The following is a 47,537-nucleotide window of genomic DNA, read 5'->3' as shown; positions in this document are numbered from 1 at the left end:
TACCTGATACTTTACAACACGCAGTTGCCGCAGTCAGCCCTTGGGAGCCGAACGCCGATGCAGGCCATGAAGGACGGGCACAAGTCCCACCCCCATCTCTTCGTCAAATCACCGCGTAACCTGCCGGGACGCGATGGCTAGCAAGTAAATCGGCTGTGCGGCTAAATCGGCTGTGCGGCCTTGCGAAAGCCGCCGCTTGAAATATCACAACACCGCTGGCTCTTGAATGAAAGTTCCGTTTGCGATAAACGCTTGGTAAGCAGTTGCCGGTCATTTCGCGGCACCATCTTATTCAAGCAAGGATAAAGTATGTCTAAACAGTTGTTGATTTACGAGCGTGCAACGCCAATTTCATCTGAGTCGCATCGCAACTGGTCAGTTCAATCTGGAAAGAGCTATGGATTTGCTAAGGCTGTAAATTCTTCACCGCTTCTAGCGGCCGAGTTTGCAGCAGCAGCACCTGAATTTACCATTATATTTGCAGGCACTGCAGAAGCCGTTTTTCCATCGGTGATCTTGGGCTTTCAAGATGGCCAGAACATCTTTGTCGCAGAAGACGGCGCCTGGAAGGGCAAATATGTCACCGCGTTCCTGCGGCGATACCCCTTCGTCTTTGCCGAAGCCGAAGGCAAGGGCAGCTTTACGCTGTGTATTGACGAAGAGTATGAAGGCCTGAACAAAGAAGGCAAGGGCGAGCGTTTATTTGATAGCGAGGGCGCCCGCACGCAATATCTTTCGGGTATTCTGAACTTTGTTTCCAGCTATCAGGGACAATACGAACGCACCAAGCTGTTCTGTAAACGATTGGTCGAGTTGAAAGTCCTCGATCCAGCTCAGGCACGGTTTTCATTGCCAGACGGTAAAACCGGGTCGCTGGCGGGATTTTTTACCATTAATCGTGACAAGTTGAAGGCCATCCCGCAAGAACAACTGTCCGAGATGTTCCAGAACGACGAACTGGAATTGTGCTATCTGCATTTGCAATCGCTGAACAACATCAACGCGATGACGCAGCACCTGAATGTGGTCGACGCGCCTGAGACAGCAGCAGCCTGATTCAGGCTACATCGCCAAAATTAGCCCTTGGAGGGGCGTTTGCATATGATCGCTCCTCCGATGACCGTTGAAAATTGCCTTAGCTCCTTTCTGGGAGTGATTGCGCTGGATGTGGCGATCGGCTCGGGGCTGATCGCGGTGTTGGCATCGGGCGGTCGGGCCAAACCCCCGCCTGCGCCTCTGGTGGCAATCCTGCGCGAGATCAGGGTGATGAGATCTGATGATTTCGCCTTGACCGATCGGTTCGCGTTGCTTTGGCAGACACATGCCAAGCAGTTGCAGGCCCGCGTTGGATTTTTGCGGCTTGCGGCCGCAGATGTGGCACGGCACGCCGAAGATCTGTTCGAAGACGCCGACACTTTCATGGAAAAATCATCAACCTTCCGCTATTTCGACTATGATTCCGCAATGCAGGATGATCCGGCAGCGCGTGCCCACACACAACGCTGGGTGAACTATGTTGCGGCGTTGACCGATGCAGAAGCACCCGGTTTACTGGATCAGGTTTCGCTGCCCGACACAGGTCTAGTGCTAGAGGTCGGCGGAAACGCAGGGGCATTTGCGCGCCATCTTTTGGGACGCCACCCGGGAATTTCATATGCGATCCTTGATCTGCCGGGCGTCTGTGCGTTGGGTCGTGCCGATCCCGAGAACGCCCATTTTGGTGATCGACTGCGTTTTCTGCCCGGTGACATGCGCAGGATGAACTGGCGGATCGAGGCGGGCGGGGCCCCGGATGTGATCCTGTTCAAATCGGTTCTACACGATTGGCCCGCAGAGCAGGCCGCCGAGCTGCTGGCGCGTGCAGCCCGGTATGTTGGCCGATCTGGTCGGATCGTCATTCTGGAACGGGGCGCCTACACCAGTGCCAATCTTCACGAACTTCCCTTCAGCAGCACCGCCAATCTTGTATTCTCGCCTTTCTATCGTGACCCCGACACCTACGCAGAGGCCTTGCGCGCAGCATGGCCGTCAGCGCAGGTCACGGTCCACCCGGTTTTGCTGGACATGGGTTGGTTCGTCACAACGGCAACGGAGCGCGCCGCATGAGCTTTCCGATCATTGCCATCAGCGGTCCCCCTGGAGTCGGCAAATCAACGGTTATTGCCAGTCTTCTAAGCCAGATGACGCTGCACGCCGTCTATTTTGACGCGCATGAGACTATGACGGATCGATCCGTTGCCGAGATCGAGGACTGGATTTTGCGTGGGATGCCTCTGGCGGAAATGGTGCCTGCGGCGCTGGTTGATCATCTGAAGGCTGCCTGTCAGGATCGCCTGGTGCTGTTTGAAACACCGCTGGGGCGGGCGGTTCCCGATCATTCCCGTCTTATTTCCCGTTCAATCTGGCTGGATTGCCCAGCCGATATCGCCCTAGCGCGTAAAATAGATGAAACGGTGTCGGGCGGTGATTGGGACTCTGTGACCGACCTGACAGGTTGGTTAAGCGGATATCTGGCTGCCTATCCGCGCATCATAGCCCCGAGTTTGGCACAACAGGCGGCGCGGGTGCGGCCGCTTGCGGACGATCTGATTGATGCGAGCCGCGATGCTTCTAGTGTTGCGGCGCAGATCCGCCACATTGTCGAGCAGGTGCAACTTAGCTATTCGGTATAGCCCGAAATCGCCAATTGCACGTCGCGTTGCCGCTCGCGGACAAGCAGATCAACCCGGACTTTTGCTTGCCGCGCGTCTTCGCGAGATTGGCAGTGCCGCAAAAGCGCCAACGTTATGCGCGGCCAACCAGCCCGGTGTGTCCACCGCGCTGCGGCCCGCATGGCCGCGCCTCGCCGCGCCAGAATGTCATCCTGTAGACTGAGCACATGCATGACACGACCGGGATCGCCCTGGCGTCCGCACCGACCCGACAACTGCAGATCAACCCGGCGACTGTCGTGCAGTTCTGTGAGGAGGACATGGAGCCCCCCCGCAGCTTTCGCCTCGGGTGTGAGCTTAATATCAGTGCCGCGCCCCGCCATGTTGGTTGCAACGGTCACCCTGCCCGCCAATCCAGCCTGAGCTATGATCGCCGCTTCTTCCGCATGGTTATGGGCGTTCAAAACCTGATGCGCCGCTTCCCTTAGGGCGTCACTGACATCTTGCGACCCCCCGACGGTCTTTGCTCCGATCAGAATCGGTGCGCCACGGGCCTGAAGCTGTTGCACATGTCCGGTGATCGCGGCCCATTTCTCGCCCAGTGTCGCGTGAACTTCGGCTTTGTCCCATATCCTTTGGTCGGGCAGACGGGTTGGGATGCGACGCACACGCATCCCATAAACATCCCACAACTCGCGCGCGGCACTGCGAGCCGTGCCGGTCATCCCCCCCAACCGTATGTAGCGGCGAAAGAATTTCTGTAGCGTGATTCGTGCGATGGTCTCGAACAGATGGGTCAGCGGCACATCCTCCTTCAACTCGACCATCTGGTGAAGCCCCTCGGACCAAGTACGGTCGCCCATGACGCGCCCCGTGCTTTCATCAATGATCTTAATCTTGTCTGCCTCGATCAGATAATCGCGGTCCCGTTCGAACACATGCAACGCGTTCAACGCTTGCGTCGCCGCATGTTCCCGAATTGCCGCCACCGACAGCGGCCCTTGCGCTTGGCTAAGGGTCTGGGCAAGCACGTCACGGCCTGCATCTGTCAGTTCGGCAATCCGGTGCCGTGCCAGCACGCGAAAGTCACGGCCAAGCGTCAGATCACGGGCTGCCAGCATCGCCCTTCGCAGAATGTCGGGCGCAAGGCCGCCGGGATGAGTGACGCCGCCACTCAGGATGAAGGGCGTGCAAGCCTGATCAATCAGTACCGAGTCTGCCTCGTCGATGATCGCCGCCGTCAGGCCCCGCATCACCAGCCCACTGGTCGGGGCGCCTTCTCCCACCAGAATGCGGTCAACTTTCCGGGCTAGATTGCCGGGGTGGGTCCGCAGGCTTCCTCTATCGCGCAAATAGTCGAACACGATCTCTTTGGCGGTGCAGTGCACCACGTCACAGGCGTATGCCCGCCTGCGCTGGTCTGGGGTCTGGCCTTCCAGCACCAACCCCACCGTCAAACCAAGCGCATGATAAAGCGGCGCAAAGCTGTCATAATCACGTTGGGCCAGATAATCGTTCACCGTCATCACATGAACCGACACGCCCCCAAGGGCGAGGGTGCCTGCCGCCAGCGTGGCAGTTAGCGACTTACCTTCGCCTGTCCGCATTTCAGCTATGGTGCCGTTCAACATTGCCCATGCCGCAAGGATCTGTACGTCGAAGGGCCGTTGTTTCAGGGTGCGATCGGCGCATTCGCGGATCGCGGCAAAGGCAAGGGCTACAGTCTTCCGTTTTGGTCGCGTCCGGCGCAGGGCTCGACTTAGAATTGGGCGCAACCCGCGCAGATGCTCGCGCAAGGCGGCATCGGACAATGCTACAAGATCGACGCCTGCGGACTCTGTGACCCGAACAATTGCGGCCCGACTGTGCACCGGCGGCAATTGGGCCAACACCGGCGCGACATAGGCCAAAACAGAGCGCGCAATGCGGTCAAACTCCGAGATCTCGGGCTGGACGCGCTCGGGATAGACACAGATCGCCGGCAGCGCCCATGGTGTTTGCGAAGCAATGTGCGGGGCTGGCACCGTCATTGATTAAAATGCCGCAAGAACAGTTGGCGCAGCCCACGCAGCACCCGGTAGCCATAGGGTTCAGCGCCATGATCAAACCGCACCACTGCACGTTCGCCGATCATTGCCCCCGTCAAAGCCTCCACTGGAGCAATCTCAAACTGAAACAGGCTTTCAACGGCGCGCAGCCCCTCGGGGTCATTGGGGTCAGATACAATATCACCGCCAGCACTGGTGGCGAGCGCCTTGGATGGCAGAATCATTGAGCCTTCGGGCACCGCACCCGTAAGAATCGCGGGATAGGAGTGACTTCTGTCACGTTGCAGCACAAAATCTATGTGTTGTGTGCGGTTGCGCACCAGTTCAGCCTGATCTTGCCCAACGGCAAGACGCAAGGTCGGTGCTGCGACCGGCCAAACATATCCGACAGCCTCGCCCTTGCGCACCAGACGCCCGACCAGATCCTCAATATTTGGCAAATAGATATTGCCGCCATGTGGTGCGCGCAGGATCAGGTTGGCTTCGGTCAGGTGCAAGTCGGTCAGTTCCTGACGGGCAAACGCAATCTGTTGGCGCAGAATACTGGCTTGAACTCGATCCAGCAAAGATGTGGCCTGTGCTTCTAGTTCCAGTTGCCGCAGGCTGGAGGCAGCGACACTAATTCGCGCGGAAAGTATAGGGTCTGCAAGATGCAGAACCGGCGCTCCTGCCGCAATGGCTTGGCCTGAGCCAACATCCACGCTGGCCACAAACCCTTCGGCTTCGGACCGCAAAATTGCCCGCTTATCCGGCCAGATCACGCCCTGAGCCACGGTGGCATAGGGCATGGAAACCGCAAACAGTGCCAGCAGTGCCACCAGCAACAGCCCGGCACAGACCAGCATCCCCTTGCCTCGTGTGCGGCCAAGCGACGGTGAAAACAACACGAAATACGCTCCCTTGATGATCGGATACACCAGCGCCGTAAAGATGCTGAGAGCCGCCAGCAACAGGCCGAACACAAGGAAGCGGCTTGCGATAAACAGCGAGATCGCCACCATGATCATCAGCCGATACACAAAGGACGTGACAGCATAGATCACCAGCCATGGCGGTTCGGAACCCGAGGTTGCCGGGTTGACCGCATCTTTGTTAAGCAGCAGGTGGCGTTGGCACAGATACCAGAAATACGTATTGGCGCGTGGCCCCATATTGGGAATTTCCAGCAGATCTGACAGGATGAAATAACCATCAAACCGCAGCAGCGGATTGCCATTGAACAGCAGCGTCGAAACGCCCCCGATCAGCATCACGTTATAGGCAAAGGCCCGCGCAATGCCCGGTTCGGCGCTAAGCCAGAAGATCAGTGCGATGCCCGCCAAAGTCAGTTCTACCAGTATTCCCGCAGCCCCAACTGCGATGCGCTGCCATTTTGATCCGAAGGCCGTGGCTTGTGACGCATCGACATAGGGCACCGGAATGAAGATCAGCAGCATCAAGCCAACCTCGCGCACTTCGCCCCCCCACCATTTCGTGGCATAGGCGTGCCCAAGTTCATGCAATCCCTTGACCAGCGGATAGGCGCACAGAATCAATGCGATGTTTGAGCCCACCAGGATTTTGTCCCCGGCACTCTGGGTCAATGCTGGCCAGTTGAACACCACAAGAACCAGCGACATCAGGATAAAACAGACCCATAATGCCATGAACCACTTGGTAAAGATCGGGGCGACCAGACACTTTGTGCGATCCAGAAATGAGTTCGGGTCCAGCAGTGGCAAGCGAAGGGCGAGCGGATTGCGAAAATGGGCCAGCGTTTTCTGACGGTTCAGGCGCTGTGATCGGCTGGCCAGTTCAGCCAAATCAGGTGTTGTGTCGGCGGCAATAAGATCTGCCTGATACAGCTGACTTAGCAGCCGGATGGTGTCTCCCTGCGTCGGGGGATCATCCGGAAAACGGTCGCAGGCATCCTGCCAAAGCGTCTGCAAAGTGCGTTCGCCATCCATGCGGCCAAACAAATAATAACCTTGCGGGGTCAGTCGGTTGAATTTGCCCGACTGATGATCCTGCACGATCACCCAGATCATTTCACGAAATATCTGGCGGTGAAAATCCACTTGGCGGCGCACCCGTGGCTTCAATGCGGCCACTCGGTACCAATCACCCGAAAGAAACGGCCCCGCCATCCCTATACTGGCCAGTTTGTCCAGAGTGCCATGCGCAGCCAATCCGCAACCGGTTTGAACCAGATCACATACATCGGCCTGCGCTCGATCTCGATCCGGGCCGCCCCCTGCATCCCGTGACGCAGTTCGGGTGCGGCCGCGTCCAGTGCGGCCACGACGCGGAATGTGGTGCGTCCTTCGCCATATTCGGCAATCGGCAAGACCGATCGGATGTGCAAAGGATAAGCCCGGTCCGGAAGCGCCGTCAGCCGTAGCACGGCGGATTGCCCCGCCACAACATTGGCTATCTGGCGTTCATCTACTTTCAGTATGATCCGGAAATCAGCGATCGGCGCAATGCTCATCAATGGCTCGCCCCGGCTGACCGATGCGCCGATAGACCGGCTCATATCGCCTGAAATCACCAAGCCGTCAAAGGGGGCGCGCAGTTGCGATCGCTCTAGCTGATTGTCGATCAACAGAATCTGCGAATCTGCCTGCTGGATGCGCGCCTCGCGGATGCCGGTCTGCGAGCGGTCGCGCGCCGCAATCGCACTGTCCAGCTCTAATTGTTCTTGCTGTTTCACCGTCGTCAACCGCAAGCGTTCCAACACCAGATCGCGGTCATCCAGCCGGATCACCACTTGCCCTTGGGTCACCAGATCGCCTTCGCGCGCATTGGCCGCCGCGATGAAACCATCGAAGCCCGCGGCAATCACCCGTTGAGTCGATCCTTCGACCGAGGCATTGGCCGAAACTGTCAGCGTTTGGTGCACCGTCACCATCAAGACCAGCCCCAAAACAACGGAACCGACGATCACCTTGCGCAGGAAGTGGCGCGGCCCGATCAGAGCGCGTGCCTGATTTTGTACAACCTCCAGCGCCTTGGTGATCAGCCAGCGATCATTCTGCCGTTTTTCCACCAAAATGGGTGAGATCACCGTAACAATGGCTTCGAGCATTTCCACCTCGGCGGGTTGAAACGGGTCGGCCTTGGGGCGTTCGAACACCATCGCGCCGACATAGGCCACGCCATCAAACATCGGCACCGTAAAGATGCTAGCTCCGCCAAGATTGTGATTCATCGCTTGATGCGCCACCGACAAGGGGCCGCCCGCGCCAACAGGCAGCGGCCACAGCATCGCGGTTTCCTGATCGATAGCTTCATCCATCGCCGCCTGAATGTCACGCACATCCCGCAGATTACGTGAAAATTGTGCAGCGTTGGAAATCGCCTGAACTCGGGTTTGGCCGCGCCTGTGGACCCCGAGCGAGGCACGGTCACAGCGAAACCTTTGCGCAAGATCCGTCACGGCCGCCTGTGCCGCCTCTAGATATCCGGGCCGTTCAGCCACTGCGATCACGGTATGGAGTGCCGCCGCAGCAGTGTTGTAACTGCGTCCAGAGCGGGCAATACTGTCTGCGCGAAACCGGTCTTGCAGCCAGCCCGCACTCAATTGCACCAATGCCAGAAGCTGGGCCATCGCGGCCTGATCGGCAAACTCAGCCTCGACCCCGACCGCCCCCACGGTTTTGCCCTCGACCAGCACCGGGACGACAAACGCCGTCAGCTTATGTCCCTGATCCTGCGCCGCACTCGGCAATCTGCCGGACACGATAATCTGGCCGCGTTCGGATGCATCTGCCAATGCTTGCAACAAGGGTTGGCCTTCAAGGCGGTTTACAGGGTGATGCGCATAGGGAATCGTGTTGCCAGTCTCTGCCTCAAACCCGACCACCGTTAGAAAATGCAGCCCGACGCCGCGCAACTCATCCATACGCGGCAGCATCACTGCCACCCAATCGCGTGCAAGATCAGCCGTTGAAGACGTCTGCATCAGGCCCTGAAGCAAGCGCAGTGCGTCAAGACCATCCGGTTGCGTGCCTTGCGGCGCGTGCGCGTCTCCAGTGGTGAAGGCCTGCGGTGCCGACCCGATCATCACTCATCGACCTTCAACACACCATGACGGCTTTCATAAGTGTTCAGCACGTCTGAAAGGACACGGCTTAACCGCTTGGCCGCATAGGGCGTCAGGATCTGACGGTGGTTGAGATCAATACGCATCACGCTGTCTGCGTCTGCGTTCCAGCTGCGTGTGATTCCGAAAAAAATCTCGATCTGCTCCCGCGTGGCCTGCACGTTGATCACGTTGGAAAACGACGTTTCCATCTTGTCGTCATACCATTCTACCACGCCAGTGCGGCTGGTTTCGGTTCTGCTTGGCTCGTCGTGCTTCATGGCACCCTTCATGATCCGTTGCTCATTGTGTTTCATTACAATCTACCGGGCAGCGCGCGCCGCGAGAAACCGTTGGTAGGCAGTCAGGGCCGGAGCAGGCGTTACCACCACAACCACAGGCGTTGCAGCAACTACGACCTCGGGTGTCGATACGACGGGTTCCTCGACGATCGTCGCCGTTGACCTAGAAGACTCTGCAACCACCGCAGTGGCAGCGCTATTTCGCGCCGCGAGGAAGCGCTGGTAAGCCGTCAGGACCGGGACGGTGGTTTCTTCAACCGCCGCTGTGACCACCACTTCGGGCGTTGTCGTTACGGTGACGGTTTCTGGCTCGGTCGTGGTGGACGCTTTGGTTGTTTCTGCCACTGTCGTAGTGGCCGCATTGCGCGCAGCCAAGAAACGTTGATAGGCCGTCAGGACCGGAGCCGTCGTTTCGGGAACTGTCGATGTGGTGCCGGAACCCGTCGCAGCTGGCGTCGTGGTTGCACCACCCGAACTTGACGACGGCGTGCCGACCGCCGCTGTCGGGACCATCCAGAACCCACCTTTGTCATCGACATAGGCAAACAGAACGCCGCTCGCCGTTTTCAGCTCAGTCAGCTTCGATGTTCCGGTCGTCACCTTGCGATTTGATGCAGTGACCGCCTCAAAGGCCTTGCTGGTCGCGTTGTAGGTGTAGGTCGAGACACCTCGCGTGCCGCTGGCGGTCAGCGCCGAACCTACGGTGATTTTCACTGACTGGCTGGCAAAGGCCACTTGGGCTGCCGTGGGGGTGCTGCGGCCATAGGTGCCGTTCAGCTTGGTCACGTCCACTCCGGATACCTTGGCCGACAACACGGATGCTCCGGTGCGGTTCACGGCCATCTGTGACGCGCCTTTGACACCGTAGGCCACATCGCCAAGCGTCGACTTGACGATGATGTCCTGCGCGCTTGCCGCCAGCATATAGGTCAGGTTCGCACTGTTGGCGGTTGCGCTGTCCAGCAGTTCAACAGACCGGCGCATGACCTTGGACGTGGTTCCAGACACGCTTTGATCGACGAACTGGACGGCCCCGCCGTTGACAAGGCGCAGCACATTGGCATTGCCCGCCACCACGACGTTGCCTTCGCGGGCCCGCCCGTCTGCCGCCGTCGCCGGGGCGGTCTCGTTCAGCGCACCCGACCCGCCGAACAGTATATCCGCTCCGGCTAGGTTCGCTGCCACCGACACCAACCCACCGAACAGGCCCGAAGACCCGCCGATGATATCATCCTGGCCGCCATTGCCAAAGATCACGTCGGCACCCGAGCCGCCCTCGATGTAGTCATCGCCGTCGGTGCCGACACCGTTGAAATCCAGCACCGACGCCTTGACCGCAAGGAACGCGCCGCCACCAGCACCGGTGATTTCAGGCGTGCCCATCGAGCCGTAGGCATAGTCCAGCATCCCGCCTGCCGCAGCGGCCTCCAGCAGCATCGCGCCACCCGAGGTCGTGGCAGAGGACTGGCCGTTGATCACCGCATTTGTGGCCTTCCATGCCACCAATTTTGCATAGGCTGCGGCACCGCTCCAGGCACCGACGCCCAAATTCTCCAGAGAATCCGCGATGCCGTTGCGATTGAGGTCCAGCGACCCGTCGCCCTGGATCACGTCATTGCCGGCTTGGCCGAAGATCATGTCATTGCCAGCCCCGCCCGCAATGTAGTCGTTGCCATAGGTCGAGGCGACCATGGTGGGCGAGGTGAACAACCAGATCCCCCGCGCCGGGCCCTCCGGGTTGGCCTGCGCAAGCGTGCTGACCGTGGTGGCTCCCGTTATCGTCCGTGTGCGCACATCGGTCGCGGACCGGATCACGGACCCGCTGTCGCCGAGGATCACGTCATGTCCCGCGCCGCCATCAATCAGGTCGCCGCCATCCGACGAGGCCGTCGCGCTGACCGAGGTGGCCATAGCCGCCGTCAGATAGTGGCCGCCGATGATGTCATCATCCCCGGCGCCGCCGTAGATCGTGTCAGCGCCTTGGCCGCCCACGATCATATCATCGCCGGTGCCACCGTTGATCACATCCGCGCCGCCGCCATGGCTTGCGCCGGTGAACGTCGACTGGATCGCATAGCCTGCGGAAATCTGCAGGAAGCGTGTCGGCTCAATCGTCCCAGAGATGCTCGCATGGTCGCCAAACAACAGATTGTTGCCCGCCGAACTGCTGATCCGGTCGGCACCTGTGCCGCCGATGATCAGGTCGTTGCCCGCGCCTGTCGTGATTACGTCGTTCCCGCCCGAGGTCGAGAACAGCGTTTCCACCAAAGTCGGCAGATTCGCACCAGTCTGCGGATTGGCAAAGACCACCCGCCCGTGATCGCCCAGAATGATGTTCGCCCCGGCTGCCGTGCCGGTTGCAGCCCCGGCCGAGGTGACGATGCTATCTCCGCCCGCACCGCCCAGAATAAGCGCACTGCCAAGACCTGTTGTGATGATATCGTCCCCGCCGTTGGTGCCCACGACAGTGGTCACACTCGACAACGTCATCGGAGCCTTGCCGACGGCTGCCGCTGCGGCAAAGCCGATCAACACGCCTTCATCCCCAAGGATGACAGCATTGCCATTTCCAGCCGTGATCACATCGGCGTAAGCGCCCCCGACAATGATCGCCGCTCCGTTTCCGACCGTGATGGTATCAGCCCCACCCAGACCCGAGAACGTGCTTTCGATCCGGGTTGCGACGCCGTTTGCCGGGTCGAAGGTCAAGGTGGCGTGGTCCCCGACCACAATGCTGGCGCCCTGCGTCACAGAGGTGTTTCCCAGTGTGATGCTATCCGCGCCGACACCGCCCATGACGATGTTCGCACCCGTGCCGGCCGTGATGGTATCCGCCCCGCCCAAGGTCGCGCTGAGGCTGACAATTGACGTGATGATGTGCATCGCCGCGCCGGCGGGCTTGGTGCCCGTGGCGGTGCTGGTGATGCGGGCATTGTCGCCGATCACCACATTGCTGCCATTGCCCAGTGTCACGAGGTCAAGCCCGGAGCCGCCAAGCACGATGTTCGCGCCGTTGCCCGCAACGAGAGAGTCGTTGCCATCGGTCGTCGCCATCAGGGTTTCCACCCCAATCACAATCTGGTCCATGCTGGTCGTGGCAAAGGTGATCAGCGCATGATCGCCGGTCAGGATGTTGGCGCCTTCGCCGCCATCCAGCGTATCCGCGCCAGTGCCGCCAATCAGAATGTCATTGCCGCCGCCCGAGCGAAGAATATCGGCACCGCCCAGCAAAGTGCCGGTCGAGGTGATCGAGTTGATCGCGCGCTGCCCATTGGAGCCCTGCCGGAAAAGGATATCCGCGGAATCCCCGATCAGCACATCGTTGCCATTGGCATCGCTGCCACCGCCGCTTATCGGGCCGATCCGGTCTGCGCCAAAGCCGCCGACCAGAATGTCGTTGCCGGTGCCGCCATCGATGATATCCGCGCCGCCCTTGGCAAGATCGGTCGACCGTGCCGCCGCAACCAGCCAGACCTGGCCCAATCGGAAGCTGCCCGACTGGCTTTCGAGCGTGCCCAGATCACCGAAGATCAGATCATCGCCTGCGCCTCCGGAAATCGTATCCGCCCCTGCCGTGCGTGGATCGGCTGACAGTTTGCCGGTCGTAATCTGGGAAACGCCCTCGACCACCACCGCACGCGTTGCCAGATTGACCCAGACGCCGCTGTCGCCAAACAACAGATCGTTGCCGCCATTGCCGCTGATCATGTCATTGCCAGAGCCGCCCGCAATCAGATCGGCGCCCTGGCTGCCCAGGATCGTATCGTTGCCCGTGCCGCCATCGATCACGACGCGCACCACGCCCGCCGCCCCGGCTGTCACCTGCGACACGTCGATCATATCGCCGTTGCCCGATGCGGTTTTCGTCGCATCAAAGAGCCAGCCATTGCCGTTCTTGGCCCCGACCGCATCGCTGTAGCGCAATCCGGCGGTGTCGCTGTCGCCATAGATCACCAGTGCCGTGCCGTCGGCCACGTTCAAAGCCGTGATCGTATCAGCCCCGACGCCGCCATAGATCACAGTGGTCGCGACAAAAGCTGTGCTGTCGGCGGTTGCCGTGGTGTCGGTGATGACGAATGTGTCATCGCCTTTGCCCATCAAGACCTCGATGGTCTCGAAGCCGCTATAGGAGACACCGCGTTGATAGATCAGACCGCCTTTGCCATCGGCATCGACGCCAAGCGTCACGGCCCCGGTCGCCATACCAAGCCCGGCAACAAGCGTGCGCTGCCGTCCATCAAACCCGGTTGAATTCCTCATCGTTCCGCTCAGACCGGCAGTTGCGCCGTCGCTGTAGAACACCACCCAGTCATTGGTCGTCGTTTCCAGCGTAGTGATGGTGACCGTCTTTGGGCCACTGTAGGCTTCGGCTTTCAGCATCACCGGCTGACGGAATCCCAGAGTATAGACTCGCGCCGCATCCAGCGTGATCGCCCCCGCCAGCGCTGAAAGCTGATGCGTTCCCGCATCAAAGACTTTCAGTGCTCCGCTCTGGCTGCTGGCACCCAAAGCCGTCGTGCTGGCTGCCAAAATCCAGGCATCGTAAGAGGTCGCGGCCGGATCGGCAAAGCTTACCCCGGACCCGCCAAAGCTGCCCCCGAAGCCACCGCCACCAAAACCAGACCCTGAGGGCTGGCCTGTGATGACCGATTTGGTCACATCGCCGGACAACGAAACCATATCGCTGCCCAGATCTCCGATGATCCGGGTTGCAGTCAACACACCGGTGGATTGCACGAAAATAGAATCGTCGCCTTCGCGGGCGTCCAACTCGATGAACTCTTCGGTTCCAGAAAGGCTGATGCTGCGACCCGCCCCCCAGACGCCATTTTCGGCGGTCACAAAAGCGTCTGCGCCTTCGGTGCCAAAGACACGCATGGTGTCGTTGCCAGCGCCGCCCACGATTTCAACCGTGCCGTTTGCCTTATAGCGGTTGATTTCGGTCTGTGTTCCGGCACGCAACAGCGCATGGATGGCAAAACTGTCATCGGCATCGCCACCTTCAAGGCGCAACAACGCATTGTTGGAATAGACGTTAAACGTATCCGAACCAGCCCCGCCGCGGATCAGCGTGTCGTAGCGGATGCCGTTCGAAACCCAGCCACGCGTGGTTTCAGTTGTGGTTATGCCATCGGTGCCACTGCCGAACGTGCTGCCGACCGCCGGTGCCGAGCCGTAGATCTGCCCGATCAGGAAGGTGTCATTCCCCTCGCCGCCATCCAGCACCATGACGGTGCTGTTGTCATCTGACACGAACAGATCGTCGCCTGCCAGACCGCTGACCAGCAATCCACCGTCGATGGCTGAGTTATAGCTGATCCGTTCCGCCGTGGCGGGACGCGCCGAGGCATTCGCTAGGATCTGTTCGGGTGTACCATGCAGCAGGGCGACATAGCCCTCGCGGCTGAGGAAGGTATCACGCTCGGCGGTTCCCAGCACCACCAGACGGTCGGTGCCCCGGTTGGACGCGCCGCTGTCGAAGACCTTGATATTGTAGTTCACCGCCTTTATGGCCCCGGTGGCCGACCCATGCGTGAGGATATTCACCTGATCGCTGTCCGCGCCGCCATCGATCAGCAGTGTATCGGTCTGGCCCTGCCCCGGTAGACGGATGATGTCGATGATATCGTCGCCCGCGCCGCCATAGATGACCGAGGTGCCGCCAAGGGCGGTCATGTCCTGCATCAGCAGGTAATCCGCATCTGCACCCAGCTCGAACGTCGTTGTGGCCGACCGGATTGCGCCGTTTGCGAGATAGACGGCATCAACCCCGGCGCCCGCATCAATCAGCGTTGCTTTCGCTACGGTGATGCTGCCGCCGTCCTGCACGAACCGGTCATTCCCGTCGTTCAGCTTGACCGTGAGGAAGGCGGTGCTGGTCAGGATGGTATCTGTCCAAGTTACGAGATCCTGCCCGCTGGACAGATCAACCGTCACGCCACCGCGACCCGCGGTCACAGTGCTGCCTTGCAGCGTCATGGTGGTAGATCCGGCCCCGGTATTCAGAATCTGCAGCCCGACCGACGCCGTCAGGTCGCCGGTCACTTCCAACACGTCCGCACCGCTGTCATCGGCCCCCAGATTGATCACCACATCCGCGCCACGGCTAATGAGTGCCGCATCTTGCGTGATCCGCACGAGATCGCTGCCCGCGCCGGTGGTTATGGCCGTCTGCCCGGTCGCTGTGACGACATCATTGATCACGATCAGGTCAGCACCCGATCCGCTTGCCAGAAGGAACGCCCGGCCAGCAGTCACTGCCTTGTCCAACAGGTAGCTTGCAGCGCCGGTGCCAGAGTTGGTAAGCGTAATGTCGGTTTCCGCGTTCAACGTGCCGTACAGCCGAAGGCTGGCTGTGCCCGAGGTGACTGACCCCAGACTCATCCAGATTGCGCCCGTCTTGGCAGTAACCGTCCCGTTTAGAACGACCGTATCCGTTCCGGACAAGGTGGAAAGCGTCACATTCGTTCCGGCGCTTACATCGCCGTCAATCGTGATAGCATCGCTTCCATTGGCCAGACTGATCAAAACGAACGTGCCGGTCGTCACGTCGCCGGTGATTTCAACCACTGCTCCGTAACTGCCAGCGTTGCGGACAGTCAGTGACGTTCCCGCATCCATCGACCCGCTGACCGCCAGCGTATCCTGTGAACCAGCCCCAAACAGGCCCGAGCCACCGTCGCCAAGATCCACAAGGATCAACCCTGCCGTACTGGTCATATCGCCAAGCACCGTGATCTTGTCAGTGTCCGCCCCAGTGCTGAGGGTCATAGCCCCGCCCGAAAGCAGGTCTTTGGTCACATGCAACACATCTTTGCCAGAGCCGGTGGCAACAGTCAGCGTGCCTCCGGCACTTACTCTGCCAATAACCGTCAGGTCGGCATCGGCAGGGCCAGCGGCCTGCAAGGTGATGTTCGCACCCGCTATGATATCGCCGCGAAGAATATCGAAGGTTTGGGTACCCCCGGTCAACCCGGCACCAAGATCAACCAGCACAGAACCCGCGACTGCCGTCAGCGTGCCTTTGACTTCAATGGCATCTGTCCCGGCCCCGGTTGTCAGGGTCGCGTTGCGCCCTGCGGTCACAATACCCGAGATCTTGACCGAATCCGTCCCCTGATCACTCTGGATCAGAAGATCGCGGCCCGCCACCAGGTCTTGCGCGACGACCATCGCGAAATCGGCCAGTCCGCTGGCTTTGATGGTGATATCGGTCCCTGCCGCTATTGCGCCATTGCCGATATCCAGCGTTTGCACCGTTCTGATCTTGGAGTCGCCAAGATCAATCAGCACTGTGCCAGTGACCGTCTGAATGCCTTTTGGCAAACTGATCACATCAGCCCCATTGCCGGTCTGAATGCGCAGATCTCTTTGCGCCTTCAGCAAGCCAGCGACCACGATGCTGTCATCGCCGCCGCCGGTCCAGATGTCGATATCGCGGCCTGCTGTCAGCGTGCCTGCCCCGGTCAGAGCGATGACCATGCGGCCGGTATTGGTCGCGTTCACTGTGGTTTCGCGCCACAAAGCAGTGTTTGAATAGATTGCACTACCCAGATCAACCGACGCGCCTGCCGCGCCAATATATTCATAGACTGCCGGGCGGTTGCCCGTGGTCACGCGCACTATGTTGCCCTTGGCAAGGTAAACCGGCTGGCTGACGCCGACCACCGCAGACAGGGTGGTTTGCGGCAGCTTGTACATCAGGATATCGCGCGAGGCAGCGATGGTGCCGCTGACCGTCAACTGATCCAGCACATCGCTGTCATCGCCCAGATCGAACAACACGTCGCCCGCCGTGGCGGTCAGGGCGCCCGTCAGCGCGATGGTGTCGCTGCCGCTGCCGGTCAGGAAAGAGAGGTTGGCACCGGTAAAGGTTGCGGTTGCCGTAATACTGTCCGCGCCCGAGCCAGTGCTGGTCAGCACATCGCCGACCGCAGAGAACGACCCGATCATACTGATCTGAGCCGTGCCGGTTCCGGTGGTGCGGATTTCAAGGTTACCCCCCGCAGAGACACCGCCGTCGTCGAGATCGATGATCTGGGTCGAGGCGGTCGGGCTGTTGGCAAGATCAAGGATAATATTGCCGGTGGTGGTTCTCAATGCGCCAGAAACCCGCAAAATATCTGCCCCGCCCCCGGTGCGCACTTCAATGTCGCGGCCACCCGTCAAGGAACCAAGGGCGTTCACAGTTATCGTTGCCCGACCGGTATTGGCGAATACTTCGACCACGCGCCAAAGGGCGCTGTTGGCATAGTTGGCGGCGCCGATGTTCTGCGTCGCGAAGCTGCCGAGATACTCGTAGATCAACGCCTTGTTGTCGGTGATCACCTTGACCAGATCGCCGCGCGCAAGAGAGACGGTCTGCGCCACGCCGGGTGTTGCCGACCAATCGACTTCCGCCAGTTTGTTAATCAGGATATCGCGTGATGCGACAACAGAACCGCTGATCGTCAGGGTGTCTTGCGTGTCACGGTCATCACCAAGATCAACCACCACATCGCCTGCCGTAGCAGATATCGTGCCGCCAAGCGTCACGGCGTCATCGCCACGGCCCAGCATCAGATAGACATTTTCAGCCGTAAGCGTGCCAGAATAGGTCAGCGCGTCATTTCCGCTACCCGTCAGCAGCCAGAAATCGCCACCGCTGGTGAAACTGCCAGTCAGGGAGACCGTATCGGACTGACCGGCGCTGGTGGTGATGCGAATATCGCCTGAAACCGCCTTGAGCGACCCCGCGACGGTCACATTGCCGCCCAAACCATCCAGATCGCCATGGTCGGTATTGATGAGCAGATCAGTCGCCGCAGAAACCACCGCACCTGATGCAACCGTCAGATTGTCACCGGCATTCAACGTGATGCTGCCCCCGGTCGAGGTCAGCTTGACCCCGGCGTTGACCGTGATGTTGTCGCGGTTGTTCGTGGTGCTTTCCGTAGCAGTGTAAACGATGTTCCCGACCACGGACACATTTGAGGCCACGGTGATCGGGCTGCGCGCCGTTACAATCGCGTCGCCACCAGCATACATGCCAAGCGCATCTTCGGATGCTACGATGGTCCCGATCGTCAGATCACCGATGTTGACGATGTAGGTACTGCCCAGCGTGGACCGGCCTTGAATCATCGCAACGGTCGAATAAAGCGCTTTATCACTGCGCCCGATGTTCTGTTGAGCAACCAGATAGGCCTTGCCGCCCGCAATGTTGGACGCCCCCAGAATGGCGGCGTTCAGGATGCTGCCTGTAAGTGCGGTCAGGAAGGCGGTCGCATCAGACGCGACTGTGACCAGTCCCAGAGACAGATCGCCGCTTGTTTCGGTCAGATACATGTGCTCGGCGCTGGTCGCGTTCAGAACGCCATCGCCGTGGGCCGACATGTTCAGATCAAGCTCGTTGCCTGCCGCACCAATGAACCCCAGCAGCGCAGTCAGCGTGATGCTGTTACCGGTAATATCCGTGCCGGGGTTTGATGTTGTGATCGCGTTGTCGCCGCTGATCGGGCTTGATGGGGTGGTCACGTCAACCGCGTCGAACATCGACACAGCGGCCACCAGCGTGACATCGCCGCCCGCATAGATGTTGCGCACCCACATATCACCAAAGGCTTCGGTCAGCACCACATTGCTGCCGGCAAAAGCTGTAACCCAGCCATTGCCCGCAGCGCTGCCATTGCCCCGCGCCTCGATGTTGAAGGCATTTCCTGCGGACCCAATCGAACCCGAGGCTCGCATTCGGATGTCATTGGCTTCGATGTTGACGAAATCAGCATTCATCGCGTCGACAACGGATCCGGATTTTGCCCAGATATCGACCGCACCTGATTGCGAATAGATCGTGGCAATGCGCATATCGCCCACGGTTTCGCCCAACCAGATATCGCCCTGCGCCCGCACCGTGATGTTTGCAGTCGCATTGGTCAGGTTCACCCAAACCCGATTTTCCTCAAGGCCGATCTGGCCCTGTCCGGCTTCCAGCACCAAATCGTTCACGGCCGTGATCGTGGCCACGCCATCCGCTGCAATCGTAAAGATCGACCCCGAGGTCTTGATCCGCGCAGAATCGCCGACATTTAGCACATTCAACCGGATATCAGATTCCGAGCCCAAGAACGTATCGCCGCCCGATGTAGAGGTGACCCCGCTGGAAAGCGTTACGTCGAAGTCTTCGCGCAGCTGGATCTGGACGTACTTGATATCAACCTTTTCGTTGATCGTGATCCCGAGGCCGCTTTCCGCGACCAACGTTTCGGCCACCGTGATGGTTCCGCCGCTGATCGCGGTAATCGTATAGGCTGTTGCCGATGAATTCACGTTCAGCGATGGGCGTTTTTCGCCTGCAATGCCTTCTGCCCCGGCCGAGATATTCGACAAGATGATCTTGTCGCCAATCGTCAGCCCCAAGAACGAGCCGCCATCATAGCGCGTGATGGTATGGCCCGAAATGTTTACGCTGGCATTGAAGATGTCGCCAAGCGGATTCAGCGCCACGACCGAAACGGTGACGGCCTGTGCAAACTCCAGTGTCGACAGCGCTTTGCCGGATGTTTCAAACACCATGTCGGCACCGCTGATCGACAGGATTTTGTAGAAAGACCCTTCGCCGGTCGCATTGGCTGTCTTGCCCTCGATCTGGATATAGTCACCGATCTTGAATGCAGTACCCCAGGTGCCGCCATCGGTACGGTGCATCACATTGCTGCCCGTCACAAAATTCACCGTGGCCGCAACGCGGTCACTGGTCAGGAAATTCACATCCTTGCGTTCGGCAGCGGCCAGCAACACGCGTTCGTCATCGGTCAGGGTGCCGTTCATATTGATCAGAACCTGCCCCCCGGTCGTGCCGATGTTGTCGCGGACAGAGAGGATCAGATTGCCCGCGATGATGTTGGCATCCTCGATCGTTGTTGAGGTGTCGGTGACGGGCTGCAACAGGCCGACACTGAAGCCATAGATCAGCTCATCCGGCGTCCAGATCTTGATGGAGGCCTCGATACTGGAAATTTCAGCGGCGTTCAGCGGGGCAACATAGGTGGCGTCATACGCGGATGTGGCAGTGCTGTAATCTGCATGAAGTGTGCGCAGTTGCTCGGTGCGCGACACTTTCAACGTCGCGACTTGCAACCCGGCAGAGACCAGTGCATCGGCTTTTTGACTGTCCGTTGCCAAAGCCCAGGTCGTGCCAGCAGGCAAGGCCGCCTCGGCATAAGATTGCGTCAGCGCCGCTTCTTCTTCGGCGTTCAGCACCATGATCTGCTGGCTGTCGGCGATGACGGTGGCAAAGTTGTCACCCTGCAACAGACGCCAAGACCAATAGGTCTGGTATTCCCGTGTTTTGGCTGCCGAAAGGCTGTCTTTGGCTTCCTGCACCTTGGCGCCCGCGCCGGTTTCTTCGGTCAGTTGTAGATCCGTCCAGACCGATGCCAGCAATTCCTCAACCGCGCGTGTATCGACCACAGCGTTGTTGTTACCATCCATCAAACTGCCGGACCCGATGCGCAGCGACACGGTCTGCCCTGGTGTGCGCAGCTCGAACACCCGCAAATCGCCCGTGATTTCCTCGACATAGATGCCACCTGCGGCGGCCCCTGTCAGCGTATGCGCTGCACCGCTTCCAGTATCAATCCGCAGCATGGTGGCCGTAGCACCGATTGCCGCCGCCGTTGAATTAAGCACGATGGCCCCGCCGGAAACCAAACTGGAAGACGTACCAAGAATGGCCCCGGCAGCACTGAGCGAGACCAGCCCGCGAGATTCCTGCGCCGTGCCTGCATTGCGCACCGCAGTGATGGTGCCGACGTTCAGTATGCCGTCTACTTCCGTGATGTAGATGTTGCCACCGCTGGAAGCGTTCAGGATGGTGTTCGAAATTGCATCTGCCAGATCAACCTGCAACGGCGCAAGAACCGTTCCAATGCCGGTTCCTGCCGTCAGATTGACGGTCTTGCCACCGACACTGGCCAGGCTTTCGCCACCCATCGTTGCCGTCGTGCTGATCGTCCCGGATGTAATCAGCGTGGTGGTGCCGGTCAGGTTGGTCAGCTTGCCAGCAACAACAATATCAGCACTCCCCGCGTTGATATAGATATTGCCTGAGGTGTTGTGCAGGAAGCTGATGCCAATCGGGCGATCAGCCTCGATGCTGTGAAGGTGCGACGTGAACAGCCCGTCGATCTTCTGATATTCATAGGTATAGGTTTTTTTGCCATACCAGCTTTTGCGCACGCTATACTGCGTCTGTTTCCAGCCCGTCGATTCCGTCGTGACGGTATTGCTCGAATACATATAGGCGTCGCCATCATTTGCAGTGTCGCGGTAGAAGTAGTTTGAATTCGGCACGAGCGCCGCGTTGAGCGTTTGTTTTACCGGGTCGACAGGAATATTGTCGGTACCCAGATCAATAATCCCAAGCCAACCACTTTCTTCCCAACGTGCCGTTTCTTTCACACGCGATGACACACCTACGGTCCAACCATACCGAAAACCGGTGACAGGATTGTAATTGATCGAGGTTGCCGAGCCGCCGGTCAGAACCGAAGTCGTGGTCGCTGAAGAACCGATAGTGATACGATCCACTTTCACATCGCCATTGGCCTGCTTGGTATAGATCGTCGTCAGATTACGCGCCTTGTCGTTCAGCATGATGATGCCGTCGCCGCGGGTGTCTGCGTCGATGCTTTCCAGTGTCAGGTCAATGCCGGCAAGGGTCATGGTATTGACAATGGAAATCTGAGGATAACCGGAATACGCAACCAGCTTGCCATTCTGCGTATTCATAACATTACCGGTCAACTCAATATAGCCGCCGGTTGGACGCAGCGCCTTGATGATCAAAGCGTCATTTTGCCGGTCATAAACGACCGTGAAATCGGAATTAGCGACGGTGATGTTGGTATAATTGGCACCGCTTGCCTTTGCCCGCTCGATCAGGGCTTGCTGGCTTGCACCAAGGGTCAGCGCAAAGGTTTCTTTGCCAGACTGGATCAGGCCACTGATGTTGACAAATTCTGCGCTGATCACAATTCGGTTTGCCATGATCGACGGCGTGGTGGGCTGGATGTTCAGATACGCAGTGATCGCAGCATCGGTCGCCGCGCGCGAGCCGTCGCCCATAATACCCGAAGACAGAAACTGCCCGTAGGGGTCGCCACCAATGTGCTGCATCAGCGCGCCAGAGATGTTGATGCTGCTCTTGGAGACGATGCTCAGGGACGATGCCGCAATCTGACCGATGATCGTGATCGAGCCGCCATTCGACGGATTGGTGATCGACACATGGCTGGTGCGGGCAATGATATTACCAACCACGCGGATTTCCTGTGGCGAGGGAGTAAAACCGGTGCTGCCATTCACAAACGTGCTGATGTTCGCCACGCTGATGGTGACTTGCGGTGTGGAACTGGTGCGATCCACACTGGCGCCCGTAATGTCGAACGTCGCGGTTTTGGTCGAATCCGATGCGCCGATCCCCGATAGGTTGTCGTTATTGAAGTTTCGGTTGCGGGCGTTTTCGGCATTGATCCAGGTTTTCGCCTGTGCGGCAGTCGTGCCGCCCTCTGTCACCAAAGTAACATCAGTGCCGTTAAAGTAGATACCGCCATTGGTATCCGGAATCGTGATATCACCCAAGTATAGCTGTGCGAACGAGTTGCTGGTGATCGTGATACTGGCGTTCTTTGGCACGTCAATCAGCCCGCTGCCGGACAACTGATCCGCAAATATGCGCACCCGGCCAGCTGCGGCCTTAATGTAACTGATCTGAACCGTATCAACTTCGGGGGTCAGCGGCACGACCGTGCCATCTGACATGACTTCAGCCAACCCCAGCAGAATAAGTTCCTGCTCAATCCGTGCGATCTGTGCGGTATAAAACGCCACCAGTGTTGCGTTATTCGAATAGGTCTGAATGTTTTCACGCGCTTGCGTGATTGTAGTGAACTGCGCCGATTGCAGCACCTGACGGCCGGCGGTGAAACCGATGTCACTGACAAACACCCCGTTGATCCATTCGCCCGTCGAATGTGCCGTGTCGATGACCGTGTCACCGGCAGAGTTCACAATCAGAGTCAGTGCAACATTGCGCTTGATGCCGGTGCGGATCGTGCCGTTGTTAACCACATCGCCCATGATGACAGAGCGCGTTGCACCCGCGCCCGAGCCGACGCTGCCACCGCCAAGTGCATTGCCGATCGAGGCAGCCCAGTTGGTCGCCTTCGCCACACCGACAACGCTGGCAATGTTGAAACCGTCAGCGTTCAGGTCGATGTTGGCATAACCCTCCAGAATAGCCCCTGCATCAATTTGAACGAGGTTATGCGCTTCATAGAGCGCGCGTGTTTTCAGGCTGGAGATCGGAATCAAAGATCCGGCAAAGTTGTCAACCCGCATTTCCAGCGCATGGTTCGGCAGAGACAGATCTCGGTCGGTGCCTGTGCTGATGAACATGTCTTCCGCAGCTCGCACGAACGAGCCAGTTTGGAAAACGATCCGATTGATCGGGGTGACATCGGCGTTGGCATAACCAAGCGCCACGGTCGCGGCCCCGAAGGTTTCAGAATAAGATTGCAGATTGATGTCAGTGGTTCCATCCACCTCCATCTCGATCTCGCCATCCGACCGCAGCACAGCCCCCGGACCGACGATGATTTCGCCCAGCACATCAGTGCCGTCGAACTCGGCATAGGCCCCTGCCCCAGACAATGCGCCGCCGGTGACCAGTTTTACTTTGTGCCACTGCTCGAGGGCGTTGAACACCACAGCCTTAAGTGTGCCGTCAACATCCGTTACATCCACAACGCTGTTGGTGCCAAAGCGCACGCTGGTGTCAAAACGCACGGTGGTCAGCGTATCAGCGCTTGCCCCAGAGACCAGACCACCCGTCTTGCCATCAATATCAATCCAGCCCGTCAACCGATTGGTGGCGTTGATGTCCAGCGTTCCCGCGGCAACCACCGAGTGGTTGCCCAGCTCTGCCGCCACGGTCGAACCGATGGTGTTGCTTGCCGCAGCGCCCGACCCGGCCAGAACGCCATAAGCGCTGGTGTCGATTTCCGCATCCGGGTTTGCCAGATGCGAAGCTGCAATCTGGAATGTGCCGATGACATTGACAGTTGATTTGCGATCTGAGGAACTCGCGTCGACGATCCCGGCAAAAACATCCGATGTAATGTGGGTGGTGGCCGTCGCCGCCGAGCCACTGGCCAGACCATAGGCCCCCGCGACAACCCCCACGGAAACCGCATCGCTGCCAACGGCCCAGATGGACAGATTGCCTGCCGTCAGTTGAACGAGTTCACCGATCGTGGCGCTGACCCCGGTATTGGTGGTGCCCGAGGCATAGGCCGCACCCACGCCGATCAGGCCACCCGCGACGGCCTTGGAGCGGATCTGCTGCGCATCGCTGCCGCTCGCAGAGATCACGGCATTGCCGCTGACGACCAGAGTCGCCCCGGATTCAATGCCGGCATCGACCTGACTGGTATTCGTCGCCGTCGCGGATGTGGATTGCACCCCAAGCAAAAGCCCGCCACCCGACGCGTAGGCCGCCACATCTTCGATGGCGCTGCCATTGATTCCGCCAGCCTCGGCCGCAACTGTCAGGCTACCCAAGTGATAAGTGCCGGAACTTCCGCCAACCGTGGCGGCAACAGAGCGACTGGTTGCAACAGCCGCCACGCTGGCACCCACGCCTGCGGTGGCACCGACGGTCATGCCCCAGACGGTTGTACGTTGCGAAACCCCGCTCAGCGCCGACACGCTCAGGCCGCCGGCCGTCATTTCAACGCCCGACACATGGCCGGCAACCGAGCCCCCGGTGGCGATCGAAGCTGTGCCACCGCCTGCGGCCAGCGCAAACAGCCCAACGGCGATGCTGGTCACATCAACTTCTGCCGTTAGATGGGCCAGCGATTGCGCCGAAACCGTTGCCAACCCGGTCAGGATGATGTCCGAGGCGGTGCCGTCAACCTCAGCCAACGTCACATTTGCATTTATGATGGTGGCATTGGCGCCACCGCCCGACATGGCAGCCCCGCCAAAAGAACCGCTGATCGCGGAGGCCGACGAAACCACGTTCACCGCGGCAGAATCCGTGGCAGAAACGGTCATCGACCCAGCGGTCACGTCGCTGTTGCGCACGCGCGCCGTAATCGTATTCGACAGCGCTGCATTGGCCAAGGACACCGCGATCGCCACCGCGCCACCCAGGCCGACAGCACCCGCGATCGACGCGGATCGCACTGTCGCATCAATAGAACTGGTGTCCCCGGCGGTCACATTCAGGCCGCCTGAAGTCGCCGTCACCGTACTGCCGGTAACAGTTGCGCTGACATCATAGTCAATCGTGTTATCGGCACTTGCGCCCGACCCGCTGGCGGCAACACCAACCAGACCCCCGGCAACCGACACCGCAAACCCTTCGACCAAGGCATCGATGCTAGAGGTCATCGCGGCCCCAACCGAAATGCTGCCTTGGGTGGTCGCAAGTATGGCATTGGTCACCGAGGCAAGAACGCCACTGCCGCTGCCATTGCCGATGCTGTTATGTGCCAGCGAGGCACCGACCGAAATGCCGACGCCAACTGCGCCCACTCCCATCGAAGCGGCGGCGGAAATCACCCGCGCCTCGATGACAGCCGCACCAGAGGCGGCAAGCGTGATGCCAGTCGTGGCCTCCAGACGCATGGTATCCACAACAACCTGCGTCGTGGTGGTGATCACGTTCTGACTTTCAGCCCCTGCCCCGCTGACGGCGATTCCGCCAACCCCGAACCCGGCCGCCAACGCAACCGAAGCGGCTGTGGCCTTGATCGTGCTGTCATCGTCCGCCAGCACGCGGATCGCGCCGGACGTGGCGCGAACCGATCCCAGCCCCCCCGACAAAGCATTGCGGCTGACGATGGCGCTGGTCGCACTGCTGATGCTGTTGACGGCAATCGACGCGGCAATCGCCCCTGAAACGCCAACCATACCTGCGGCCACACTCAGCGCGACGGCGCCCGCCAAAGCTTCGATCACCGAAGTGTCCGCCGCAAGAACATCGACCAACGTCGCGTTGATATTGGTCGTTGATCCCAAAATCTGCGCTGTCGTCGTCGACCCGATCCTGTTTTCTGCTTCAACCCCGGCCCCCGAAAGCGCAACGCCAACCTGTCCGGCCGCGACGGCGCCCGCACCGGCGATCACCAGCGCCTGAATGGACTGGCCACTTGCGGCATTCACGATCAGACCGCCCTGCGAGGCGGTGATGATGCTGTTTTCCACTGTCGCAATGGTTGTACCGCGATTGGCGACGACGTCGCCCTGTGCATCAAATCCGATGAAATTGCGCGAGATGGCCGCACCGATACTGATCCCGACACCAACTTGCCCAAACCCGGCAGACAGGGCTGTGGCCATGACCGAGGCGTTGATCCGCGCGTTGCTTTGCGCGTCCACCAGCACGCTGCCGGTTGCCAGCGACAGGGTAGCGCCTGTGATCGTGGCTTTGGCTGTAGAGGTTATGGCATTGACCGCCGAAGCACCCGCGCCGGACAAGGCCACGCCCACCATACCGCCACCGATCGCCACCGAAGCGGCGGTTGACACCGCATTGATTGTGGACCGGGTGGCACGGATGGTCGATCCGACCAGTTCCAGCGTCCAATGTGCCCCGTTGGCGTCGATCACGGCCCATTTCTTGCCCGCCTCGACAATGGAAACCCGCAGGTTTCCGGAAACGGTTTCGCCTGCATTGAGCAGCGCGGTCTTGAGCGCGCCGCGCAGAATCGTGTCGCCGCTCACATCAGAAGCATCCAGTGCCGTGCCGGCCGAATTGGTATCGGTTTTCGCCGCGTCATCCAGATTGGTCGCCGTCAGCGAAAGCGTCAGTGTGGGCGCCGAGATGCCCGTCAGGGCACGCACCGACACAGCCGTGCCACTGCCGGAAACCGTCAGCGTTGCGCCGTCGATCTTGGCCAGCACATCATTGTCGACCACGTTATGGGCAACAGACACACCGATGGCGACCGCAACGCCAGTTTGGCCAAAGCCCGCCGCCAAAGAAACCGCCTGCGCTGACGCGTTGATCAAGCTGTCATCGCTGGCGAGCACCGAAACGCTGCGTGCCTTTATAGTGCCGCCGTCGATCACCGCGCTGATGGACGATGCGATCTTGTTAGTGACACCAACACCCGCACCCGAAACACCAACCCCGACAGAGCCCGCGCCCACTGCTGCCGATCCTGCAAAAACCGCGGCATCAATCCGCTGTTCGCTGATGGCAGACACCAGAACCGCGCCGGATGCGGTGATATCGCTGTCCATGATCAGGGCGGAAATCCCGGCCGGAGTCCGGCTCAGGCTGATTTCTTCCCACATATCCGTGTTGGCATAATCCATGGTCGACAGATCAACGCCGCCCGATTTGGTGATCGCCGTGGTGCCACGATACGCAAACACCTGACCCGCGCGCCCACCTTCAGAGATATGGACGGTATTCCCGATATTGATCGTGGTCGGTCGGTCGGTTGCTGTCTTGAAAGTCGGAGTCAGGCTGTTGGCGGCAATGGTGCCAAAGCCGATGATGTTACGCACCACGGCCACGCCAATGCTTGCGCCAATGCCGGTCGATCCAGCTGCGACCGCAGCCGATGCCGCCATGACCGATGCCTTGATGCTGCCGGTCGATGTGGCGGTGACGGAAACGCCAGCCGAGGCCGTCAGGTCAGATCCCACAACCTCAGCCGCAACCGCTGCTGTGATGATATTGGTGGCAAAAGCGCCCGCACCAGAAATCGCGATGCCAGTGGACCCGAAGCCAGCCGCAATCGCGGCGGCCTGCGCCGTGCTTTTCAGAACAGATGTGTCCGATCCCGCCACCAGAATGCTGCCCGCCGAAGCAAGCACGCCGCGTGTGGTGTTTGTAATCGCGGCATAGGTCGTCCCGCCGATGTCGTTCAATACAACCGACGCGCCGATGGAGACGGCAACCCCGGTAGAGCCTGCGGCAAACGCAATGGATGCGGCACCGCCATAGGCGTTGATTTCAGAGGCATTGCGCGCCTGAACCAGAATGCTGTCCGCCGAAATCGCCACCAAACCCGTGGCCCCGGCATACTGCCCGTCGATGAAGGCGCTGGTTTGCACGTTGATGTCATTGGTCACGCCAACGCCCGACCCGGCCAGTGCCACGCCCGTGCTGCCTGCCGCAATCGCGACAGATCCGGCAAAGCTAAGCGCGTTGATGGTTTGCTGCGAGGTGGCGGTAACCTCTAGGGTCCCGCCCGCGTCCACGTCGCTATCCTCGATGGATGCCAGCACCCGAACCGGGCTGTTCGCGTCAACGCCCGTGATCTGGTTCAGCACGATCGCCATCCCCAGCGAGGCACCAACCCCGGTGCTGCCCACGCCAACCGCAGCCGAGACCGCGATGACAGCAGCATTGATCGCGCTCTCGTTGAGCGCGGTTACTGTCACGTTGTCTGCTGCCACAACATCGCTGGTGCGGATGGTCGCGGTGGCCGAGGTACGAACATCATTCTTGCTGATGGCACCCGCGCCAGAGATTGCGATCCCAGTTTGCCCCAGAGCAACCGCCATCGAAGCTGCCGTCGCCGCCGAATTGATCGTCGAGGACGATACCTTCAACAAGGTTCCGTCAATTTCCAATGTGAAGGCGCGCCCCGAAGCGTCGATCAGAATCCAGCCCGCATCATCGCGCAATTTGCTCAGCCGGATGGTCCCTGCACTGATTGTATTGGGAATTCTCTCGCCAACCGGCAGGTTGGTGTTCAACAGATTGATAATCTCGGTCAGAATCGCGTCATCGCTGGCCTTGTCGGCGCTGTCGGCGACCACCTTACCGTCCACGCTCACCATGCCGGTTTCGGTCGCGTCGTTCAGGCGATCCGCCGTAAGCGCCGCCTTGTTCACGGTGAAATTGGCCGGAGGGGCGACGGTTGCGGTTACCGACAGATTGCCGGTCAGATCAACCGAATCCACCCCTTGAATCAACGCGGTCACTGCGTTTTCCACATCGTTCAGCGCAATTGCCACACCAACCGAGATTGCTGTAGCACTTTGTCCGATGGCCGCTGCCGCCGACGCGGCCAAGACCACGCTGTTGACCAGCGAAGTGTCATGCGCGAGAACCGTCAGATTTTCACCCTGAATGACTGTCGCATCGGTGATGCGCGCAATCGCCCCACCGAGGATCTTGTTTTTGGCAACTGATCCGGCCGCCGCGAATGACAACCCCGATTTGCCGCCAGAAATTGCCAGCACTGCTGCGGTGACGGTGGCGACAATGCTTTGACCCGCGGTCGCCCGCACGGCGATATCACCCGTGGCGATAACACTGCCCATCACGATTTCAGCGGTGGCTGCGGCGGAAGTGCGTGCCAGATCAACGCGTTCCCACAAACGGGTGTCGTTGTAATCTTGCTGGGTCAGATCAAATCCGACAGTTGTGTTGTTGCCATCTTTCAGCGTCGAGGCGGTGGTCGTCCCGGTAAAGCGGTAGTATCCGCCGGTCAGCGCATGGCCTCCGATGACATGCACCGTCTGGCCGGTGGTCAGCGTCATCGGGCGGCTGTCACTGGTATAGGTGACTGAAGCCGGAATCGCATTGGAATAGCCGATCAGGTTATCGGCAACCGCAATGCCCAGCCCGACGGCCGTCGACGACCCGCCCGACACAGAAAGCGTCGCGGCCATGACGCCGATCGTCGCAAAGATGCTGGCTGAGTTCGTGGCTTGCACCAGCACATCGCCGCCAGCCGTCACGTTGGCCTGCTCGATCCGTGCCGCCACGCCACCGTTGATCCGGTTCACGGCAACCGCGCCGCCGCCCGATATCGAAGGCGCCGAGGAACTGCCAAACGATGCGGCAAGCGCCACCGAAGACGACAGGCCAAGCGCATCAATCGTGGCGGTGCGCGCGGCAATGACCTGCACGTTTTGTGCGGCCGAAAGCGTGTTCACGCCAACGATCTGGGCCGTGGCATTCGACAGGATCTCGTTGCGCGCGAATGTCGCCGCGATCGAGACCGAAAGTGTGGATTTGGTGCCCGCCGAGACGGCAACCGAACTGGATTTGATATGCGCCAGAATCTCGGAACTGTCGGTGGCGGAAACCTTGACCGAACCGGCGGTGCTTCTGATCCCGGTTGAAGTCACGGCCCCTTCGGTGATCTCGGCCAGCGCATCGCTGGCCACGCGGTTCAAGGCGATCACTGGCGCAATCGACACGCCGCTGTTGCTTTCGCTCAGGCTGATCGAGGTTGCGACGGCAGAATTGGTGATCGTCGCATGGACAGAGGCATCCGAAACCGCGTCCACGCTGATATCGTTTGCGGCAGTCACAGCCGAATCCACAATGCGCGCCGCAGCCTGCGCCTTGTCAGTGCCGGTCAACGTGGTGCCGATAAAGGTATCGACGGTATTGTAGAGGAAGTTCTGCGGCTTGAAGCCGACCGAGTTGAACGCCAGCGAAACCCCGATGGCGTAAGACCCGCCGCCGCCGCCGAAGGCTTGGGTCTGGGTTGCAATGTCGGCCAGAATCGTGCCGGTCGACTCGGCAAGCACCGAAACCGCGCCGTCCGTTTCAACTGCGGCGTTGCGGATTTCGGCGGTGGCTGATGTCAGCACCACGTTGGTCGCCATATTTATGCTGATCGCCATCACAGTGGACGCACCACTGAAGGCAGAGCCGCCCTTGGCCAGGGCTTTGCCAGTGTTCTGCGCCGACAGTGCCGAAATGTTGGTGGCCGAAACCACCACATCGCCCACAGCGTTCACATCCACCGAGTTGATCTGCGCGATGGTTTCGCCACGTACATCATTCATCGAAATCATCGCGCCCGCCGAAGACGCATCGGATGCGCCTACGTTCAGGCTGATGAATTCCGGCACCATATCCAGAATGCTGCCGCCGGGCAGCTTTTGCCACAGGCCACCAGTGAAGGTGGTCGTCCCCAGATCGGTCAACGTAACACGGTCAGCGCTAGCGCCGTTGTTGCCGCCGTAAAGATAAAGATCGCCCTCGGTCGTCCCCGCCGGAGGGTTCGACCCAATCCGTACAACCTGCCCATAGCGCAGGTTCTGGCTGCCCGAATACGTCGTGTAATCATAGTCGTTGCGCGCCGCATCAACGAAGGCAACCGCGATGCTTAGCCCCAGATCATTGGTGACGCTGGTGGTCTGCGCCAGCGTATTGATCGAGTCGATCTCGGACTGGTTGACAGCCGTCACCGTCACGCCGCCGCCCGCCGAAATCGTATCTGGCAGATTGGCAAGCGTGGCGGTGGTGCCGTTGATCAGCGCCTGCGCCGCGCCGGATACCTTGTTCAGCGACAGCATTGCGCCCATAACGCTGCCAGACGCGCCGCTCAGATCGCTGGCCTCGCTGGTGGCATTGTTCGAGGTGTCAGAGGTGATGACCGCAAGATTTTCCGCCGAAACCAGAACAGCTCCGTCTGCGTCAACGCTGGTGCGCGTGATACTGGCAACGGCATCAACCGGGTTCTCGCCGGAAAAGGCCGAAGACACGGCAGGGTCGCCGATCAGCGTATCGACTGCGTTGAACAGCATGTTGGTAGGCCTCCAGCCCACCGTGTTGAACGCCATCGTTAAGGTGAACGAGTCGTCCCCGGTTTCGGCCAGCATCTTCGTCGTGGCATCCAGCACAGTCTCATTCGACGCCAACACCGAAACATCGCCTGTTGTCGCCGTCAGGCTGGCATCCACAGCATGCGCCAAGGCGCCGCCTTGCAGCACGTTGGTGGCAATGGCCCCGCCCGATTGCGTGACCGACGCATCCACCAGCACCGTCATCTGCGACGACAAATCCGCCGAAATGACGATATCGCCACCCGTCGTGGTTACAACCGCGTCTTCGATCCGGGCTTCCACACTGGATTGCAGATCGTTCAGCACCACGATCAGGCCAACGCTGCTTTCAACGCCGCCCATGATGCTGATCGCCGGAACCGCCTTTGACGCAAGGGTTTCGCGCCAGTAATCGGTGTCGCCCGCGTAGTCTTCTTCCCCGAGATCGCGGGCAGCGAGGTCCGATGCCCCCATGAATTTGTATATTTTGACAGCACCTTCGCTGTCCGTCACGCGCACCAGATCGCCAAAGCTCAGCGAGATCTCCTGCTCGGTCCCCAACGTTGCAACCCAGTCGGTCGCCGTCATCGAGTTTATCGAGGATTGCAGCACCGATGCGCCGCCATCATTCACGCTGGATGTGCCGGATGTCAGGCTGTTGTTGGCGAAGAAGCGTTGCTCATCAGATGCCGTCACAGCAACACTGCCGCCGGTGTTCACAACAACACCAGCCGCAGCACCGCTGTTGCTCAGATAGGCACTGGTGCCGCCTCTGACCTTGTTTGACGCCAGCATCAACGCCGAAGCACTGGCATTGCCTTGGACCAGCGCCTTTGATTCCGACAGCGTGCTGTTGGATGTGGTGGAGTTCAGCCGGGTTGCCGATATCGCTTCGATGGTCAGATCGCCGCCAGCATCGACACCGCTGTTCACGATCCGCGCCAAAGCACCAGCCCCCGGAACGCCTTCCAGAGCGGTCAGCAAAGGATCACCGATCAGCACATCCAGTGTTTGCGAAAACAGGTTTGACGTGTTCCAGCCGATGCTGTTGAACGCCAAGGTCACGCCGATCGAACTGGTGCCGCTGGTCGTGGTCGAGGTTACGCGCGAATCCAGCACGCTGCGCTGATAGGCGGTGACAGTCACATCGCCGTCTGCCGTTACTGAACTTTCCAGAATTTCGGCGGTGGCGCTGTTTTGCACCGAATTGGTGGCAATCTGGCCGTTGACAGAGACCGCAGTGCCTGTTCCCCAGGCACTGCCACCCGCAGACACCACATTCGCCTCTAGATCTGCCAACAGAACGGCAACCGCAGTTGCGGAAACCACAACGTCGCCGCCCGCCACAACCGTCATGCCGCTGATCGAGGCCGACACATGGGCGTTGACCTGATTGGTCACAATAATCCCGCCGGTCGCACTGGAGTTGCTGTCGGACAGGTTGCCAAAATTGGGGAACATCGCGCCGATATCAATATCGCCGTTCACTCGCACCCAAAGCGCGGTGTTTTGCAGATCGGCATAGCTGAGCGAACTGAAATCAATCGGCCCACCCAAAGCAACGCGCTTGTACACCGAATTCGCACTGATAAAGCCCGATCCGCCGTCTTGAAGAATGGGTGCGTCGATGAGCACCAAATCGCCCGCCTGCACCGTCTGAAGCCCGGATTGCGTGGTGTATTTGTATTCATCCGCCAACATGTCGATGAACAACTGTTTGAAGTCGTTCATGTTGTTCTCGATCACGGATTCAACCGAAAGCGAAGACGAGCTGAGGATATTCGCGCTGTCCACAGCCTCGACCGTCACCGAACCTGTGGTGGCGGTTACGGTCTGGTCAGTTGCGCTGCTGATCCAGGCTTTGGTATTGCTGGAGACACGGTTGCTGGCCAAAATACCACCTGCGGCGGTGCCTTCAGCCCCGAACGCCGCCGAATTGCCAACTTCGCTTAGCCCGTCGCTTTGCAGCGCATCGAACAGAATTGCACCGTTGGTCTGGCTGGTGCTGACCGCATTGCCGACAACCGCATCCATCAGGTTGACGCGTGCCAATTCAAGCGCATCGCCATTCAGCGCAACACGCCAGACCATGCCCGACTCGTCGCGCAGGAACCACAATTCACCCGGCACCAAGGTCTCGACGCTGAACGCCCCGTCAAATGCCACATCGGCAAGACCAAATGCAGCTTCCAATGCAGTCTGGGCGGCGGCAGCCGCGACCTCGTCGCGCGAGCCATCCTGCCCAAAGGACATATCGTCCAGCGCCTGCGGCACAATATCCGCGTTCAGCACACCCAGATCGTCTGCCAGCACTTCGCGCGTATCAGCGCGCACCGTGACCGAACCTTCGGCCAGAACCGTCGAGTTTTCGATATAGGCCGTGGCGCCAACCGGGGTTTCATTGCTCAGATAGCTTGATCCAAGCAAGGCATCGGTCAGCGCAAAAAAGATGTTTGCCGCGTCAAAACCAACCGCGTTGAAAGCAACCACAACGCTGGCAGCACTTTCGCCCTCCATCGAGGTGGTCACAGTGGCCGTCGCAATCGCCAGATTCTGCGCCGTCACCAGCACATCACCGGCGGCGGCCGTTACCGTGCTACCCAAAATGCTGGCCGTCGCTTTGCTGAGCAGCGTGTTGGTGGCAATCACACCACCCGCCGCTTTATCAGCGGCAACATCACTGCTTTCCTTGGCAATCAGCGTCGCGCGCTCGATGGCGCTGACTGTGACATCCCCTTGGGCTACAACAATGCCGCCTTTCAGTTCCGCCAGCGCACCGCCTGTGGCGTGGTTGCGGGAAATCAGGCCAAACATGGAAGGGCCGGATTCCGGCTCTGCCTCGGCGTCCGGGTCATCCGCAGGCGCCATCGTGGCGATTGCGCCATCAATCAGGTCGGTCGGGTAGATGTTGGTGGCGGTCAGCTCTTTCCACAGGCCACGGTCAGTATAATCGGCGGTGGCAAGATCAACGTCCGAGGCCGCGTCGCCCATGAATTTAAAGCGCGTGCCAGTCAGCTCCGGGTTGTTCGAGCCGACATAGACCATGTCGCCAAAGGTTAGATTCTTCATCCCCGAGAACGAGGTATAATCGTAACGGTCCATGATGCTGGACAACAACGTATTGACGAGCCCAACATCCTCGCCGCCCGGCTCGGCCTGGCTGGTGCTTATGCTGGTGTGAGCCTGCAATGTGGTGTTATCAACCGCCGCAATCGTGACATTACCCCCGGCGGTCAGCGTCTTGCCGCCCGTCAAGTCAACACTGGCGCGGGCCTTCCCGGCCAACAAGTTGGACGCAAGAACGCCGCTCGCAGACGCACCACCGCTGCCCAAAAGCTTCGCCGTCAGCGAAGAGGCATTGTCCGCGTAAACGCTCACCGCGCCAGCCGATACATTCGACCCGGTGATTTCGGCAACGGCCCCATCTTGCTGTGCCGTGGACGTTGAAATCCCGAGCAGTGCCGAGAACGAGGCAGAGAACAGATCTACCGGATCATAGCCGACGCTGTTCATCACCACCAGAACCGCCGCAGAGGTGCCGTCGGTCTGCAACCCGTTTTCCAGCGTTGCGTCCAGTGTCAGGGCATTCACCGCCGAAACCTCCAGCGCACTGTCCGCCAGAAGCGTGATGTCGCTATTGACAATCCGCGCAGTCGAGGTGCCCTTGACCGAGTTCATAACGATCGCGCCGCCAACGGCAATATCGGTGCCGCCTGCGTCCCCAACACTGCCCGAGCTTTTCACGACAACTTCCGCAAGTGCGGTCAGGCTGCCGGTCTGGCTGGCCGACACCGTCACCGCGCCGCTGTCATAGACATCCGCATTCACGATTTCGGCGGTAGCGCTGCCTTCGACATCATTGCGCACAACAAGACCGCCAAACGCCATCGAATTGGTATCCGACAGGTTGACACCGCGCGGCAGGATCGAAGATGCAAACTCGGCCTGCCAGTAGTCCAGATTGGTGAAGTCTTCCGTCGCAAGATCAATATCCGCCGTGCCGCCAAGGTAGCGATAGACCGTGCCAGTTTCACCCCGGCCCGTGCCCCCTGTCGCTGCGTCATCCGCATAGTTCGGCAGCAAATTCACACGGTCGCCAAAATGCAGCGTCGGCGAAACGGTTGCAGACAAGTCGAACAGATTGGTGCCAGTATAGCCTTTGGCCCCATCCGTATAAAAATCAGCATCTGACAGCAGGCCGATCAGCATGTTGGCATAGCTGGCACCACCGTCGCTGGTCGCCGACGAAGACGAGTAGACCCGCGAGTTTGCCGAAATCAAGGCCACGTCCTGCGCCACGACCGACACGCCGCCAGCGCCACGCACTCGCTGGATCCCCGACGTGGTTTCAATCGCTGCCCGGACCGCCGTGGCGACCTTGGTTGACGAAATCACCATACCGATGGCAGAGCTGGCCGAGCTTCCGAACAACACGTTCGACTCGTTTTGCGCAACGCTCGAAACCGTTGCATTCAATTCGGCTTGGTTGGTCGCCTCGACAGCCACAACGCCGCCCGCATTCACATCAGAATTCAGGACGAGGCCCAGCACGTCATATGTGGTCTTCGTCAGACCCCAGCTATAGCCAAAAATCGCACCCAATGCCTGAGCCGCGATACTGGTCACATTATAGCCGATGTAATTCTGTGCAATCGAGAAGCCAGCCGCCGCGCCAGAGCCGCCGGTTTGCAGGACAGACGCGACTGTGCGCGCATCAAGAAAGACCTCAAGATTGGCCTTGACCGACACGGCCCCAAGGGCAGTCAGAGTCGACTCGTCCACCTTTGCCGTCACGCCACCTGTCAGCGCATTGACGCTCAGGGTTGCACTGGCAGCCAGATTCGTTTTGGCTGGACCGAACAAAGACGACAGCCTCGTATCGATGTCCTGCACGGCCTTGGTCGTGGAAACCAGCCAGCGCTGATCGGTCGCCTTCACAAGAATGGTCCCGCCCGTGCTTTCGACTGCACTGCGCGTGACAACAACGGCGATATCGCCATTCACCATGTTGATCGCCGACGCCGCTTTGAAGTTGAACGACGGACCGGTGAACTGCACCTTGTCAGTGCCCACAAATGTCGACGTCGCCCTATAGGTCGCCGTACTTAGCGCGCCGAGTGTGACGTCCGAACCAGCTGTCAGGTTGGAATCCGTAACAATTACACTTACGGCGACATCCGCCGTCGTTGTCGCAATCATCGCCGAGGTTGCAACCTGCGTCGAGTCGGCCGCCTCGACAAAAAGGGCACCCCCGGCGTCAAAAATCACATTTGTCAGATCAATACGCACGCCACCAGCGGCACCGTTGACAACGCCAATTGTAACCTCTGCAAGGCCAAGAAACGAGCTCTCGACCTTGGTGGTGATAACACCCGTGCTCGATGCGGTAATCGCGACGTTGCCTGCGTCCGCAGCGGTGATCTCGGTATCTGCGGCCGGAACGCCCGCCACGCCCGCCTCGCCCACGCTTATACCGACGATCCGGGCAACATCGACCTGCATCCACAATGCGTTGATGTTGAAGATATCTTCGCCCAGTATTTCAAGCTCGGCCGCAGCGACAGACGCGTTGATGTTCACAATGTCCGATGCAGCAAGGATGATACCGGCAGCGTTGGTCGTGGACAGAATAACGCCCTGCCCGATGGTGATCTGCGACTGACTGTTGACCGAAACCTCACCCGCGAACAGCAACTGGTTGCTGGCCGCGAGATTAAGATCGAGCCTCGCCAAAGTGCTGATGTTCAGCGACGCAGCCTGTACGGTGATGTTGTCGGCCAGGGTGACGCGTGCGATTTGCCCGGTGGACACGTCCTCGCCAAGTTCTGGCACCGCGACGTTGATCGTCCCGCTGACCATCGCCTGCGCTGACAGGGTCACTATGCCTTGGCTGAAGATCGATGCATTCACCGAAATCTGGCTTGAAGCCGTCGCAAGAGTCGCCGTGCTGTTGGCATGGATGGTAACGTCATTGACGTAGGCGCCTGCGGAGCCAATTTGGGCAGAAACCACCACGGTTTCCGAAGCGATGTTCAGATTTCCCAGATAGCCGGCCGCAAACGATGTGACTTCGACCGTGTCAGCCCCTGTGCCGCCATCGACCGAAACCGCAAAAGCAGAGCCGTAGCTGAAGCTATCTTCGAACTTCAAGGAAATGGAGTCGTCGCCGCTGCCGGATGAAAAGTTCAGACCACCGGTTGATGTGATTTGCGTAGCCGCAACCAAAATATCACCGGTCGTGGTATCGCGGACTTCATACTTGTAAACGGCGGCGCCGCCGTCTGACTCAGAAAACAACCTGACCGTCGCCGATACATGGGCGCCTGCATCCACCCCGATGTTGTTGGCCAGGACCACAGACATTGGATCGGCACTCAGCAGAATACGCGGCTCAATCGGGTCCAGCAGGTAGCTGATCGCAGCTTGCCTCAACCTTGCAAATCGTGTGGGCGCAGATTTCGCAAGCGCTCGCCGCGATTTCCGGTTCCCCATGAATTTCGGCAAAGAGTCGAAGCTATTGTCTGCGAACGGAAGAGCCACAATCTATCTCCACGAAGTAATTAATATACTGTAATCTAATGTAAGTTTCCGCTGCATTCTCAGCAACAATGGATATAGTATCGTTAGATAGCTTGCGCACATCGAAAGATACCTTGCCTCAGGGGCAGGCCGGGATGAGCCCACAAATGATCAACATTACGCGCGCGGAAGATACTAGAAATGCTGCCCGGGGCTTTTCCACCGGGGGGCAGCAGGTCGATCATGACACAAAGGCAAAAATCAAGGCGCGGGTCTGTTACAACGCCGGGACAATCCGGATCATGATATCCACGCGCTGATCAACCGCGTTGTCACCGCCAGCCGCGACAGCCATCGATTCCGACACATCTTTGCTGTCGACCACCATCCGACCAATCTCGATGCCGCGCCGTTGCAACTGCGCCGCAACAACAGCCGCCCGCTGTGCGTCAAGCGGGCCATCCGTCTTATCGGACGTTTCGCTGATCGCCCTTTGACCGACAATACTGACCGAGAGATCGTCGTAGTACTTCAGAAAGGCCGAAACCTCATCAAGAATCTTTGTCGACCCTTCAACGGGTTTGGCGGAATTCTCATCGAAAAACACAAAGAACGCACTTGGCACGTCACGGTCCTTGACCGACGGAACCTGTGAACAAGACGCCAGAACAACCAGCAACAAAGGGATCAGAAACTTCCGCATCGGGTACTCCATTAAAAACCTAAGGTGTGGGGCACCCTGTATTTTGGCGATCCAAAGCCCGGATCGCCAAAACCTATCGCGTCATGTCATACCATCACGAGGAAGCAAACCTAGCTCAGTTGTTAAAGGAAACACCCGAGTAACTGCCGTCTGCGTTTCGTGTCGCGCGGGTACCACCGGCAGAAACAGACTGCGTGCCATTCGGATTCTGTGTGCTGGACGATTGCGTGCTGGTGTTTCCGGCATCGGCGGTTGCCGCCTTGGACCCATCACTGCTCTGTGTGGCAGAAGTTGCAGCCGTGCCAGGGTTGGCGCCCGAGGTGTTACTCGTAGTTGCCACACTTGGCGCAGGCGTTTCCGGAGGGGTGGTCGGAGGGGAAGTCGGACCACCGATCTTTGCCAACACCAGGACAGTCGGGGCGCAAACCGCGTAACTGCCAATCCGCTCGGGCCGCAGATCATAGCAGCGCACGTCCACTGCCGTCATCAAAGCCGAGTCGTCTTTCGGACGGTCATATTTAGTGAACTTGTCGCCCTCCATCATGCCGCCATAGTTCTCGCAACCGCCATAGGTGTTCACGAGATCGATCTTCAGATCGCTGCACGGAACTGGCGGCGCGACCATGATCTTCAAGGCGCGCTCGTCTGCCGGGTTCAGCAGCTTGGCCGGAGCAGGCGCACAAGCCGCCAACGCACCGAAAGTTGCCACCAAAGCCAACGATACAAACCTCGACCCAAAACGCAATGTCATCTGAACTTCCTTACCAAAGGCGGGCACGCGGGGTGCGCCGCAAATCCTATTCACCGAAAAACCCGGGGTGCGATTCCCGAATTTTCACAAAAACACGCTCGACATGACTGGGATCGCCGCGGCCCCAGTGGAACTCGGTCGTCAAAAGGCCGCCATCCTGCGCAAGATCACTTGCCACAATCCCGTCGAAGGGCGAGCGGTTCGGGTCCATCGCGATGTCAAACTGCGCCTGAATGGCCCCTGAAAACGCGTTGATCTGCTGCGCGTTGCTCTGCGCCGATTGCACCTGATAGGCCGCCATCTGCGCGCGCCAGGCCATCGAAGCCTCGGCAATCACACCAGTCTGTGCGCCCCAGCCCCAGTCGCCATCGGCGTCCAGTGGGTTGTAGGGGTTCCAGTTTGCAAGGATCACAACACTGATCACATCGGCCAAGGTCGGCGGCGGGCTGCCCGGACTCCACGGCGCAATCGGCTCTGGCAGCACGACCCCCAGCACGTCGGCAAGATCGGGCGGCGACAGCGGGCCGACCGTCAGCAGACGCGGGTCTGCGCCCGACACAGCGGCCTCAAAACCAGAGGGAGCAGCCAGAAGCACCACGTCAAGCGGGGCAAGCCGAAGATTGGTCTCGACCGGCTCAGCACCAGCAGCGGCCGTGAACACGCACAGCCATAGCCCGGCAGCAGCCGCTGAAATCCTGCATGTCATAGGCTTTTTCCCTGAATCCGACAATCAGCGCACCACAACTGCGCAGCCTTTGCTGCCCAACAGTGCTTTCATCTGTGCGGGGGCAGAGGCGGCAACCACAACCACACAGCTTTTTGCAGCGCGCGCCACAGGCCGGGGGGCAGCAACAGCAGCAACGACTTGCGGGGCGGTCTCAGCAGTGCCTGACGTGGCGACCGAAACACCAGAGGTCGTTGCGATGGGCTTACCCCAGAAATTCTTTTTCACCGTATTGGTCGGCGGCGCGACACCCAGCCGGGCAAAGCCGGGCGACAGGTATTCATCATCGCGCATCACCTCAAAGGCCAGCCGTTTCATGAACAACGCATCTTCGGGCGACAAGCTTTGCGACGCGCCGATCAGGGTTTGCACCCAGTTGCGGCGCTGGCAGCTGGCATCTTCCTTCGACACGCCGCCGCCAAAGGACACCCCCGGTATGGCACCAGAGGCCGCCATGCTGGCGCCGATGCACGGCCCCCCCGCAAAGCTGGGCATGCCGGGTGCGTTCGGCGTCATGCGATAGCTGGCAGCGCCGCCGGTGATGGATTGCACGGTCACATTCGCCGTCGGGCTGCTGGTCAGATTGGCGTTCTGTTCGCCCGAAACGGTTTGGTCATTGGTTGACAGATCGGATGGGGTCGACTGCGCAAAGCCAGGCGTGGCGATGAACCCGAGCATCATCGCAAAGCACGGCACCAAACTGCGGCGCAGCATAACCTTGTTGGTATGGCTCAACATCAACTCTTCCTCAGGATTAATAAGATCATTTAGATCTGAAACACAGGCAGCGGCGTGATCCTTGATCTTTCGCACGCAGTGGCTGCCAGCCCGTGGGGGCTGGCAGCTTTTGTTCAAGCAACCCCGCGCGCCCCGCAGAACGGGGCGGCAGGAAATTTGCTGGATTACGGAGCGGCCGCGAACACAGAGCCATAGCCGGACAGGCCGCTGGTCGCAGCGCCGCCGCCGAAGAAGCCACCGGTCGAAGCACCCAGCGAGATCGTGCCGCCGCCAACGTTGGCAACCGCCAGATCGATCGTGCTGCCCAGGACGAAGCCGTTGGAGAAGCCGACTGCGCCTTCGCCATCTGCCAAGGTAGAGATTTCGGTCGACAGCGCAGCAAAGGTGGTTCCGGTGCCCGGTGCGATATTGATGCCCGAACCGTCCTTATCACCCAAAGCGTTCAATGCCGAATAGGCAACGCCGCTCTGCTCAGAGCTGACCGTCGTGCCGGTCGAGCCAACGAAGCCCGTGCCCGTGCCGATCAGGCCAGCAAGAACCGAAGTCGAACCTTCACCAACCAGCGAAGCTGCGGACTCGGATGTCGCATTCGAAGCGCTCGACAGCGTTCCAAACTCGTCAGTAGTGATTTCGTTAGCGACGGTATCACCGAATGCCGAGCCAACAGCGCCAACAGCAGCGTTCGCATCGCCCTGCGCCACAACGCGACCAGCGCCAATGCCCGATGCACTTGCAGTAACCGTACGGTCAAAGTCGAACGTGGTCAGCACGCCCGAATTTGCAACAGCTTCCGAAGCCTCGGAGCCCAGTGTAGTCCCGGAATTCGAAAAACCGGTCATGTTGAACTGAGCAGCTTCAGCCGAAATTACAACAGCAGCCGAACCAAGGCCGGTCACTTCTGCCGTGCCAGCGTAAAGGAAGCCGGTTTGGTCTGGCGACAGCAGCGAAACGCCGCCTGCAAAGCTGTTCGAGCCCAGATCCTGCGCAGCAGCAGCGCCAGCAGCAAGCACAACAGCCATAGCGGTCGTTGCCAACAAATTCGTATATGTCATCGTTTCCCTCGTGGAGTTTCCGCCCTATTGGGCATTTTAAAATATCGCCCAACGCAATCGCATCGAGCAAAAGCCAACAAGTAGTAGTAGATATGGAGCAAGAGCTACCACGGGTCGTGTATTACAAAAATCAAACCCCATCAACATATTGGACTTCCGTTGCGTCAATCTTAATATATTTAAATAATCGAAAGTATAATAACAAATATCTTTAGTATATTTGGCTTTTCAAAGTTTTTTGTTCCTGCATTTCAAGATGGCATATTCTGGCCAACACCCCTAAATTCAACAGATGGCAAGTCCCCATTGGCCGCCGGGCAGCACGCCAGTTCGGCAAGCCGTCTTGGGTGCCAAGTCAAGGGTCAAAGGAACAATCCTCATGCCGTCTGCGCCGCTCTGCCGCCAGCCCTGCCGAACCGCCGTGGTTTTAGCGGTGGCGCTTCTGACGTTTGCGGCCCCAGTTGCGGCCCAGACCCCGGCCCTACCCGGCACGCAATACGATTGCGTCATGGACCCCGCAGCCTTGATCCATGTCAGCGCCAGCGCGCCGGGTGTGATTGACGCGGTTCTGGTGCGGCGCGGCGACCCGGTGACAAAAGGCCAGATCGTCGCCCGGATCCGCGCGGTGGTCGAAGAGGCGTCGATCAAGATCCTGGAAACCCGGGCAGACTCGGCGGCAGCCATCGACGCCCAACAAGCCCGCGTTCTGTACAGCAAGGGCAGGGTTGATCGCGCCCGCCGATTGGTCAAGGAAAAGGCGCAAAGCGTCAGCCAACTGGAAGAATTCGAATACGATTACAACACCGCGCAAGCGTTGCTGCAACAGGCGCTTCTGGATCAGGAAACCGCCCGCGCAGAACTTGCCCGTGCCCGCACGGCGCTAGAGCAAACGATCATCCGCGCGCCAGTGGACGGCTATGTTTTGGAAACCACGCTGAAGCCGGGCGAATATGCCACGGGCGAGCGGCATGTGATGCAGATTGTCCAGCTTGATCCGCTGCTGGTCGAGGCGTTCCTACCGGTTGAGCTATACGCTGCGACTTCGGTCGGCCAAGCCGTGGCCGTGCTGCCGGATGCCCCGGTCTCGGGTCGCTACACCACCACGATCACCGTGGTTGACCGCGTGTTCGACACCGCATCGCGTACCTTTGGCGTGCAGGCAGAATTGTCAAACCCCGATGGCGTGCTGCCCGCCGGGCACCGCTGCCTGTTGGAATTCATCGCACCCGAGGCCGCAGCGCTGGCCCCGTCGCCATGACAGACAGCCCGGCCCTGACCCATCTGCTGGGCTTGCTGCCGACCCCGCCGCTGTGCGCCAGATCGGTCAAGCTGACGGCCGACAGTATCTCGGGCGGCCGCGTGCTGTGCACCCTGCCCCGCGCTGCCTTCGCGCCGCAATCATCCCGCCACTTTATGCAAATATCCGAGGCGTTTACCGGGGTATCCTGTGCCGCTTTTCTGCCTTTTCTGCCGCAGTGCGATCTGTTTCATTTTGGCATTGATCCGCAGGATGGCGGCGGCCAGCCCGCACCGGTGCGCAAGGTCTATGCCGAATTGACGCAGACTTTTGCCGCCGATCCCGCCCTGAACTATTTTGCGCTGAAGGTAATAGGTGGGCGGCATTTGCAGACCCGCTACCTGAACCATTTGGTGCCAGACCACGCCGCCGCCCTTGCACTGTTGGCCACACTCAGCCTGCCGCATTCCCTGCGCCCTGCTGCCGCTGCGTTCTTGCTCTATCTGGTGGATCACCCCCCGGCGCCAGATGTGCTTGACGTGGTGGAACAGGGATCAACCCGCCGCTCTATCGACATCAATTTCTCGGATTGGCCGCTGACCGCGCGGGGTCTGGAGCTGCTGCTTGATTTGTTGACCGCCTTGCGCCCCTCAGATACCGGGCTTGCGGATCTGCTGCGCCCGGCTGTCAGCCATGTGGCGATCGGCACCTCGGCCGCGGGTCAGGCGTTTGTCACACTATATGGATTTCCGCACCCACCTGCCGATCATGGGCACGTCCATGCCTGACGCAATCCAGTCCCGCCCCAGCGATCCTGCGCGTGATTTCTGCCAATGGCCCTATGATCCGCCACTTCAGCCCGCGCCCGGTGCCCTGCGACAATCGGCAATCCTGTTTCATGCACTGACATTGATGCCCAACGGTTCTGCGCTGCTGGCGGTTGTGCTGCGGATCCGCGCGTTCTGGGGCAGGTTCAACACGGTCTGGGGTCTTAAATCCGCCGATGGCCGCCTTGGACTAGAGCTTTACTTCTACGACTATGACCGCGCCGAACGAAGGACAAAAATCAGCTCGTTCCTAAACGCATTCCCAGACCTGTTTGCACCCTCCTTCACCATCGATGATGGCATTCCGTTCTTCATGTGCTCGATCGAATTCAACGCCGAGGATTCCGGGCTGCTGGAGGCACGAACGCACATGACCACCATAGACCTGTACACAGACGGATTTGGCGGCACCACTTCGGCCGGCCTGTGTCACGCGTGGGATGGCGTCAGCCTGACCCTGAAAAACATCTATCGCTTCTATGAATCGCACCCCGATCGCGCAGAGATCACCAGCGCCATGGCCGCCAGTGCCCGCACATCGCAGATCAAAAAGCTGCCTCCCGAACTTTGCGCAGGCGCATGGCAGGAAGAAATTTTTGTCTTTGCCCAGAAGCGCACCAGCGATTGCGTTTATTTTTCCCGGATTAAGATTCAGGCTGTGCGTGATCTTTGCGCAAAATTCGCATTTCCGCCCGAAATTATAGGATTCCTTGCAGACCAAGACGCCAATCTGGCGCATCATCTGTTCGATGTTGGTATTGACTATACTGTATCATCCGGCGGTGACGCATTACCCGCAAAGGCAGGGCTTTATGGATTGTTGTAGAACGCGCTGGATGCAATCGGCTTATATTCGGGGTGTTGCTGCTAAAACTCTGGCTCAGGCTCGCAAAAACCAATAGACTTTTGGGATGATTGCCCATGGTACGCGGCAGAACACCGCACCGCCGCGTTTCGTAGCCCCTGCTGAAAGATTCACTATGCACGCGACCAAACCATGAACCCGCATGCGCCTGAAATCCTTGGCAACCACGCTTACCGCGTTGGCACCACATCACCCGCCGACGGCCCAAACAGCCAGAAACGCTTCAGCCTGCGCGACCACGATACCTACGTTTCGCTAACGATGGAGTTTCGCTGCAATCTGCGCTGCACGCACTGCATGATTGAAGGCACCATGGATCGGCTTGCGCCAACCGATGCCGAGAGCTTTGATCGCGTTCTGGCAGAGCAGGCAGCGACAGCGCCGTGGCAGGGGCTGGTGCTGACCGGATCCGAAATCACCCTACGTCGGGATCTGCCCGAACTTGCGCGGCGCGCCCGCGCCGCAGGTTTTGCCCATGTGCGTATTCAGACCCACGGCATGCACCTGAACCGCGCGCCCTATCTAGAGTCGCTGATTGACGCCGGGGTTGATGAGTTCTTCATCTCAGTAGCGGGTCAGGATGCCGCCACCCACGATCAGATCACACGGGTGCCGGGATCTTGGGCGCGGATGATGCAGGGCATCGCCTTGATCGAGGCGCATCCCGCCGATCTTAGGATTATCACCAACACCGTCGTCACCGCGCAATCCTACACCTTTCTGTCCGGCATTGTGGCAGCCTTGGCGACGATGCACAAAGTGGTGCAGCACGAGTTCTGGAACTACTTTCCGATGGCCGAAGATGATCACAAATCGCTGATCGTGCGCCATGCCGACCTCTTGCCACCATTGCGCGCCGCCATTCTGGCTGCCCGTGCCGCAGGCAGACTGGTCGAGGTCAAGAATGTACCTGAATGCCTAATGGGCGATCTGCGCGGGGCGCTGGTCAACGCTCAGCCCACGCTGGTGATCGACCCTGCGTTCTGGGCCGAATTCGACCGCAACAGGTTCTATCAATGCCCGCACCGCGACAGCTGCGCTTCGACCGAATGCCTCGGCCTGACCGAAGCCTATATCCGCCGCTATGGCACCGAAGCGGAAACTCTGCGCGCGCTTCAGTTCTAGCTTTGCCACCCCGCACGGCTCTTTTGCAACAGACCCGCGCGGGATGGGTGGCGCAAGTGACAAGGACGGTTGGTTGGCGTTTGATGTGACAGATTATAAGGCGGCGCAAGCAGCGGTCGATAGCTTTGAGGCCGAGGTCGGGGTGATTGACATTCTGGTGAACAATGCAGGCATGCAGCACCGCGGGCCGCTTGAGGAATTTCCCGAAGAAGCGTTTCAGCGCGTGTTGCGGACCAACATCGCATCGGTTTTCAATGTGGGCCAAGCTGTCGCGCGGCATATGATCAAGCGCGGCGCTGGCAAGATCATCAACATCGCCTCGGTGCAGACGGCTTTGGCGCGTCCAGGGATTGCGCCCTATACTGCCATCAAGGGCGCAGTGGGCAATCTGACCAAAGGGATGGCCACCGATTGGGCGCGGTATGGGTTGCAGTGCAATGCGATTGCGCCGGGGTATTTTGACACACCATTGAACGCAGCTTTGGTCGCGGACCCCAGCTTTCAGCGAATGGCTGGAAAAGCGTACGCCTGCGGGGCGTTGGGGGCGGGTCGAGGAACTGGTCGGGGCTTGCGTATTTCTGGCATCGGCTGCGTCGAGTTTTGTGAATGGGCAGTGTTTGTATGCCGATGGCGGGATTACCGCCAGTTTGTGAGGCGGGGGTGAGGGCTAATGAAGATCGTGTTGATGGGGGTGGCGGGCTGCGGGAAATCCTCGGTCGGAGTGGTGTTGGGGGAGGCACTGGCCCTGCCCTACCGCGATGGCGATGATCTGCATCCGGCAGAGAATATCGCCAAGATGAGCCGGGGCGAGGCTTTGACGGATGCGGACCGCTGGCCTTGGCTGGCGCTGGTGGGGCAGGCTTTGCGCGCGCCGGGGATTATCGGTTGCTCGGCTTTGAAGCGGTCGTATCGGGAGTTGATTGACGCCGAGGCGGGCGGCGGGGTGGTGTTTGTGCATTTGTCGGGGTCGCGGGCGCTGATTGAGGCCCGGATACGGGCGCGAACCGGGCATTTTATGCCGCCTGCCTTGCTCGACAGCCAGTTTTCCACTTTGGAAGTGCCCGCACAGGATGAGCGGGCGGTGGTGGTCGATATTGATCAGCCGCTGGTGGCAGTGGTGGCGGAGATAGCCACCAAGCTGCGCAGATTGGGGCTGGCCGCTGGGGGCTCGCCCCCAGACCCCGAGGATATTTAAGCCAATGTGAAAGCAAATTTATGGGTTTGGTGGCAGTTGGAAGCGCTGCTCACTCCCCTCCCCTTTTTTAACGCTTTCACATTGGCTCAATATCCCACGGGGTCCGGGGGGTGAAACCCCCAGCTTGGCGGCTTGGTGCGAAGCATACAAGAAAAC

General features: G+C 59.5%; 18 protein-coding genes and 2 pseudogenes. 10 read left to right on the top strand and 10 right to left on the bottom strand.

All coding sequences use genetic code 11. The annotated features are described in order from the left end of the window. The 4 genes and pseudogenes from Q7V03_RS08430 to Q7V03_RS08415 all read left to right on the top strand — a co-directional run. Positions 1 to 141: pseudogene (locus Q7V03_RS08430) on the top strand (IS481 family transposase); the annotation flags it as partial. 168 nt (positions 142 to 309) lie between these two features. Beyond that, positions 310 to 1,056, top strand: coding sequence for a SapC family protein (locus Q7V03_RS08425; protein ID WP_304925154.1), 747 nt, complete (start codon positions 310 to 312; stop codon positions 1,054 to 1,056). 60 nt (positions 1,057 to 1,116) lie between these two features. Then, positions 1,117 to 2,106, top strand: a complete 990-nt coding sequence (locus tag Q7V03_RS08420; protein ID WP_304925153.1) for a methyltransferase — start codon at positions 1,117 to 1,119, stop codon at positions 2,104 to 2,106. After that, entirely contained in the window at positions 2,103 to 2,672 is a 570-nt protein-coding gene (locus tag Q7V03_RS08415) for an AAA family ATPase (RefSeq protein ID WP_304925152.1), read from the top strand. The genes Q7V03_RS08420 and Q7V03_RS08415 overlap by 4 nt, the downstream gene beginning before the upstream one ends. On the opposite strand, the gene Q7V03_RS08410 is transcribed toward Q7V03_RS08415, so the two are convergent. The 10 genes from Q7V03_RS08410 to Q7V03_RS08365 form a co-directional block, all read right to left on the bottom strand. Further along, positions 2,660 to 4,681, bottom strand: coding sequence for a translocase (locus tag Q7V03_RS08410; protein ID WP_304925151.1), 2,022 nt, complete (start codon positions 4,679 to 4,681; stop codon positions 2,660 to 2,662). The two genes, Q7V03_RS08415 and Q7V03_RS08410, sit on opposite strands and share 13 nt — an antisense overlap. After that, positions 4,678 to 6,768, bottom strand: coding sequence for a PqqD family peptide modification chaperone (locus Q7V03_RS08405; protein WP_304925150.1), 2,091 nt, complete (start codon positions 6,766 to 6,768; stop codon positions 4,678 to 4,680). The genes Q7V03_RS08410 and Q7V03_RS08405 overlap by 4 nt, the downstream gene beginning before the upstream one ends. Before the next feature lie 59 nt (positions 6,769 to 6,827). Further along, entirely contained in the window at positions 6,828 to 8,744 is a 1,917-nt protein-coding gene (locus tag Q7V03_RS08400) for an HlyD family efflux transporter periplasmic adaptor subunit (protein WP_304925149.1), read from the bottom strand. Next, positions 8,744 to 9,043 carry a DUF3467 domain-containing protein gene (locus Q7V03_RS08395; RefSeq protein WP_304925148.1) on the bottom strand — a complete coding sequence of 100 codons (300 nt, stop codon included), beginning with the start codon at positions 9,041 to 9,043 and terminating at the stop codon, positions 8,744 to 8,746. The genes Q7V03_RS08400 and Q7V03_RS08395 overlap by 1 nt, the downstream gene beginning before the upstream one ends. 42 nt (positions 9,044 to 9,085) lie before the next feature. Continuing rightward, positions 9,086 to 38,077 (bottom strand): calcium-binding protein, encoded by a 28,992-nt coding sequence (locus Q7V03_RS08390; RefSeq protein WP_304925147.1) that lies wholly within the window; start codon positions 38,075 to 38,077, stop codon positions 9,086 to 9,088. A gap of 364 nt (positions 38,078 to 38,441) precedes the next feature. Beyond that, entirely contained in the window at positions 38,442 to 38,867 is a 426-nt protein-coding gene (locus tag Q7V03_RS08385; RefSeq protein WP_304925146.1) for a hypothetical protein, read from the bottom strand. Positions 38,868 to 38,982: 115 nt separating this feature from the next. After that, the gene (locus tag Q7V03_RS08380; protein WP_304925145.1) at positions 38,983 to 39,618 is read right to left on the bottom strand and encodes a hypothetical protein; all 636 of its coding nucleotides are present in this window, start codon (positions 39,616 to 39,618) and stop codon (positions 38,983 to 38,985) included. A gap of 46 nt (positions 39,619 to 39,664) precedes the next feature. Continuing rightward, the gene (locus Q7V03_RS08375) at positions 39,665 to 40,324 is read right to left on the bottom strand and encodes a hypothetical protein (RefSeq protein ID WP_304925144.1); all 660 of its coding nucleotides are present in this window, start codon (positions 40,322 to 40,324) and stop codon (positions 39,665 to 39,667) included. A gap of 24 nt (positions 40,325 to 40,348) precedes the next feature. Then, positions 40,349 to 41,080: a hypothetical protein gene (locus tag Q7V03_RS08370; protein WP_304925143.1), complete on the bottom strand. Its 732-nt coding sequence runs from the start codon at positions 41,078 to 41,080 to the stop codon at positions 40,349 to 40,351. Positions 41,081 to 41,244: 164 nt separating this feature from the next. Further along, positions 41,245 to 42,132: a hypothetical protein gene (locus tag Q7V03_RS08365; RefSeq protein ID WP_304925142.1), complete on the bottom strand. Its 888-nt coding sequence runs from the start codon at positions 42,130 to 42,132 to the stop codon at positions 41,245 to 41,247. A gap of 379 nt (positions 42,133 to 42,511) precedes the next feature. Here Q7V03_RS08365 and Q7V03_RS08360 point away from each other — a divergent pair, with 379 nt between their 5' ends. From Q7V03_RS08360 to Q7V03_RS08335, 6 genes and pseudogenes are all read left to right on the top strand, one after another. After that, complete coding sequence (locus tag Q7V03_RS08360) at positions 42,512 to 43,390, top strand: efflux RND transporter periplasmic adaptor subunit (protein ID WP_304925141.1); 879 nt, start codon at positions 42,512 to 42,514, stop codon at positions 43,388 to 43,390. Then, positions 43,387 to 44,157: a hypothetical protein gene (locus Q7V03_RS08355; protein ID WP_304925140.1), complete on the top strand. Its 771-nt coding sequence runs from the start codon at positions 43,387 to 43,389 to the stop codon at positions 44,155 to 44,157. Before Q7V03_RS08360 ends, Q7V03_RS08355 begins: the two co-directional genes overlap by 4 nt. A 154-nt stretch (positions 44,158 to 44,311) precedes the next feature. Then, a complete protein-coding gene (locus tag Q7V03_RS08350; protein WP_304925139.1) occupies positions 44,312 to 45,022 on the top strand; it encodes a hypothetical protein in 711 nt (236 codons plus the stop codon). A gap of 171 nt (positions 45,023 to 45,193) precedes the next feature. Then, complete coding sequence (locus Q7V03_RS08345) at positions 45,194 to 46,186, top strand: radical SAM protein (protein WP_304925138.1); 993 nt, start codon at positions 45,194 to 45,196, stop codon at positions 46,184 to 46,186. A gap of 73 nt (positions 46,187 to 46,259) precedes the next feature. Next, positions 46,260 to 46,839 (top strand): annotated as a pseudogene (locus Q7V03_RS08340) (SDR family oxidoreductase); the annotation flags it as partial. A 17-nt stretch (positions 46,840 to 46,856) separates the two neighbouring features. Continuing rightward, entirely contained in the window at positions 46,857 to 47,381 is a 525-nt protein-coding gene (locus Q7V03_RS08335; protein ID WP_304925137.1) for a gluconokinase, read from the top strand. Positions 47,382 to 47,537: the final 156 nt, after the last annotated feature.

Origin of the sequence: Cypionkella sp., assembly GCF_030652235.1 — a bacterium.
In the GTDB taxonomy this organism is placed as follows: Bacteria; Pseudomonadota; Alphaproteobacteria; order Rhodobacterales; family Rhodobacteraceae; genus Cypionkella.
Note: the sequence above shows the minus strand (reverse complement) of the source record. Positions and strands in the feature narration are given on the sequence as shown.

Coding starts and splice junctions, on each gene's coding strand:
- Q7V03_RS08410 (WP_304925151.1), bottom strand. CDS start 4,681: ATGACGGTGCCAGCCCCGCACATTGCTTCGCAAACACCATGGGCGCTG.
- Q7V03_RS08370 (WP_304925143.1), bottom strand. CDS start 41,080: ATGTTGAGCCATACCAACAAGGTTATGCTGCGCCGCAGTTTGGTGCCG.
- Q7V03_RS08365 (WP_304925142.1), bottom strand. CDS start 42,132: ATGACATATACGAATTTGTTGGCAACGACCGCTATGGCTGTTGTGCTT.
- Q7V03_RS08420 (WP_304925153.1), top strand. CDS start 1,117: ATGACCGTTGAAAATTGCCTTAGCTCCTTTCTGGGAGTGATTGCGCTG.
- Q7V03_RS08355 (WP_304925140.1), top strand. CDS start 43,387: ATGACAGACAGCCCGGCCCTGACCCATCTGCTGGGCTTGCTGCCGACC.
- Q7V03_RS08415 (WP_304925152.1), top strand. CDS start 2,103: ATGAGCTTTCCGATCATTGCCATCAGCGGTCCCCCTGGAGTCGGCAAA.
- Q7V03_RS08360 (WP_304925141.1), top strand. CDS start 42,512: ATGCCGTCTGCGCCGCTCTGCCGCCAGCCCTGCCGAACCGCCGTGGTT.
- Q7V03_RS08345 (WP_304925138.1), top strand. CDS start 45,194: ATGAACCCGCATGCGCCTGAAATCCTTGGCAACCACGCTTACCGCGTT.
- Q7V03_RS08375 (WP_304925144.1), bottom strand. CDS start 40,324: ATGACATGCAGGATTTCAGCGGCTGCTGCCGGGCTATGGCTGTGCGTG.
- Q7V03_RS08385 (WP_304925146.1), bottom strand. CDS start 38,867: ATGCGGAAGTTTCTGATCCCTTTGTTGCTGGTTGTTCTGGCGTCTTGT.
- Q7V03_RS08380 (WP_304925145.1), bottom strand. CDS start 39,618: ATGACATTGCGTTTTGGGTCGAGGTTTGTATCGTTGGCTTTGGTGGCA.
- Q7V03_RS08400 (WP_304925149.1), bottom strand. CDS start 8,744: ATGATCGGGTCGGCACCGCAGGCCTTCACCACTGGAGACGCGCACGCG.
- Q7V03_RS08335 (WP_304925137.1), top strand. CDS start 46,857: ATGAAGATCGTGTTGATGGGGGTGGCGGGCTGCGGGAAATCCTCGGTC.
- Q7V03_RS08425 (WP_304925154.1), top strand. CDS start 310: ATGTCTAAACAGTTGTTGATTTACGAGCGTGCAACGCCAATTTCATCT.
- Q7V03_RS08395 (WP_304925148.1), bottom strand. CDS start 9,043: ATGAAGCACGACGAGCCAAGCAGAACCGAAACCAGCCGCACTGGCGTG.